The 54,711-nt window shown below is 67.8% G+C and carries 53 protein-coding genes, 1 tRNA gene and 1 pseudogene (2 of these 55 only partly in view); 42 read left to right on the top strand and 13 right to left on the bottom strand.

All coding sequences use genetic code 11. The annotated features are described in order from the left end of the window. A protein-coding gene (locus tag ACYVJH_RS08560) for an HAD family hydrolase (protein ID WP_460454190.1) crosses the window boundary here: on the top strand, positions 1-152 show its end. The gene continues 595 nt to the left of window position 1, outside the view; the window shows 152 of its 747 coding nt (coding positions 596-747); its start codon lies off the left edge, out of view; it ends in the stop codon at positions 150-152. Here the strand turns inward: ACYVJH_RS08560 and ACYVJH_RS08555 are convergent. Beyond that, entirely contained in the window at positions 137-904 is a 768-nt protein-coding gene (locus tag ACYVJH_RS08555; RefSeq protein ID WP_460454189.1) for a MipA/OmpV family protein, read from the bottom strand. The two genes, ACYVJH_RS08560 and ACYVJH_RS08555, sit on opposite strands and share 16 nt — an antisense overlap. A gap of 68 nt (positions 905-972) precedes the next feature. Next, positions 973-1,647 carry an energy transducer TonB gene (locus ACYVJH_RS08550; protein WP_460454188.1) on the bottom strand — a complete coding sequence of 225 codons (675 nt, stop codon included), beginning with the start codon at positions 1,645-1,647 and terminating at the stop codon, positions 973-975. Between the two features lie 168 nt (positions 1,648-1,815). On the opposite strand from ACYVJH_RS08550, the gene ACYVJH_RS08545 reads away from it, so the two are divergent. Together ACYVJH_RS08545 and ACYVJH_RS08540 are read left to right on the top strand one after the other, a co-directional pair. Next, positions 1,816-2,259 carry a copper resistance protein NlpE N-terminal domain-containing protein gene (locus tag ACYVJH_RS08545; RefSeq protein ID WP_460454187.1) on the top strand — a complete coding sequence of 148 codons (444 nt, stop codon included), beginning with the start codon at positions 1,816-1,818 and terminating at the stop codon, positions 2,257-2,259. Between the two features lie 68 nt (positions 2,260-2,327). Continuing rightward, positions 2,328-2,897 carry a hypothetical protein gene (locus tag ACYVJH_RS08540; protein ID WP_460454186.1) on the top strand — a complete coding sequence of 190 codons (570 nt, stop codon included), beginning with the start codon at positions 2,328-2,330 and terminating at the stop codon, positions 2,895-2,897. Between the two features lie 9 nt (positions 2,898-2,906). Here the strand turns inward: ACYVJH_RS08540 and ACYVJH_RS08535 are convergent, their stop codons facing one another. Then, positions 2,907-3,680 (bottom strand): SDR family NAD(P)-dependent oxidoreductase, encoded by a 774-nt coding sequence (locus tag ACYVJH_RS08535; RefSeq protein WP_460454185.1) that lies wholly within the window; start codon positions 3,678-3,680, stop codon positions 2,907-2,909. A gap of 140 nt (positions 3,681-3,820) precedes the next feature. Between ACYVJH_RS08535 and ACYVJH_RS08530 the strand changes: the two genes are divergently transcribed. From ACYVJH_RS08530 to ACYVJH_RS08500, 7 genes are all read left to right on the top strand, one after another. Beyond that, the gene (locus ACYVJH_RS08530) at positions 3,821-4,168 is read left to right on the top strand and encodes a DUF6522 family protein (RefSeq protein ID WP_460454184.1); all 348 of its coding nucleotides are present in this window, start codon (positions 3,821-3,823) and stop codon (positions 4,166-4,168) included. Positions 4,169-4,239: 71 nt separating this feature from the next. After that, positions 4,240-5,235, top strand: a complete 996-nt coding sequence (dusA, locus tag ACYVJH_RS08525) for a tRNA dihydrouridine(20/20a) synthase DusA (protein WP_460454183.1) — start codon at positions 4,240-4,242, stop codon at positions 5,233-5,235. A gap of 37 nt (positions 5,236-5,272) precedes the next feature. Then, the gene (locus ACYVJH_RS08520; protein WP_460454182.1) at positions 5,273-5,761 is read left to right on the top strand and encodes a YbhB/YbcL family Raf kinase inhibitor-like protein; all 489 of its coding nucleotides are present in this window, start codon (positions 5,273-5,275) and stop codon (positions 5,759-5,761) included. Then, positions 5,758-6,669, top strand: coding sequence for an arginine deiminase-related protein (locus ACYVJH_RS08515; protein ID WP_460454181.1), 912 nt, complete (start codon positions 5,758-5,760; stop codon positions 6,667-6,669). Before ACYVJH_RS08520 ends, ACYVJH_RS08515 begins: the two co-directional genes overlap by 4 nt. 129 nt (positions 6,670-6,798) lie before the next feature. Beyond that, a complete protein-coding gene (locus ACYVJH_RS08510) occupies positions 6,799-7,179 on the top strand; it encodes a PepSY domain-containing protein (protein ID WP_460454180.1) in 381 nt (126 codons plus the stop codon). A 47-nt stretch (positions 7,180-7,226) separates the two neighbouring features. After that, positions 7,227-7,907 (top strand): response regulator transcription factor, encoded by a 681-nt coding sequence (locus ACYVJH_RS08505; protein WP_460454179.1) that lies wholly within the window; start codon positions 7,227-7,229, stop codon positions 7,905-7,907. Between the two features lie 45 nt (positions 7,908-7,952). After that, on the top strand, positions 7,953-9,302 hold the full coding sequence (locus tag ACYVJH_RS08500) for an ATP-binding protein (protein ID WP_460454283.1): 1,350 nt from the start codon (positions 7,953-7,955) through the stop codon (positions 9,300-9,302). On the opposite strand, the gene ACYVJH_RS08495 is transcribed toward ACYVJH_RS08500, so the two are convergent. Continuing rightward, on the bottom strand, positions 9,299-10,066 hold the full coding sequence (locus ACYVJH_RS08495; protein WP_460454178.1) for a M90 family metallopeptidase: 768 nt from the start codon (positions 10,064-10,066) through the stop codon (positions 9,299-9,301). The two genes, ACYVJH_RS08500 and ACYVJH_RS08495, sit on opposite strands and share 4 nt — an antisense overlap. A gap of 53 nt (positions 10,067-10,119) precedes the next feature. After that, entirely contained in the window at positions 10,120-10,374 is a 255-nt protein-coding gene (locus tag ACYVJH_RS08490) for a hypothetical protein (protein WP_460454177.1), read from the bottom strand. 154 nt (positions 10,375-10,528) lie between these two features. Between ACYVJH_RS08490 and ACYVJH_RS08485 the strand changes: the two genes are divergently transcribed. The 20 genes from ACYVJH_RS08485 to ACYVJH_RS08390 all read left to right on the top strand — a co-directional run bounded on the left by ACYVJH_RS08485 (position 10,529) and on the right by ACYVJH_RS08390 (position 27,795). After that, a complete protein-coding gene (locus tag ACYVJH_RS08485; protein WP_460454176.1) occupies positions 10,529-12,337 on the top strand; it encodes a DegV family protein in 1,809 nt (602 codons plus the stop codon). A 43-nt stretch (positions 12,338-12,380) separates the two neighbouring features. Then, complete coding sequence (gene plsY, locus ACYVJH_RS08480) at positions 12,381-12,992, top strand: glycerol-3-phosphate 1-O-acyltransferase PlsY (RefSeq protein WP_460454175.1); 612 nt, start codon at positions 12,381-12,383, stop codon at positions 12,990-12,992. Beyond that, positions 12,989-13,951 carry a bifunctional biotin--[acetyl-CoA-carboxylase] ligase/biotin operon repressor BirA gene (gene birA / locus ACYVJH_RS08475; protein ID WP_460454174.1) on the top strand — a complete coding sequence of 321 codons (963 nt, stop codon included), beginning with the start codon at positions 12,989-12,991 and terminating at the stop codon, positions 13,949-13,951. Before plsY ends, birA begins: the two co-directional genes overlap by 4 nt. Continuing rightward, complete coding sequence (locus ACYVJH_RS08470; RefSeq protein WP_460454173.1) at positions 13,948-14,700, top strand: type III pantothenate kinase; 753 nt, start codon at positions 13,948-13,950, stop codon at positions 14,698-14,700. Before birA ends, ACYVJH_RS08470 begins: the two co-directional genes overlap by 4 nt. After that, the gene (locus ACYVJH_RS08465; RefSeq protein ID WP_460454172.1) at positions 14,697-15,353 is read left to right on the top strand and encodes an SPOR domain-containing protein; all 657 of its coding nucleotides are present in this window, start codon (positions 14,697-14,699) and stop codon (positions 15,351-15,353) included. Before ACYVJH_RS08470 ends, ACYVJH_RS08465 begins: the two co-directional genes overlap by 4 nt. Before the next feature lie 32 nt (positions 15,354-15,385). Further along, positions 15,386-15,461: transfer RNA gene (locus tag ACYVJH_RS08460), tRNA-Thr, on the top strand. A gap of 163 nt (positions 15,462-15,624) precedes the next feature. Continuing rightward, positions 15,625-16,842, top strand: a complete 1,218-nt coding sequence (locus tag ACYVJH_RS08455; RefSeq protein ID WP_460454171.1) for a tyrosine-type recombinase/integrase — start codon at positions 15,625-15,627, stop codon at positions 16,840-16,842. Positions 16,843-16,934: 92 nt separating this feature from the next. Next, on the top strand, positions 16,935-17,168 hold the full coding sequence (locus ACYVJH_RS08450; protein WP_460454170.1) for a hypothetical protein: 234 nt from the start codon (positions 16,935-16,937) through the stop codon (positions 17,166-17,168). Between the two features lie 2 nt (positions 17,169-17,170). Continuing rightward, positions 17,171-17,407: a hypothetical protein gene (locus ACYVJH_RS08445; RefSeq protein ID WP_460454169.1), complete on the top strand. Its 237-nt coding sequence runs from the start codon at positions 17,171-17,173 to the stop codon at positions 17,405-17,407. Next, positions 17,404-17,664, top strand: coding sequence for a hypothetical protein (locus ACYVJH_RS08440; protein WP_460454168.1), 261 nt, complete (start codon positions 17,404-17,406; stop codon positions 17,662-17,664). Before ACYVJH_RS08445 ends, ACYVJH_RS08440 begins: the two co-directional genes overlap by 4 nt. A gap of 87 nt (positions 17,665-17,751) precedes the next feature. Beyond that, positions 17,752-18,426 (top strand): hypothetical protein, encoded by a 675-nt coding sequence (locus ACYVJH_RS08435; RefSeq protein WP_460454167.1) that lies wholly within the window; start codon positions 17,752-17,754, stop codon positions 18,424-18,426. Between the two features lie 321 nt (positions 18,427-18,747). Further along, positions 18,748-18,975 carry a helix-turn-helix transcriptional regulator gene (locus ACYVJH_RS08430; RefSeq protein WP_460454166.1) on the top strand — a complete coding sequence of 76 codons (228 nt, stop codon included), beginning with the start codon at positions 18,748-18,750 and terminating at the stop codon, positions 18,973-18,975. After that, positions 18,975-19,199, top strand: a complete 225-nt coding sequence (locus ACYVJH_RS08425) for a hypothetical protein (protein ID WP_460454165.1) — start codon at positions 18,975-18,977, stop codon at positions 19,197-19,199. The genes ACYVJH_RS08430 and ACYVJH_RS08425 overlap by 1 nt, the downstream gene beginning before the upstream one ends. Before the next feature lie 359 nt (positions 19,200-19,558). Next, the gene (locus tag ACYVJH_RS08420; RefSeq protein WP_460454164.1) at positions 19,559-20,713 is read left to right on the top strand and encodes a DNA-primase RepB domain-containing protein; all 1,155 of its coding nucleotides are present in this window, start codon (positions 19,559-19,561) and stop codon (positions 20,711-20,713) included. Between the two features lie 689 nt (positions 20,714-21,402). Then, positions 21,403-23,877 carry a hypothetical protein gene (locus ACYVJH_RS08415; protein WP_460454163.1) on the top strand — a complete coding sequence of 825 codons (2,475 nt, stop codon included), beginning with the start codon at positions 21,403-21,405 and terminating at the stop codon, positions 23,875-23,877. After that, the gene (locus ACYVJH_RS08410; protein WP_460454162.1) at positions 23,874-24,539 is read left to right on the top strand and encodes a hypothetical protein; all 666 of its coding nucleotides are present in this window, start codon (positions 23,874-23,876) and stop codon (positions 24,537-24,539) included. The genes ACYVJH_RS08415 and ACYVJH_RS08410 overlap by 4 nt, the downstream gene beginning before the upstream one ends. A 133-nt stretch (positions 24,540-24,672) precedes the next feature. After that, complete coding sequence (locus ACYVJH_RS08405; protein ID WP_460454161.1) at positions 24,673-25,374, top strand: hypothetical protein; 702 nt, start codon at positions 24,673-24,675, stop codon at positions 25,372-25,374. Between the two features lie 98 nt (positions 25,375-25,472). After that, a complete protein-coding gene (locus tag ACYVJH_RS08400; RefSeq protein ID WP_460454160.1) occupies positions 25,473-25,868 on the top strand; it encodes a hypothetical protein in 396 nt (131 codons plus the stop codon). A gap of 1,072 nt (positions 25,869-26,940) precedes the next feature. Next, positions 26,941-27,141, top strand: coding sequence for a hypothetical protein (locus tag ACYVJH_RS08395; protein WP_460454159.1), 201 nt, complete (start codon positions 26,941-26,943; stop codon positions 27,139-27,141). A gap of 69 nt (positions 27,142-27,210) precedes the next feature. After that, positions 27,211-27,795, top strand: a complete 585-nt coding sequence (locus tag ACYVJH_RS08390; RefSeq protein ID WP_460454158.1) for a hypothetical protein — start codon at positions 27,211-27,213, stop codon at positions 27,793-27,795. 192 nt (positions 27,796-27,987) lie between these two features. On the opposite strand, the gene ACYVJH_RS08385 is transcribed toward ACYVJH_RS08390, so the two are convergent. Further along, positions 27,988-28,221 carry a hypothetical protein gene (locus ACYVJH_RS08385; protein ID WP_460454157.1) on the bottom strand — a complete coding sequence of 78 codons (234 nt, stop codon included), beginning with the start codon at positions 28,219-28,221 and terminating at the stop codon, positions 27,988-27,990. Between the two features lie 228 nt (positions 28,222-28,449). Here ACYVJH_RS08385 and ACYVJH_RS08380 point away from each other — a divergent pair, with 228 nt between their 5' ends. From ACYVJH_RS08380 to ACYVJH_RS08355, 6 genes are all read left to right on the top strand, one after another. Continuing rightward, the gene (locus ACYVJH_RS08380) at positions 28,450-34,539 is read left to right on the top strand and encodes a PAS domain S-box protein (protein ID WP_460454156.1); all 6,090 of its coding nucleotides are present in this window, start codon (positions 28,450-28,452) and stop codon (positions 34,537-34,539) included. Between the two features lie 35 nt (positions 34,540-34,574). Beyond that, entirely contained in the window at positions 34,575-35,042 is a 468-nt protein-coding gene (locus ACYVJH_RS08375) for a response regulator (RefSeq protein WP_460454155.1), read from the top strand. Next, complete coding sequence (locus ACYVJH_RS08370) at positions 35,039-37,468, top strand: two-component system response regulator (RefSeq protein WP_460454154.1); 2,430 nt, start codon at positions 35,039-35,041, stop codon at positions 37,466-37,468. Before ACYVJH_RS08375 ends, ACYVJH_RS08370 begins: the two co-directional genes overlap by 4 nt. 105 nt (positions 37,469-37,573) lie before the next feature. After that, positions 37,574-37,972 carry a rhodanese-like domain-containing protein gene (locus tag ACYVJH_RS08365; RefSeq protein WP_460454153.1) on the top strand — a complete coding sequence of 133 codons (399 nt, stop codon included), beginning with the start codon at positions 37,574-37,576 and terminating at the stop codon, positions 37,970-37,972. Next, on the top strand, positions 37,969-38,889 hold the full coding sequence (gene rocF / locus ACYVJH_RS08360; protein WP_460454152.1) for an arginase: 921 nt from the start codon (positions 37,969-37,971) through the stop codon (positions 38,887-38,889). The genes ACYVJH_RS08365 and rocF overlap by 4 nt, the downstream gene beginning before the upstream one ends. Before the next feature lie 99 nt (positions 38,890-38,988). Beyond that, entirely contained in the window at positions 38,989-39,129 is a 141-nt protein-coding gene (locus ACYVJH_RS08355) for an entericidin A/B family lipoprotein (RefSeq protein WP_460454151.1), read from the top strand. A 72-nt stretch (positions 39,130-39,201) separates the two neighbouring features. Here ACYVJH_RS08355 and ACYVJH_RS08350 read toward each other — a convergent pair whose 3' ends face one another. Beyond that, a complete protein-coding gene (locus ACYVJH_RS08350; RefSeq protein ID WP_460454150.1) occupies positions 39,202-39,993 on the bottom strand; it encodes a hypothetical protein in 792 nt (263 codons plus the stop codon). A gap of 104 nt (positions 39,994-40,097) precedes the next feature. Here ACYVJH_RS08350 and ACYVJH_RS08345 point away from each other — a divergent pair. The 3 genes and pseudogenes from ACYVJH_RS08345 to ACYVJH_RS08335 all read left to right on the top strand — a co-directional run. Next, positions 40,098-41,282 (top strand): annotated as a pseudogene (locus tag ACYVJH_RS08345) (tryptophan--tRNA ligase); the annotation flags it as partial. A gap of 137 nt (positions 41,283-41,419) precedes the next feature. Next, entirely contained in the window at positions 41,420-41,734 is a 315-nt protein-coding gene (locus ACYVJH_RS08340) for a hypothetical protein (RefSeq protein ID WP_460454149.1), read from the top strand. A gap of 56 nt (positions 41,735-41,790) precedes the next feature. Beyond that, the gene (locus tag ACYVJH_RS08335; RefSeq protein WP_460454148.1) at positions 41,791-42,882 is read left to right on the top strand and encodes a sensor domain-containing diguanylate cyclase; all 1,092 of its coding nucleotides are present in this window, start codon (positions 41,791-41,793) and stop codon (positions 42,880-42,882) included. A gap of 27 nt (positions 42,883-42,909) precedes the next feature. On the opposite strand, the gene ACYVJH_RS08330 is transcribed toward ACYVJH_RS08335, so the two are convergent. From ACYVJH_RS08330 to ACYVJH_RS08310, 5 genes are all read right to left on the bottom strand, one after another. Continuing rightward, positions 42,910-43,299 carry a VOC family protein gene (locus ACYVJH_RS08330; protein WP_460454147.1) on the bottom strand — a complete coding sequence of 130 codons (390 nt, stop codon included), beginning with the start codon at positions 43,297-43,299 and terminating at the stop codon, positions 42,910-42,912. Further along, positions 43,299-44,663 (bottom strand): dihydrolipoamide acetyltransferase family protein, encoded by a 1,365-nt coding sequence (locus tag ACYVJH_RS08325; protein WP_460454146.1) that lies wholly within the window; start codon positions 44,661-44,663, stop codon positions 43,299-43,301. Before ACYVJH_RS08325 ends, ACYVJH_RS08330 begins: the two co-directional genes overlap by 1 nt. 10 nt (positions 44,664-44,673) lie before the next feature. Next, on the bottom strand, positions 44,674-45,654 hold the full coding sequence (locus tag ACYVJH_RS08320; RefSeq protein WP_460454145.1) for an alpha-ketoacid dehydrogenase subunit beta: 981 nt from the start codon (positions 45,652-45,654) through the stop codon (positions 44,674-44,676). Between the two features lies 1 nt (position 45,655). Next, the gene (gene pdhA, locus ACYVJH_RS08315; protein WP_460454144.1) at positions 45,656-46,729 is read right to left on the bottom strand and encodes a pyruvate dehydrogenase (acetyl-transferring) E1 component subunit alpha; all 1,074 of its coding nucleotides are present in this window, start codon (positions 46,727-46,729) and stop codon (positions 45,656-45,658) included. A 104-nt stretch (positions 46,730-46,833) separates the two neighbouring features. Then, positions 46,834-49,941: a lamin tail domain-containing protein gene (locus ACYVJH_RS08310; protein ID WP_460454143.1), complete on the bottom strand. Its 3,108-nt coding sequence runs from the start codon at positions 49,939-49,941 to the stop codon at positions 46,834-46,836. Positions 49,942-50,091: 150 nt separating this feature from the next. Here ACYVJH_RS08310 and ACYVJH_RS08305 point away from each other — a divergent pair, with 150 nt between their 5' ends. From ACYVJH_RS08305 to ACYVJH_RS08295, 3 genes are all read left to right on the top strand, one after another. Beyond that, on the top strand, positions 50,092-50,952 hold the full coding sequence (locus ACYVJH_RS08305; protein WP_460454142.1) for a tryptophan 2,3-dioxygenase: 861 nt from the start codon (positions 50,092-50,094) through the stop codon (positions 50,950-50,952). A gap of 68 nt (positions 50,953-51,020) precedes the next feature. Beyond that, complete coding sequence (locus ACYVJH_RS08300) at positions 51,021-52,604, top strand: AbgT family transporter (RefSeq protein ID WP_460454141.1); 1,584 nt, start codon at positions 51,021-51,023, stop codon at positions 52,602-52,604. A 98-nt stretch (positions 52,605-52,702) separates the two neighbouring features. Then, a complete protein-coding gene (locus ACYVJH_RS08295) occupies positions 52,703-54,280 on the top strand; it encodes a peptide MFS transporter (RefSeq protein ID WP_460454140.1) in 1,578 nt (525 codons plus the stop codon). An 87-nt stretch (positions 54,281-54,367) separates the two neighbouring features. Here ACYVJH_RS08295 and ACYVJH_RS08290 read toward each other — a convergent pair whose 3' ends face one another. After that, positions 54,368-54,711: the 3' end of a threonine synthase gene (locus tag ACYVJH_RS08290; RefSeq protein ID WP_460454139.1), read on the bottom strand. Its footprint extends 910 nt past the window's final position; only the last 344 of its 1,254 coding nucleotides appear in the window; the start codon falls outside the window, past its right edge — the gene reads right to left on this strand; it ends in the stop codon at positions 54,368-54,370.

Raw genomic sequence — 54,711 nt, 5'->3', positions numbered from 1 at the left:
TGCACATGCCCTATCACGTCACCTGGGCGCACGAACTCGAGCACGGGCTGGAAGCCAGCCACGCCAGCCACATGGAGACGGTGGAAACCGCCGCGCAGATTCCCGCGGCCATCGGCCTGCTCGAGTCGCGCAGGGTTCAGTCGAAGGTGTAGCCCAGGCCCAGGATCACCGAGGTGCGGCCGTCCTGGTCCACCAGCGGACTGTCGGTGACTTCGGAAGGCAGCCACGTGTGGCCAACACGCGCAAAAAGCTCCCAGCGCTCGCCAAGCGGGCGCGTGGCCAGCAGCGATACCTCCGGGAACAGCGCCGAGCCCGGCGAATACGCCGGGCGACCGACAAGGGCTTCATCCGGGCGAACGCCGTAGTAGTAGTCGACCATGTCACCGGACTGCCAGGACAGCGATGCCCCCGGCAGCAGCCGCCAACCGCCGGCGCGCACCAGGCCCGTCCAGGACAGCGCCGCTTCCTGGCCACCACTGCGGTCGAGCATGTCGGTGGCCAGCGATGCTTCGAACTGGCCGACGCGTTTCACCCGCCAGCTGGCGGCCAGTCCGATGTCGAGCGAAAAGTCGCGATCGTCCATGCCGGCCAGGAAAGGTGAATCGGCGGCTTCATAGCCGTCTCCGCGGCCCTGGAGGAAGGCACCGAACTCGAAGCCGCCGTCCTTGGCCAGCACGACGCCACCACGCAGGCCCCGCAAGTAGAAACGTTCGCCCTCGAAGCGCACCAGCGGCACCACCACCAGGTCTTCGTCGAGCTGGCGGTAGGGCGCATCGCGTTCGATCGCCAGCAGTCCCAGTGTCCAGCGCGGCTGTGGCTCCGGTGCGTCCTGGGCGAGCGCGGGCGTCCCGGCGAGGGCCAGGGCAAGGACGAGTGCGGCGGACAGCGGGCGGCGTGGGGACATTCAGTGCTCCGGTTCAATGGATCGTCACTGTGGATGACGATCCGTTGAACCGGCGTGATTGTCCAGTCTCAGGGCAGGCTGAACACGATCGGCACCAGGGCGTAGGCGGCTACCGGCCGGCCGCCGCGCTGGGTCGGATGGAAGCGCCAGCGCTCGAGCACCTGCTGGCGTGCGGCGCGATCGAGCGCACGGTGCCCGCTGCTTTCTTCGATCGAGACATCCACCGGCTTGCCGGTTTCGTCCACCAGCACCCGCAGCACCACCGTGCCTTCGTGGCCGGCGATCAGCGAGGCCCGCGGATAACGCGGCGCCGGGGCAACGTCATAGGCCAGCGTCTCGAGCGACGGCGGCCCCGGATCGAAGCTGGTGGATTCGGAACCGGCGTCGGCCATGGGTGGCGCCTCGATCTCGCCCTGGTCGAACACCGGTGTGTCGTCGGCAATCGGCAGCGGCGTGTCCTGCACGTAAGGCTGGGGCCTGCTGGGGCGTTCCACCGGTCGCTCGATCGGCCGCCGCGGCGGCGGCACGGTGACCGGGATCTCGCGCTCGGGAAGCGGCTCGAATAGCACCGGCACCGATTCGCGGCGCGTCTGGTCCACGGGCGGTTGCCAGTTCATCGGGAACATCAGCATGCCCAGCACCACGACATGCACGCTGATCGCCAGGCTGGTGCCGGCGATGCGCTTGCCATCCAGTCGGGACCAGGGTGGGGTGGGGTGGGACGACGGCAGGTTGCGGACCATGGGACACCTCCTTCGGTGGGTGGCAAGGTCTTGAACGTCCCGGCGCCGCCGATGGGGTTGGCTGTGCCGTCCGTCGTATGATTCGAACTTGCGCCAGCGCCGCTGGCGCCTGCAAGCCTTAGGATGCATTTCATGGCATTGATCACGTCCGTCGGTAGGTTTTCGTTCATGTTTGTCGCCGTGTTGGCGGTGTCGGCCTGTGGATCCGGGTCCGACGCTCCGGTGCCGCAGGACGAGGAAGCACCCGCCCTTTCGGAATCGGCGCCGCCGGGCGAAGAACAGTTCGTGCGCACCTGGCAGGGCGTATTGCCCTGCAGCGACTGTGTCGGCATCCAGGCCAGGCTCACCCTGCGCCGCGGCGACGATGGCAGCCAGACCTTCGAGCTGGAGGAAACCTATCTGGGCGCCGAGGCCGACAACGTATTCACGCTGACCGGCCCCTGGCGCCAGGTCCGGCACCGCGGCGAGGAGGGGCCGGCCGTTGTGTTCCGGATCGACCCGGACGGCGCCGACCAGTGGTTCCAGCTGCAGCCAGACGGCAGCCTGGAACTCCTTGACGCGGCCGGGCAGCCGCGCCCCGATCCGATCGGCCATCGCCTGCAGCGCCTCTGACAGTTTTGGCCGCGTTCACCCGGCCCGGGCACAATCGGCACCGGGACAAGAATCCCCAGGAGTCCACCATGAAGAACAAACTGCTGCTTACCCTCTTCCTGTTCGGCCTGGTCGTCGCCGCCGGGGCGCAGGCCGTGACCATCGGCTTCAGCCCGCGCACCGGGGATGTCTGGGTGGACACCCGCCTGGGTGACATCAACAACTACGGGCGCGGTAATCCCGTCGGTTTCATCGACGACGTGGTGCTGGTGTTCGGTGCACCCCGTCCGCTGGTGCGCGACCTCTATTACGACCGCGGCTGGGCGCCTGGCGACATTTATTACGCCTGCGCGCTCGCCCAGCAGCTGGGTCGCCCCTGCCTGGAAGTGGTCAATTATTACGACAGCAACCGCGGCCAGGGCTGGGGCGTGGTGGCACAGCGCCTGGGCATCAAGCCCGGTTCGTCCGCCTTCCACGCGCTCAAGGGCCGGGTAGGCAAGGGCCATGACCGCATGCACGGCCGTGGTGGTCCGAAGGCTTCCGGTGGCCCCAAGGGCGGTCGCGACGCCGGTCCGCCGGCTGGCCGCAGCGAAGGCGGCGGCAAGCCGGGCAAGGGCGACAAGGGCAATGGCGGCAAGGGCAACGGCAAGGGCCGCTGAGCAACGCCGTCAGCGCGCTGTGTAACCCCCGTCGATCGCCAGCTCCGCGCCGGTGACGAACTTCGATTCGTCCGAGGCCAGGTAGACCACGCCCCAGGCGATATCGTCGACCTCGCCGACGTGGCCCAGCGGATGCAGGTTGCCGAGTTCGAGGCGGGCGGCGTCGAGGTCGGTGGCGCCGCTGGCCTTGAGGTGGCCTTCGACCATCGGCGTCCAGATGTAGCCCGGGTGCACCGAGTTCACCCGGATGCGATCGGCGGCGTAACACAGCGCGTCGGTCTTGCTCATCAGCCGCACCGCGCCCTTGGAGGCGTGATAGGCGGGCACGTCGGGCGCGCCGACCAGGCCATAGATCGACGAGAGGTTGATGATGCTGCCGCCGCCTGCGGCCCTGAGGTGCGGGATGGCGTGCTTGCAGCCGAACAGCACGCCCTTGACGTTCACCGCCTGCACCTTGTCCCACTCGGCTTCGGTGATTTCGTGGGTGAGCTTGGTCGACCCGGCGATGCCGGCGTTGTTGACCAGCACATGCACGCCGCCGAACTCTGCGGCGGCTTCGTCCACGGCCTTCTTCACCGCCGCCTCGTCGCTGACGTCGACATGCCAGTAACGGGCGCGGCCGCCGCGCCCGCGGATGGCCGCGGCCACCGCCTCGCCTTCGGCGTCGTGCAGGTCGAACAGCGCGATCGCACCGCCTTCCTCGGCCAGGCGTTCGGCGCAGGCTCGGCCAATGCCCAGTGCGGCGCCGGTGACGATGCAGGTTTTGCCTTTCACGCGATCCATGGTCTTTCTCCGCGGCTTGGAGTGTCCAGTTTGCGCCGATCCGCCGGCGGGATTTTGACGCAGGTCAGGCCATCGCCTGACCCAGGTCAGGGAAGCAGGGCCTGGCGGGCGGCAGGATGGACCCATGCAGGAGGGCCCCGATGACCGCCATTGACTGGAATGACTTCGACTCCCACGCGCTCAGCGGTGTCGCCGAGGCGCTGGACGCCGCCGGCGTGGATACCTCGGCGCCTGATTCCGCCGCGGAACAGGAGCCGGGGCCGGGCCTGGTCGAGGTCGACGCAAGGCTCATCGCCCAGGGCCTTGGCCTGGCGCCCGACCAGGTGCCGGCCATGCTCGCCGACCGTCGCATCGCCACCCTGTGCGAACGGGGGACCGGCGAGGATGCCGGCCTGTTCCGGTTCACCTTCTACGTTGGCAATCGGCGATTCCGGCTGCTCACCGACAGCCACGGCAAACGCGTGGCGGCTGGCACCAAGAGCGACTGAAAGGGCCGTGCCCGGGACTGTGCCCGGGGCGAGGCGTGTATCCTTCGCGGCGCCCCGGATGTCGAGCCGCCATGTCGCGCCAACCCTACGATTCCAGCAGACGCTGCCTGTCCGTCGCGCCGATGATGGACTGGACCGACCGGCATTGCCGCGTCTTCCACAGACTGCTGGCGCCGCACGCGCGCCTGTACACCGAGATGGTGCACGCCCAGGCGGTGATCCACGGCGACCGCGATCGCCTGCTGGGATTCGACCCGGTCGAACACCCGGTGGCGCTGCAGCTCGGTGGCTCCGATCCCGCGCACCTGGCCGAGGCCACCCGCATCGGCGCCGACTGGGGTTACGACGAGGTCAACCTCAACGTTGGCTGCCCGTCCGACCGCGTGCAGGCCGGTCGGTTCGGCGCCTGCCTGATGAAGGAGCCGGCCCTGGTCGCCGAGGCCGTGGCCGCGATGATCGGCGCCGCGCCGTCACAGGTGCCGGTCACGGTGAAATGCCGGCTGGGCGTGGACGAGATGGAGGACTACGCGGTTTTTCGCGCCTTCGTCGACGCCGTTGCCGCGGCCGGCTGCACGCATTTCGTGGTGCACGCGCGCAAGGCCTGGTTGCAGGGCCTGAGTCCGAAGGAAAACCGCGAGATCCCGCCGCTGCGCTACGACTGGGTTTACCGGCTCAAGCGCGAGCGCGGCGACCTGCGCATCGAGATCAACGGCGGCCTGGCTACCGTCGAGCAGGTGCAGGCGGTGATGCCCGAGGTGGACGGCGTGATGATCGGCCGCGCCGCCTACCACGAGCCGTATCGGCTGCACCTGATGGACCGCGCCCTGTTCGAGCCGGGGTTGCCGCCGCGGACCCGGGCGGACCTGCTCGAGGCAATGCGTCCCTACGTCGAAGGCTGCCTGTCCCGCGGCATCGCGCTCAAGCACCAGTCGCGGCACTGGCTGGGCCTGTTCCATGGCCAGCCGGGCGGCAGGATCTTCCGGCAGGTGCTCAGCGAGGGCGCGCCACGCGCCGGCGCCGACTGGTCGCTGGTCGAACGTGCGCTCGAGGCAACCCGCAGCGGCTAGCATGGGCGTCCGACGCAGCCGCAAGGAGGACAGCGACATGGCATTCAAACTCAGCTCGGCCAGCTTCCAGGACGGCGACACCCTGCCGGACCTGCACGTGAAGGCGATGGGCGATACCTCGCCGCAGCTGCGCTGGACCGGCGCACCGGAAGGCACGAAAAGTTTCGCGGTCACCTGCTTCGATCCCGACGCGCCCACGGGCTCGGGTTTCTGGCACTGGACCGTCGCCAACCTGCCGGCCGACACCCACGAATTGCCCGCGGGCGCCGGTGCCCCCGAGGGCCACGACCTGCCCGCGGGTGCGGTGCAGGGCCGTACCGACTTCGGCCGCGCCGGTTACGGTGGCGCCGCGCCGCCGGCGGGGCATGGCAAGCACCGCTACATCTTCACCGTGTTCGCGGTCGATACCGAGCGCCTGGACGTGGGGCCGGACGATTCCGGCGCCGTGTTCGGCTTCAACCTGCATTTCCACACGCTCGCCAGGGCCTCGATCACCGCGACCTACGAGAACCGGGGCGAAGGGTGATAACGAACGACCCGCGGGCCTTCCTGGATTTCGCCCGCGGCGTCGCGCCCGACTTCGGGCCGGCCTGCGCGCGCGCCGCCTTCCTGGTGGCGCCCGACGGGTTCGCCCTGGCCGAGCAGTCGGCCAGCGACAACGCCTACATGGACCTGTCGGTCGCCGTGGACCCGGCACGGGCATCGGCCCAGCACCGGGCGCTGCAGGCGGCGCTGGCCGCGGACCTGCCGGTGGTGTGTTTCCCGGGCGATCCGGCGGCGCCGGACGGGCTGTTCCCGAACAATGTCTTCGCCACGGCCCCGGGCCGGCTGCTGGTCGGGCGCATGCGCCACCCGGTGCGCCAGCGCGAGGCCGAACGGCCCGACATCCGCGGCTTTTTCACCGGCCTGCTGGCTTATGAGGAAATCGACCTGCGCCGGCAGCCCGGCGTCTGCGAGCTCACGGGTTCGGTGGTGATCGACCGTGCCCGTGGCCTGGCCTATGCCGGCCTGGGCGAACGCTGCGACCAGGCCGGCGCCCGGGCGGTGCACGCGGCGTTGGGCCTGCGCGGCACCTTGTTGTTCGACCTGGCGGCGGGCGAGTACCACGCCAACGTGGTGATGAGCGTGCTGGCCGGGCGCGCCCTGGCCATCGCGCCCTCGGGCTTCGCCGACCCGGCCGTGGTCGAGGCGCTGGTGGCCTTGTATGCCCCCCACGTGCTGGTGCTCTCGCCGGGACAAAAGGCCGCTTTCGCGGGCAACTGCATCGCCCTGCGCGAGGATCGGGTCCGGATGAGCCAGGCCGGTGCGGGGACGCTGACGGTGGAGCAGCGGGCCGCGCTGGCCGGGGCGGGCTTCGAACTGGCCCCCGTGCCGCTGGACGAGATCGAGAAGGCCGGGGGCTCGCTGCGCTGCTGCGTCGCCGAAGTTTACTGACAGGCCCGGATTGTTCAGGTACAAGTTATTGACGTAATTAGGGTTCATACCGGATTCACCGCCCGGCGAACAGACTCCTCCCCGTCTTCCGGCTAGCCGGTCCCCCCTCTCGGAGCTATCCTCCCGCCGATGCTGAACGTCCTTCGCCCCTTGTTGCTGATCGCCATCGTCGCGCTGGCGCTGCCTGCGTGGGCGGAAGAAGCCAGCGCCCAGCGGACCGAAGTGGGCGAGCGCATTCGCGAAGTGGAGCGCGACGGTGGCCGTGTCCTGCGCGCCGAGCGTATCCAGCGCGGTGGCCAGGATGTCTACCGCATCAAGGTGCTGACCCCGGAAGGTCGCGTGCGGGTGCTGCACGACCGCCGACCGGTCCAGGACCGCGCGCCCCCGCGCACCGACCGCCGCAGCCTGATGCTGCGCGACCGTGCCAACCGGCCCGCCCAGCGCGCACCGGCGCCTGAAGCCGATGTCCGCGAACCCGCTCCGCGGGCCGCGAGCCGTCAAGACGATTGAACCCTGTCCCGGCCCATCCGGGTCGTTCCCCTGTTGAAGGAGACGCCATGCGCGTACTGCTGGTCGAGGATGAAGCCCCGCTGCGTGAAACCCTTGCCGCGCGACTCAAGCGCGAAGGTTTCGCCGTGGATACCGCCGGTGACGGCGAAGAAGGCCTGTACCACGGCAAGGAAGTGCCCTTCGACATCGCCGTGATCGACCTTGGCCTGCCCAAGATGTCGGGCATGGACCTGGTCAAGGCGCTGCGCGAGGCCGGACAGAAGTTCCCGATCCTCATCCTGACCGCGCGTTCGAGCTGGCAGGACAAGGTCGAGGGCCTCAAGTCCGGCGCCGACGACTACCTGGTCAAGCCCTTCCACGTCGAAGAGCTGCTGGCCCGCATGAACGCCCTGCTGCGGCGCGCCGCCGGCTGGTCCAAGCCCACGCTCGACTGTGGCCCGGTGCGCCTGGACCTTTCGGCCCAGACCGTCAGCGTCAATGGTTCCGGCGTCGACCTGACCAGCTACGAGTACAAGGTGCTCGAATACCTGATGCTGCACGCGGGCGAGCTGGTCTCCAAGGCCGACCTCACCGAGCACATCTACCAGCAGGACTTCGACCGCGATTCGAACGTCCTCGAAGTCTTCATTGGCCGCCTGCGCAAGAAGCTCGACCCGGACGGCGAGATCAAGCCGATCGAAACCGTGCGCGGCCGCGGCTATCGTTTCGCCATCCCGCGCGACGAGTAAGACATCGTGCGCACCTGGCGCACGCTGTCGCTGCAGGCCCGGCAGATGCTGGCGGCCAGCCTCGCGCTGGTCGCCTTCCTCGGCCTGACCGGCCTGGCGCTCGACCGCGCCTTCGCCGCCACCGCCCAGTACGGCCTGCGCGAACGCCTGGCCAACCTCGCCAACGCCTACATCCAGGAGGGCGAGGTCGACCGCATCGGCGGCTTCATTTCCCCGGAGATCCCGCCCGACATGCGCCTGCTGTCGCCGGGCAGCGGCCTTTACGCCAATATCCGCGGCGAGGGCGTCACCTGGGACTCTGCTTCCACCCTGGGCCGGTCCATGCCGCCGGTGGAACTTCTGGAGATGAACGAGCGGCGGTTCGAAGGACCGCTGACCATCGTCGATTCCGACGGCATGGAGAATTCGGTCTATGCCTATTCGTTCGGCATCATCTGGGAGTCGGCGTCGGGCGACATCCCGCTGACCCTGAGCGTGTTCGAGGACGCCCAGCAGATCGAAGACCAGGTACGGATCTACCGGCGCGCGCTTTGGTCCAACCTGCTGCTGGCGGCATTCGTGCTGATGATGGTGCAGCTGCTGGTGCTGCGCTGGAGCCTGCTGCCGCTGCGCAACGTCGAGCGCGAGCTGGCCCGCGTGCGCCAGGGTGAATCGCAGCGGCTTTCGGAACGCCATCCGCGCGAGCTCGAGTCGATCACGCGCTCCATCAATTCGCTGATCGAAAGCGAGCGCACCCACCTCGACCGCAGCCGAAACACCCTTTCGGACCTGGCGCACAGCCTCAAGACGCCGCTGGCGGTGCTGCGTTCGCGGCTCGACGCCGACGCCAGCCACGACCAGCTGCGCGAGGAAGTCGCGGCCCAGGTGCAGCGCATGAACGAGATCGTGTCCTACCAGCTTTCCCGCGCCGCCCGCACCGGCCATGCCCTGTATTCGGCACCGATCGATATCGAGCCGCGCGCCGAGGAAATTGTTGCCGGCCTGGAGAAGGTGTACGCCGGCAGCGGCGTGTTTTGTGAATTCGAGATCGATCCGGCCGCCCGCTTCCACGGCGAACTGGGCGACCTGCAGGAACTGCTGGGCAACCTGCTCGAGAACGCCTTCAAGTGGGCCGACAAGCGCGTGCTGCTGACCGTGTCGGTCGAAGCCGCGCCGCCGGACCGGCGCCCCGGCGTGAACATCACCGTTGATGACGATGGCCCCGGCATACCGCCCGAGAAGGTCGAACGCCTGCTGCAGCGCGGCGTGCGCGGCGACGAACGCGTGCGTGGCCACGGCATCGGCCTGGCGATCGTGCAGGACATCGTCACCGCCTACCACGGCGAATTGAGTGTCACCCAGTCCCCGGAGCTCGGCGGCGCCCGCTTCGCGGTGCACATCCCGCCCGCGTTCTAGGCCGTGCCGGGAATCGGCGACTCGCCGTAAAAGCGGCGCAGGTGCCCGGCCACCGCCGGCATTTCCCGCTCCAGCAGATCCGGGGCCGAGAAGTGGTACTCGCTGGTCACGGCGAAAAATTCCTCGGGCGCTTCGGCGGCGTAGGGATCGATCTCCGTCTGGTCGCCGTCATCCACGCGCTGGCAAAAGGCTTCGTAGGCGGCCTGGAAATCGCGCGCCCATTCGCGCTGCCAGGCCGCCGGCAACGGTGGCGTGCCGTCCATCGCACCATCGAGCATGTCGATCTTGTGCGCCATCTCGTGCACCACCAGCTGGTAACCGTCCCCGGGCTCGGCAAGCTCGGCCTGGATGTCGTCCCAGCTGAGCACCAGGGGGCCCTGGTCCCAGGCTTCGCCGGAGAGTTCGTCCATCCATTCGGCGACCACGCCGGTGTCCTCGTCGTGGTGCCGGCGCTGCACCCGGAACGCGCCGGGATAGACCAGCACCTGCCGCCAGCCGTGCAGGCCCTCGGCGCCGAACTCCAGCAACGGCAGGCAGGCCAGCCCGGCCAGCTGCAGACGCTGGGCGTCCGCCAGTTCCAGGCCCTGCAGGGGCGTGATGGTTTTTTCGCGCAGGAAGCGCGCCACCAGGCCATGCAGTCGTTCAAGGCGGCCGGGGGCCAGGCGGACGAGGAAAGGCAGGCCCTGGAGCAGCGCGTCGCATTGCGCATCCGAAAGTTTCGGCGGCGCGGCAACGGCAAGGAGTCGGCGGAACAGGGATTTCATGCCCGCAGACTGCGGGCGCGGCCGGCGCCGGGCAAGGGCTCAGGGGCCCTGGGTCAGCGGATCATGCCGGGCAGGAGCGAGTTCCAGCGTGGTGCCGGCCGCCCGGAGGCGCCGCTACTGCGCGGGCGGACCGGCGAGGTGGCGCCCGGCGTGGTCGCGGGTTCGGCGGCGGTCGATTCGGCCGGCTTCTCGGCGGGACCGGTGGCCTTGGCGCACGTGCCGGCTTCCGTCGTGGCAGGCGCGGGTTCGGCGGCCTGGACCATGGCGGTAGCGAGGACGAGGCTGAGGCTGAGCACGATCCGGAACATGGGCGACACCTGCAGAACGGGACACCCCGATAGATGCGCGGGGATGGCAAAAGGTTGCGCCCGATTCTACCCGTCGGGCGGGCCGCCGCCAGTGCCGCTTTTGCGGCGCTGCAGCATGGACAAGTCCGTCGCTTCGGGCAGACTCCGGCGGCACATGAATGCCGCGACCCTGACCTTCCCTCAGCCGCTGATCCGTGGCCCGGCCCTGCGCCGCGCCCTGATCGCGGGCGCGCGGCGCGTCATCGCCCAGCGCGAGATGCTCAACAAGATCAACGTCTTCCCGGTGCCCGACGGTGACACCGGCAGCAACCTCGCCTTTACCCTCGGCGGTGTGCTGACCGGCGCGCTGAGCCGGCGCGGGCAGGGTGCCGGCGACCTGCTGCGCCGGGTCGGTGAAGACGCGGTGGACGGCGCGCGGGGCAATTCGGGCGCCATCCTTGCCCAGTTCCTTACCGGCGTCGCCGAAGCGGCGGGTACGGCCCGTGCCCTGGAGGCGGCCGCGCTGGCCAAGGCCGTGCGGGCGGGCGCCACGTCGGCGCGCCTGGCGCTTTCCGATCCCAAGGAAGGCACCATCCTGAGCGTCATCAGTGCGTTTGCCGATGGCCTGGAACCGGCGGCCGAAGGTGACCTCGGTACCTGGTTCCGGCGCGCGCTCGAACGCAGCCGCCAGGCCCTGGCCGCCACGCCCACCCAGCTGGCGGTGCTGGCAAGGGCCGGGGTGGTGGACGCGGGCGCCCAGGGTTTCGTGGACCTGCTCGAAGGCATCCACGACTTCATTTCCTCCGGGGCCGTCGATGCCACCGGCGTCGCCGAAGAACTGCCCGCCGACCTCGAGGCCGCGCAGGCCCACGGCGAACTGGCCGACGCCGACCCCGAACACCGCTGGTGCAGCGAATGCCTGGTGGTCGGCGAGGGCCTGGACCGGGCCGGCCTGCGCGCGGCGGTAGGCGAACTGGGTGCGTCGTGCGTGGTGATCGCCGGCAGCAGCTCGCGCCTGCGCCTGCACGCGCACGTGGCCGCCCCAAGCCAGTTGTTCGAAACGGCGGGCCGCTTCGGCCGGGTGGAAGGCACCAAGGCCGACGACATGCACGCCCAGGCGCGCACCGTCGCCGCGGCCGCGGTCGTGGCGGTGATCACCGACAGCGCCGCCGACCTGCCGGACGAGGAGATGAGCCGGCTGAACGTGCACATGGTGCCGGCGCGGGTGAACTTCGGCGACGAGGATTACCTGGACAAGGTCGGCCTCTCCACCGCCGAGTTCTACCGCAAGATGCGCAGCGAGACGGTGCTGCCGCGCACCAGCCAGCCGCCGCCGGGCGATTTCCGCCGGCAGTTCGAATTCCTGCTCTCGCACCATCGCGAGCTGGTCTACGTGGGCCTGTCGCGCACGATTTCCGGCACCCTGCAGTCGGCGGAGACGGCCGCGCAGCGTGGTCATCCCGATCGCACCCACGTCTTCGACACCGGCAATGCCTCCACCGGCGAAGGCCTGCTGGTCATGCGTGCCGCCGAAATGGCCAGCGACGGGGCCAGCCCGGAACAGATCCTGGCTGAAGTGGCGCGGCTCAAGCCGCTCACGCTCACCTGGGCGCTGGCGCGCGACATCACCCATGCGGTGCGCGGCGGCCGCATTCCCGCCTGGGCCAAGGCGCCGGTGCACTGGCTGGGCCTTACCCCGATCGCCAAGGTCAAGCCAAGCGGGCGCCTGGGCGTGGTCGGCGGCCTGTTTGGCCAGGGCCGCGTGCCGGAACGTTTTGCGGCGTACGTGGCCCGGCGGGTTCCGACCGGCAAGCTGCGCCTGATGGTCGGTCACTGCGACGCCGCGTCGGACGGACAGCGGGTGCTCGACGCCCTGCGCGAACGCCTGGCGCCCGAACAATCCTGGCTGGTCGAGACCGGATCCGCGGTCGGTGCCCATGCCGGACCCGGGGCCCTGGTCGTTTCCGTGCAGCCGGTTTCCTAGACGGCGCCTGACGGCCGCGCAGGGCCTGGCCCATAATGCCGGCATGCTCGCGCTGATCCTTCTCCTCGTCGCCTACCTGCTCGGCTCGCTGTCCGGCAGCCTGCTGCTGGGCAAACTGCGTGGCGTCGACATCCGCCAGCACGGCAGCGGCAACGCCGGCGGCACCAATGCCCTGCGCACCCAGGGCTGGAAGTTCGCGCTGGGCACCGTGCTCGTGGATGTCGGCAAGGGCGCCCTCGCGGCCTGGCTGGCGCTTCGCTTCGGTGGCGACCTCGCCTGGCTGCCCTATGCCGCGGCGGGCGCAGCGGTGCTGGGCCACGTCTATCCGGTATTCCATGGCTTCCGCGGCGGCAAGGGCGCAGGCACGCTGCTCGGTGCGCTGCTGGTGCTGTGGCCGCTGGCGGCGGGGGTGATGGTCGGCGCCTGGCTGCTGGTCCTGGTGGCCTGTGGTTATGTTGGCCTCTCCACCATCCTGGCGGGTGCAACGCTGGTGCCGCTGGCGCTGGCGACCGATGCCGGGCCCGTGCGCCTGGTGTTCGCGATCTCGGTCGCCCTGTTCCTGGTCTTCACCCACCGCAGCAATCTCGCGCGTTTGCGCGCAGGCGTCGAACCGCGCTTCGATCGTGTGCGACTGCTGCGCCGGGGCCGGGCATGAGCGAGCGGGAACTGCTGGCGCGCCTGGCCCGGGGGCCGGCTTCGGGTGCGAAGCTCGCGGCCGAACTGGGCATCACCCGCAGCGCGGTCTGGAAGCGAATCCAAGCGCTGCGCGCGGCCGGCGTGGACGTGCAGGCCGTGCCGGGCCGCGGTTACGCACTGGTGCGCCCGCCCGACTTGCTCGATGCCGCGGCCGTGCAGGCCGGACTCGCGCCGGCCACCCGGGAACTGCTGGCCGGGTTGGACCTTAGTTTCGAGATCGACTCGACCAACGCCGAAGCGCTGCGCCACCCGCCGTCTGCCGGCGTGCAGGCCTGGCTGGCCGAACGCCAGACGGCGGGCCGCGGCCGGCGCGGCCGCCCCTGGGTGTCGCCGCTGGCCGCCCACGTCTACCTCAGCCTCTCGCGGCGTTTCGACGCCGGCATCGGCGCACTGCAGGGCCTCAGCCTGGCCGTCGGCGCCGCCACCGCCCAGGTGCTGCACGCGATGGGTTTCCACCAGGTTGGCCTGAAGTGGCCGAACGACCTGCTGGCCGACGGCCGCAAGCTTGGCGGCATCCTGGTGGAACTGCGTGGCGATGCCGGGGGGCCCTTGCACGTGGTCGTCGGGCTTGGTCTTAACGTCGCCATGCCCGAACCGGTGGGCGTGGAGATCGACCAGCCCTGGTGCGACCTGGCCTCGCTGTCGCCCAGGCCGCCGGGCCGCGGTGAACTCTGCATCGCCCTGCTCGACGCGCTGGTGCCGCTGTTGTCGCGTTTTGAAAGCGAGGGCCTGGCGCCGTGGCAGGCGACCTGGGCGCGAATGGACCTGCTGGCCGGACGCGCGGTGCGGCTCGAAGAAGGCGGCTCGCCGATCGACGGCATCGCGCTGGGCATCGACGCCGAAGGGGCCCTGCGCCTGCGCACCGCCGATGGCGAGCGTCGTTGCCACGCCGGCGAAACCAGTCTGCGCGCCGCATGAACTGGCTGCTCGACCTTGGCAATTCACGGCTGAAGGTGGCGGCCTGGCCGCGCCCCGGCGAGATCGGCGAGGTGCAGGCCTGGTCGCACGGCGCCACCGATTTCCCGGCCTCGCTGCAGCCCTGGCTGGACCAGCTGCGCCCCGGTGATACCTGCTGGCTGGCTTCGGTCGCCGGCTCGGAGACCACCGCCGTTGTTGCCGAACTGCTGGCACGCCACGGCTGCCCGGCCCAGCGCGTGCGCACGCTGCCGGAAGCGGCCGGCGTGCGCATCGCCTACGCCGAACCCTCGCGCCTTGGCGTCGACCGTTTCCTGGCGCTGCTTTCCGCGCATGCGCGCGGGCCCGGCCCATGGCTGCTGGTGTCAGCGGGCAGTGCACTCACCGTCGACCTGCTCGATGCCAGCGGCCAGCATATCGGTGGCGTCATCGCCCCCAGCCCCGAACACATGCGCGCGGCCCTGGCGGCGCGTTTCCCGGCCCTGGCCTATGCCGGCGGCGAGGCGCATGCCTTCGCCACCGACACGGCCGACGCGCTGGCCGGTGGCAGCCTGGGCGCGGCTGCCGGCCTGGTCGAGCGTAGCCAGCGCGAGGCCACGCGCCTGCTGGGGCAGGCCCCGACGGTGCTGTTGGGTGGTGGCGGCGGCGATCGCCTGGCCGCGGCCCTGGAGATCGACGTCGAGCCCGCGCCTGCGCTCGTGCTTGAAGGACTGGCGGTGTACGCCGCGCACATGGGAGTAGGCGAAGCATGATCACCCGGAGCATCGTGGTGCTGCTGGTGTGCATGAACCTGGCCGTGGGCTTGTGGTGGTTCGTGCACAAGGCACCGGTGGACGTGCCGCCGCCGCCGCTCGAAACCGGCGTCGGCGGCCTGGTGCTGCTGGGCGAGGCCGAACTTCCCGCCGCGCCCGACGCCGCCGAACTGGCCGGGGTGCCGCTGCCGATGCCCGAGCGCCCGGCGTGCATGAGCCTGGGGCCGTTCGGCACGCCGGCGGAGCTGCGCGCGGCGATGAATGCCCTTACCCCGCTTGCCGCGCGCATCCAGTACCGGGAAGTGCCGGCCACCGAAGTACGCGGCTACCGGGTGTTCCTGCCCGCCGCGGCGAGCCGCGAGGACGCACTGGCCGCCGCCCGCCAGCTGGCCACCCGTGGCGTGCGCGACTACTACGTCGTCACTGCCGGCGACCAGGAAAACACGGTATCGCTTGGCCTGTTCAACGAGCTGGCCAACGCCGAGAAGCGTCGGGAGGAAATCACCGCTCAGGGATTCAACCCGCGGCTCGAACCCCGCACCGAACAGGCCACGCAGTGGTGGATCGACCTGGTCGCCGAGTCGGGGCTGGACTGGGCGTCAGCCCTTGGCCAGCCGCGGGACGTGGAGGCGCGTGTCGCCGAGTGCGACTAGCCATGCGCACAACCAGCTAGAATCCCAGGCAAGCCGGCTTAGCTCAGCAGGCAGAGCAACCGCCTTGTAAGCGGTAGGTCCCCGGTTCGATTCCGGGAGCCGGCACCAAAGTCCTCACCATCCCGCCCCAGTCTCCTAGCGAACCGCATCTGAAAGCCTACAGCTAAGCCAGAAGGCGCGCCATCCTGCCCCGACCCACCCCATTGTATCCCCGCCCGGCTGGGGGTACCTTAGGGGGAACTTCTACCCCCTGGGGGTACGGGAGGCCGGAATGGCAGGGGATGCGGGCAAGCTCACGGCGGTAAAGGTCCGGAGCGCCGGGCCGGGCAAGCATTTCGACGGCGGCGGGCTCTATCTGCACGTGAAAGAGCAGGGCCGCTACTGGCGGCTGAAGTACCGCGTAGCCGGCCGGGAGAAGCTGCTGGCGCTGGGCGTGTTCCCCGAAGTGTCGCTGGCCGAGGCTCGCCAGCGCAGGGAGGAAGCCCGGAGCGTCATTCGCCACGGTGGCGACCCCGCCGCGAACCGGAGGGCACAGAAGGCCGCCGCCCTGGAATCCGCAGCCAACAGCTTTGAGGCCTTGGCCGCCGAGTGGCTTGGCCGGCAGGCCCGGGACATGGCCCCGAAGACCTACGCCAAGGCCGAGCGGGTCTTCTCGCAGATGCTCAACCCCTGGGTCGGACAGATCCCGGTGGATCAGGTCACCCCCCAGGAAATGCTCAAGGCCCTGCGCCGCATCGAGAGCCAGGGAAAGCACGAGACCGCCGCCCGAGCCAAGCAACGGGCAAGCCAGGTCTTTCGATACGCCATCGCGACCGGCCGCGCCACCAGCGATCCGACCCAGCCCCTCCGAGGTGCCCTCATCCCCGCCAAGGTCACCAACCGCGCCGCCATCACCGACGAGCGTCTGATGGGCCAGCTCATGCGGGCGATTGATGGCTATGAGGGCGATCTGGTGACCCGCTGCGCCCTCCAGTTCGTTGCATTGACCTTTGCGCGCCCGGGAGAAGTACGCGGCGCCGAGTGGGCTGAAATCGACCTCGACCGCGCCGAGTGGCTGATTCCCGCCGAGCGCATGAAGATGAAACGTGAGCATGTGGTCCCGCTCTCCGCTCAAGCCGTGGCGGTCCTGCGCGAACTGGAGCCGCTTACCGGCCGTGGTCGCTACGTTTTCCCTGGCCGCGCGGGAAACCGCCCCCTCAGCGATGTGACCTTGAATGCTGCCCTGCGTCGCATGGGCTTCGACAAACACACCATGACGGCCCACGGCTTCCGGGGCATGGCTTCCACACGCCTCAATGAAATGGCGTGGCCCGCTGACGTGATCGAGCGGCAGTTGGCCCACGTGCCGAAAGACAAGATCAGAGGTGCCTACAACAAGGCCCAACACCTGCCCGACCGTGTGCGGATGATGCAGGCATGGGCCGACTACCTGGACGCGATCCGTTCAACTGGAAAGGTGGTGCCCATCCACCGGGAGCGCGCCGGCTAGGCCAGAGAATCCCGGGAGACCGGGTAGCGGCCGACCCGGGCGATTGCGCCGCCCGGGCGGCCTTCCACAACCGTTCCTTAGGAGAACGAATCATGGCATTGGAAAAGGTAACTCAATCCGCGTCCGAAGTTGATGATGCTCTGAACCGACTCAGCCAGGTGGCAGGAATCCTCGCCTGCGCAGACAAGATGATTGATGCGGAACTTCTGCCGCATCACGCAGGTTGGCTTGTTTCGGAGGCTATCAGGGGTGCACAGGAACTGCTCAAAGGCTGCCACAACACTTTCTCTGTAGCGCTTGAAGCGCTCGATACAAAGGAGGCTTGATCATGGCAACTGAAAATGTAGCGGAAACCGCTAAAGGCCCGGCCCATCCCTTTGAACACTTCGACCAAAGCTGCTTCCGCGAGTGGATCAAGGGCGTCTCCGATGTTCTGATGAACTGCGACAGCGCGAACTGCGACCCTGCCTCTGTCCGGGCAACCGGGGGGCTGATCTATCAATTGGCGTCCTGGGCCGATGAGATAGAAGAGATCGAGCTTCAGGCGCAGAGGGCCGCGAAATGAGCACCAGCGACGAGAACATGAATCACACCGCCTTCAACACAGCGGCGCATGCCATCGAAACTTTTGAGCAGATTCGCGCGATTCTCGACCACTACCATTGCAGCCAAAGCGATGAGACAGCGAAAACCAAGTTGCTTCTGGCTGCCGAGTCTCTCGCTGAGTTCGAAATTGAGCGGCAGGGAAGGGCGCAAATCATTGCGCTGAGGGCCGAAGGCATGTTGAACCCTGCTGCCGACGAAGCCAAGCAAACGCACTAAGCAGTAAAGCCGCGCCTAGGCTGATCCCCGAACACCGGGCACCTTCCCCGGCTGGCGCGGCCCTCTTTGAAGGGCGCAGAGGTGCGCATGGCCTTGAGCAAGGAGTTGCGAGAAAAGTTGATTCGTGAGGTAGGCGATTGCCTTGTGGATCGACTCATACCTGTTCGAATGCTCGACTGGCGGGAGCGGCTGGCCGACATGGATGATGGAGAGCTACAGCGGTGCTGGATGGAAACCGCGGAGTTCCGACTGAACCCAAACGAATCGACAGACTTCTTGGAAGAGGGGATAACCCCCGCCGAGCGTCATGCGCGGCTTAGGCTCTTCGCGTATTCAACCCAGGTCAACCCTCTCCGCGAGATGTTTGTAGAAATGGCGGAGAAGCTGTTCGCCCAAGCACAACTAATCGATTCGGCAGACGATCTTGCAGCCGCATCAAAAGACCTCTCCATCCTGCTTGCCAAGCGCGTGAAGGCGATGCACGAAAGGATTACTGATGAGCCGAAGAAGAGAGGGAGACTGGGGGGTGAGAAGGCGGGCGCACATTGGAAGGCGGTTGCTGAAGAGGCCGTTAGGTTGGCCGATGAGCGTGGTCTCGCTAGTGGCCAGTACTCGGCGGACTATGTGGCCGGTGAAATTGAGAATGACGTCCGCGCATTTGCAAGACTGAGGGGGCGCGACTTCCCAGGAGACAGCGCGACAAGAAAGATTGCTCAGTACCTGCGCGACGCGGGAATCAAGAAGAAAAAAAGTACCCGCTAGCAGCTAAGGTGTACAACCCAGGCTCTGCTGTGGAAGCAATAGGTTTCGCCAGTCCACACCATAGGTTCCGACGCTAGCCAATCACGGCTAGCGGTAGTTGGAGCCAATCAGGATGATCCGAGACCTTCACACCGTCGAACAGTTCGCGGCTAAGACGCCTTTTTCCGCTGGGCAACTCCGCTGGTGGATACACAACGCGGAGACCAATGGCCTGGCCTCCCATAGCGCCATCGTCCGAGTAGGCGGCCGGCGCGTCTATATAGACCCCGAAGGCTTCGACGCCTGGATTAGCAGCCAGAACACCCGCCAGGGGAACGCGGCATGAGCGCCGCTCCCGCAATGCCAGAGCCCGCTCTCCCGCGCCTGGTTCGCATGCCCACCGTGCTTCAGATGGTCGGGCTGAGCCGTTCCGAGGTCTGGCGGCGAATTGCGGCTGGCACCTTCCCAAAGCCCCTCAAGTTGGGGCCGAACACCTCCGCTTTCGTGGAGGCCGAAGTGGCCGCATGGGTGGCTCGCCAGATCGCTGCCAATCCGCCGGAGGTTCGCTGATGACCGCCGCCGAAGAAGCGGGGCCGGGCGGTGGTAAGGCGAGAGCCCATGAACCGCTAACCCAATGCCTGCTGCTGGCTGCTGCCGTCGATGGCGTCCGGGAAATGGTGGCTCGCTCGGCGCTATTTGAGACTCACCCCGGCATCGGGATAGAGGAGGCCAGCCATCACCTCAACCTGGCGGCGGCCTACCTCGCCAACGCCCTTCAAGTGGGGGACTTCTGATGGCCAGGAACCCTCTCACGGGTTGTCGGTGTGAGTGTCCGACGTGCCTAGAGCAGTTCGGCAGTGTCCAAGCCTTCGACCGGCATCGGGTGGGCTCATTTGCCAGCCCCGACAGTCCCCAGCACTCGCGGCGCTGCCTTTCGCTGCGGGAAATGAAGTCGGCCGGGTGGACGCGAAATCCCAAAGGGCAATGGCTCAAGCCGGATAGCAGGCGGCCGGCGTCGCATGTCTCTGGAGGCCGGGAAAGGGTCGGGGCTACTACCACCGCCCCGGAGCCGAGAAACGCGCTCCTGAGCCCGCCCCGACACGTCAGCGGACCATCCGGGGGCACCTAGCGCCAACAAGTCGCCGGGGGGCGAATGGAAATTGATACCGCCATGACGGCGCGGTTCCTTGCCGCGCTGACGGGGGATGCTGTCTTCACGTTCCAGACCTTTGCGGAGGCCGAGGGGGCGGGGAAGAAGCTAAACCGCGTCCTACAAGGCTCGCTAAGCAAGCTGGCGCGCCAACTCATGTCCCTGAATCAACAGGGGGCCGGCGTCTTCGTCATGGTCAATCGTGGCGATGGATTCGGCCGAAAGGCGACCAACGTTGTCGCGGCTCGCGCGCTGTTCCTGGATCTCGATGGGGCGCCCGTTGAACCCGTGCTTTCCTGCCCCCTACCTCCCCGCATCGTCGTGGAGTCCTCTCCGGGCAAGTGGCACTGCTACTGGCCCGTTGCCGACCTCCCTCTTGATCAGTTCTCGCGTGCCCAGAAGGCCCTGGCGGCGCTTTTCAACGGCGATCCGAAGGTGTGTGACGCCCCACGGGTTATGCGGCTACCGGGCTTCCTGCACTGCAAAGGTGAGCCCCAGCTCACTCGGCTGGATCGGGCCGACCCCACGCCGTACACCTGGGACGAAATGACACGGGCTTTCGACCTAGCGCCGGTGATGCGGCTGCCGGATCGAATCCCCGAAGGCCAACGAAACGCAACGATCTACAGGCTGGCGCGGTCAGCTTTCCAGAAGGGAGTGCCTGAGAAGGCGCAGCTTGCGAAGGCACTCACGGTCAACGAGCGATGCACCCCGCCACTCTCCCGGGCAGAGGTAGAGGCTGCCGTTCGCAGCGCATACAAGGGCCCGGCAACGGCGATGGCCTCTCTGCCCGTCGCCGTCATGGATTCCGAGCCGTTTCTCGCGCTCGATGACTCAGGCCGGATGCTCGTACTGGTCGCATATCGCCGGGCCGACTCGTTCAACAGCCAACGTTTAACGCTGCCTTGGTCGGAACTGCGGCAGTGGTTTCCCAGGGAACAGACCTTCTACCGCGTCCGAACCCGGGTGATGGCCTCGGGTCTCTTGCAGGTGGTGGAAGAAGCGAAGGCGGCAGCCCCCAACAAGGGCAAGGGTCCCAAGCCCACCTTCTACCGGCTTGCAATACCCAACACCAATGCACCCTATTCCAAGGCTCCAATACCCCCCATAGGTGTGGGGCCTGAAGCTTTACAGGCTGTTGCTGAAGATGGCTCTTGAGGTCACTGGCCATTTCAAGGGCGCTTGCGTCAGGCCAAAGCGAGACGGCGCCCCCGAGCCCGACTCCCGGCCACCCTTGAGCAATACGCTCTGCGCGGGCGCCCGAGCCTTTGCCCGCCACGGCACACCGGAAGGCGACTCGCTGCTTGTCTGGTATCGCTCTCACGGACGCGAGCAAGCCAATGCGGTGGAGATGTACCTGGCACGGCGGGCACTGGTGTCCTGCTGGCCTCTCGACGCGGAGCGGGCAAGCGCTGTAATCCGCTGGGCGATGACCCATGTCCTAGCCGGCAGATGCCGAACCGAACCGCTACCGATTCGCTTGCGAGACGAAATGGCTCAAGCGTTGCGGGCGCAAGCTGCCGCCTGGCTGCGGGCCGGAATCATGGAGGCGCAGTGGCGCTACGGACTGGCTCGCGGCTGACCCTCGCGCCGATTGAAAAAGTATCAACCGAATCAAAGCCGGAGTTTTCCGACGCTATAAAAGGGGCGCGAACACTCGGGCCGGAATCCCAAAAACCCACGGATTGGCAAACTGGCGATAGACCTTCGACGCTCCCCCGGCGCCGACCTCGGGAGCTGCCCCCGTCAACGGCAGCAACACTTTTTGGACGCCTAAAAAAGGCGCGTTTACGTGGGCCAAGGATGGCCCGGGCGGCGGCATTCGCCACAACGAAGGGAAACCAGACATGTACAACTACGGACCGGCAGCGCAGCGCAGTCGCCCGGCGGACTCGGTTGCGAGCGACCCGGACCGCGAGAGGCGCCTTGAGCAGGCGCTACGCAATGCGGCGGCGCTGGCCCGCCAAGGCGATAGCCACGCTGACTATGCCGCGCGGCGCTTCGCTCGTGAACTCAAGCAGGTTCGTTCGGCGCGCGAGACTGAGGGCGCGCCCGCGTCGGACAAGTACCGCGTAACCGCCCCTGACGGCACCGCCTACGAGGTCACCGCCCCGGCGGGTGCCAGTGAAGACCAAGTGCTCGCGTACGCCCAAGAGCGCCACAGCAACGGCGCCGAGCGAAGCGCGCCGGCTACCAGCGGCCCGTGGGAGCGTTACCAGCAGCCCAAGGACGAGCAGGGGCCGTGGACGAAATACCAGGAGACCAGCGGCGAGGTGGGGATTCAGGAGGTTGAACTGCCGAACGGCACGATCTTGGAGTTCCCCGCGAACACTCCCCGCGACGTAATGCGCGACGCAGTGAAGCGCTACGTGCAGCAGCAGTCCGGCCCGCCCAAGCAGCGCGGCACTCTTGACGAAACGGGCCGCCAACTCGGGCTGACGGCCCGTCACGGCCTGGAGGGCATCGGCAACTTCCTGGGGATCTTCTCGGACCCGATAGCGGAAGCGGGCAATGCGGCACTGGGCACCGAGGGCCAGCCTCGGCCCTTCATGCGCGCCGGAGAGCTGGCAACGTGGGCGGCCGACTCAATGGGGCTGCCCCAGCCCGATACCGGCTTTGAGCGCGTTGTGGGCGGCGCTAGCCGCGCCCTGGTGGGTGCAGCGCCTACCCTGGGCGCTGGCGGCATCGCGTCCCAGGCGCCCGGCCTCACGGGCCAGTTCGGCAAAGCACTGGCGGCTTCCCCTGGTTACCAGCTCAGCGCCTCTGCCTCAGGTGGCGGCGCCAGCGAGATTGCGCGCGAAGCTGGAGCCGGCCCAACCGGGCAGATGCTCGCTGGCCTTGCCGGTGCTACGGCTCCCGCCAACACGTCCGCGCTGGCCCGACTTGCCACGCGAGGCGGCGAAGCGGGCAGGCAGAGCATGCTTGCCAATCTCGTGACCTACGGCAAATCCGGCGCGGGCTCACCCAGCTTGGGGCAAGCAACTGAGGGCAGGGTGGCGCGCGGTCTGGAGGCTCTGCTGGCCCGTACCCCGGGCGGCTCCGGCGTGATGGCGCGGAGGGGTGACGCACAGCAGAGCGGCATGGGCGGGCAGGTTCGACAGATTGCGGACTCGCTCTCCACGCGCGCTGACCCCGCCCAGGCAGGCCGGGCCATCGAACGCGGCGTGCTTGGCCCCAACGGCTTCTCGGCCAACTTCCGTCGAACGGCGAACTCCCTCTACTCCGAGGTAGATCAGTACCTCCCGGCCAACTCCGGGGTTGATGTGTCGAAGACGAAGGCCGCCCTGGATTCCCTGGCCAGCCCAACGCCTGGAGCGGTCAACACTTCGCGCGCATTGGCGAGTTCGCGAGTGGGTGCCATCCGGGATGCGCTGGAAGCTGACCTCTCGGCATCTTCGGCCAGTGGTCCGTTTGCTGGTCTTGGCGTGTCCAGTCGCCCGACGCTCCCGTATCAGGCGCTCAAGAACCTGCGGACCCGGATGGGTGACCTCATTGCCGATTCGACCTTTGCCACGGACGTTCCCACGAAGCAGCTCCGCCAGGTGTATGCGGCGCTTACGGAAGACCTGGATGCAGCGGCGCGGGCCACCGGCAATCCCCGGGCCGTGCAGGCGGCCAGCAGGGCGAATGCCTACTACCGCGCAGGCATGAACCGGATGGAAGTGCTGGAGCGGGTCATCGACCGCAACGGCGGCCCCGAGAAGGTCTTTAGCGCAGCGACCAGCGGAACCCGCGAAGGTGCGACCACTCTGAGGGCGGTTCTCCAGTCGCTCCCTGAGGACGGCCAAAAGCAGCTCGCGGCTGCGGTGATCCGGCGAATGGGTCGCGCAAACCCCAGCGCGCAGGACGATATCGGAGAGCAGTTCAGCTCCGAGCGTTTCCTGACCATGTGGAACAGCATGGCACCGGAAGCCAAGTCGGCCCTCTTCGGGCGCCTTGGGCCGGACTACGTGCGGGCAATGGAGACGGTGGCCAAGGCGGCAGCGAACCAGCGCCAGGGCGCCCAGGTGTTCCGCAATCCCTCGCAGACCACGGACGCCGCAATTCAAGCGGGCACGGTGTTCTCCTTCCTGACCACGCTCGGCACCGGCAACGTGGGCACGGCGGCGCTGATCGGTGGCGGCGTTGGACTGGCTAACCTGGCGGCGCGAGGGCTGACCAGCCAAACCGTTGTCAAATGGCTGGCCCGACAGACTCAGGTGCCCTATGCGGCCCTCCCGGTCCAGCTCGCCCAACTCAAGGTGGAGGCGCGGGCCAGTGGCGACGAGGAAGCTATCGAATTCGCCCGGGAGCTGGAGCAGATGGTGGAGCGCCAGCGATGAGCAAGCGACCGTCCAAGACCGTGGTTCCCAAGGCAGCACCAAGCCGGACATTGCCGGTGCCGACCAAGCCGGATGAGTCGCCCAGCCGTGCAGTCGCGCGCAGTGTCGTCAGGCCCACGGTTCTGTCTGCATTTTCTCTGGGCGCCTTCCGTCCGGCTGGAATGGAAGAGGTGCCACTTGCCGACTTGATCGATGAACTCTGTGAGCAGGTCCAGCGGACGAACTCTGGCGACATGGCGCGCCCCGTCGGGATGCTTACGGCCCAGGCGCACACGCTGGATGCCATCTTCAACCGGCTGGCATACCGGGCGGCCTCAAATATGGCCGAATATCCGGAGGCAACCGAGCTGTATCTGAAGCTGGCCTTGCGCGCCCAGGGGCAGTGTCGGGCCACGTTGGAGGCAATCTCCACGATCAAGAACCCGCCCGTAGTCTTCGCCAAGCAAGCCAACATTGCGCACGGCCACCAGCAGGTGAACAACGGAACGGCTGCCCCGCACGCGGGGGAAAGCGAAAACGCGCCAAACAAACTATTGGAGGCTGAAGATGGCCAATGGATGGACGCCCCAGCGCCGGGCACGGCAAGCGGAGCTGATCCGGCGATGGAAGCCGTGGGAGAGGTCAACCGGCCCAAGAAGCGAGGCAGGCAAGGCAAGGATTAGTCGCAACGCCTGGAAAGGAGGCTCTCGGCAAGTGCTTCGGGAGCTGGCCCGACTACTCCGCCGAGTGTGAAAGGACGATTGGCCGCCCATCGAGTCAGAGGGCGTAACCTTCTAGGACAGGGGGAGCGCATCCATGAGCCTGATTCGACTGTTCCTAGTGGCGGTAGCCCTCTTTTGGACCGCCACAAGCTCTGCGCAGACGGCTGCGCCGTTCTGCTTGGTTTCCGATTCCGGGCAGAAGAGTTGCTTCTACTACTCGCTGCAGGCTTGCCAGCAGGCCACGCTAGCGCTTGGCGGGATGTGTGCGGCCAACAGCCAAGCGGAACGTCCGCAATCTCACCCCCAAGCCGGCATCTCCCCTACACCGCAGATGGGCCCGCTTGCTGGCATGGACTATGTTCAGCAGGCCGGCGAACAGGGGCGAATCCGGGGAGAGCAACAGCGAGAGGCGAGGCTTCGCGCTGAGCTATTGGAGGCACAGATTGCACGGGAACGGGCCGAAGCGGCGAGGGCTTCAGCGAGCCCAGCCACCGGAGGGACCCCGCTCTATCGGTGCGTAGGCGCCGACGGGATTCCGAACTATTCGCCAAGGCAGCTTTCAAGTAACTGCCAACTTGTGACTGTCTATCTGGAACAGCCTGTCCTTCCACCACCCAGAGCGATCGATCAGGGACAGCGCTACTTTCACGGCTACCCCTGTACCCAAGATTGCTCCGGGCATGAGGCGGGCTATGAGTGGGCCGAGGAAGAGGGGATCGAGGATGAAGAAGACTGCACGGGGTGGTCGCAGTCATTCATTGAGGGCTGTCAGGCCTACGTCGAGGAGAACTACTAGGTCTGCTGGGCGTTGAGAATTTCTCTCAGTCCTATCCTCCCTTGCCACTCCAGCACAGTGGGATAGCGTTTCTCGATCAATCCATCGACGGAATAGGCATGACCCCAACTGTTGAACACTTCGACCCTGAAGAACTGGCAGCTATTGCGTCTGAGCTGGAAGAGCTTGAGAAGCGCTGTGAGAGAGTGCTGGGCCTGTTGGGAGACAAGCGCCACCTCACTCGGCGAGAGCGCGAAGATGTCGAGATCCTATATCGAGAGCTCAAGTCGGACCTAAAAGCCGCCGCAAAGCATGGCACCCTTTCGCGCACCAATCGCGACAAGACGCGCGCAGAAGAGTGCTTTTTCGATCCGGCGCTTCGTAGAGCAGCGGTCGCCCTCAGCCCCGCTGTGAATTCCAACCCGATTTCTTCACGGTGGTTCAGCGCCGTCTACGAGGCGCAAACGGAACTCGCCTATTGGCGATACAACCTTGAGAAAGCTCAGGAGTCCTAGGCGGCGCTCAAGCCGAGGGGCGAGCGGTTCTCCTACATGCCGGGGCGGAGATATAGGACGGCAGAGGAGGCTGGGTGGGGGCTAATGTCTCTCCGCCGCCCGGAAGCCATCCGCGCCCGCCCCCGGCCTGAAGGGGGATGAAGCTGGGCCGGGCGGCGCTACAATGTAGGGGCTGGCGGGAGGTCCCACCCCGGGCAATCGTAGCCCGGTGGTCGTCTCCCGCTGGCGCTGTCTCATCCGGTGAGCGGACGGTTCATATACTGCGATATATGGCCCTCTCACCCTTCCGCGACCGGCTAATGCGCGGCTTCGCTTGTACCCGCACCCTGGATCGCCAGGCAGATAGTCTGAGAGCCCGGATGGCGGACCTAGCCACGGATCCAGGGGCGGCCAGTGAGGTCCTGGCCACGATCGAGGCCATGCGGGGCACCCTCGCCCGGGCTGAGGCCACGGCCAAGCAGCTACTTACCGAGGTTGACGCACCCACGTAGATGGGGCCGCTACTGCCGCCTGATGGCGATGGCAGGGCCCGCCCGGGCGCGGAGCCTGCCACCGGCCCCGCCACACGCACTTGGTTCGCGCAGTTTGGCGATTCGGGCCCTTGGCGGAGCGCCGCTGAGGGGAAGAAAATGCACCTTCCGGGGAGCCCCAGTTCGGGGCAGTTCACTTAACAATTCGGGGGCACTGCCGCTTTCCCTGAACGGGGCACCACAAGGGCTGGTGTTTAAAAACAGCCACTTACGCTCCATCTTGGGGGGTGGGCAGCGACGAGCTGAATTGTTAATGCGGTCTAGACCGTCATGTAGCTGTCCTCCCCCTGAGGCATTCTGCGTCCATGCCATTGGATGGGCTTGCCTGGCGCCCGGGCCCGATATACAAAACAGGTGTTGCGAGAGCAAAGATTCGGCGCCTGAACGGCAACAAGTGGAAATGTGATGCACCGCCCGGATCCGGTTGGATTTTCGGGCTAGAAGTACAGCTATAATGCGCGGCTCGGCTTTGCGGCCCGAGTCTGCTGAAAGGCAAAGTAGCCGCATCGATAGAGAATAGACGGGGTTAAATGGTGAACGACATGAACGCGAAAGAACGACTGCAGGCCCTTGAGGCTGCGCTTCGTGAGCGCGGCGTCGTGGATGTGAAATTCTTCTTTGCTGAGGGCGCGGATGATCACGCGCTGTCGGTGGTGGGTTCGGATGTCGCCGACGTACTCGAAGCGATGCTGCGTGGCGAACATCGGGCGTACGTGCCGCAGACGGCGCCGGCGCTCGCCTAAGATAGTTCAGTTTTTTTTGCGGAAAGGGCACCCTAGGGTGTCCTTTCTTTTTTGCAGCTAGGGGGTTGCATGATTATTAACGCTGCAGATGTGCGCGACTGTCTCGATGCGGCCCGCGAAGTGGCGCAAGAGTACAGACAGACCGAAATTGCAGGTGATGCGCCATACAAGACCATCGAGGGGCTGCAGCGCGTCATCGCCAACTACCTTAACAAGAGGGTAGAGGTTCGCTCGATGGACGCTCAAAAGAATTCCGTAAAGGCGTTCTACGTTGCGATGGCTGACGGCTCTTACCGAGTGTACTTGCTTGAAGGGATGGACTACGACGAGGAGCGGTTCGCCTTAGCGAAAGAGCTGTTCCATGTGGTGATCGACGAACCGCGCTGCCGGAGCATCAACCTTTACGATCATCTTGAGGAAGTATTCAACACCTTCCCCGTGAACCAGGCCAGCTGCTCGGCTGCTTGGGAAGTCCTGGCGCAAGCAGCCGCAATGGAATTCTTCGTGCCGTTCCGCGAGCGCGAGATGTTGATCAAGAGTTCGGAAGGGAACCCTGACTTTGCCGCAGCAGCCAAGCGCTACGGCGTTCCCCAGCTCTACTTAGAGAGCTACTGCACAAACTCCAGCATGGCGTACTTCCATGCGTTCCGTTAAGCAGAGACCCTAGGGCTGCCGCCACAAGCATTCCGGTACGTCTTCCGGTCACAGGTACGTGTAGCGCGTGAGCGTCGTCCGTGACTCATGCGGCGAGGACTGTGCCCTCCGGAATGGCGTAGCTGCGTTCGACTAGTCGGCTCCTAGCTTCGTGTCTCGCCTAGAAGACTTGCGCTTTGCTGATTGGTGATTTCAGAGTCTGAAGACCGCGACCCAGGCCAACAGAATCAGCAGAGCGTGATTAATCATCACCAGCGCGTGTAGATCCTGCCGCATGTGGCGAATGTGCCATCGGACCTGATCCTCCGATGGCGCCTCGTTGAATGCGTTGCGCTTGATCTCGTCGGAAAGCCACTGCGCCCGGAAAAGCCAGATGCTGTAGGCGATCACGGCTGCCCCGAACATCACCCCTTTGTACTCGTCCATTCCTACCCCCGTTGTGCGTGTTCCTGAAAACGTGAACGGCCCTATGGCAAGAAAGCTGCCACCAAGCCATGATCGACCTCGTGCCCCTGGCGCGGCCCCAGCGTCGAAGCGCTGGGGGTACGTTTGGGGGTATCTAAGATAGATCGAAGTCGGTGAACCCACTCCTGGCGGCCCCTGTAGGGCCTACTTGGATTCCGGGAGCCGGCACCAGGGAGGCGCGCATCACGCATGGAGAGTGATCGCAACGGGAACCAGGCCAGGCCCACTGCTGCTCCCGGCGGTGAACGCATCGTGCTGGCGATGGCCTTCCTGCCCCTGCTCGTGGCATTGGTCGAATGGCTGGTGTGGGACGCCGCGCTGCCGGGTGGGTGGCCGGGCGCGCTTTCGCTGCTGGCGCCGCTGCTGGCCGGGGCGGGCGTGCACTTCCGGGCCGACCGCCGCCGCTGGATGCTGTTGGCCTGGGCCCTGGGTTTCGCCAGCCTGGCCGTGCTGTGGCTGGCCTGGCCGACCCCGGCCGGGCAAGGCCAGCGCATTGGCGCGCCCTGGTTGGCGGCACTGGCCGCGGCGATCGGCATCGGCGCCAACGTCGTCGGCAGCGCGCGCGCGGCGGGGATGGTGGCGAGTTCGCTGGGCGGCTTCCTTGTGGTGCTGGTGTTGCTTTCCCTGTCTTCCGTCTTCGACGACACGCCCTCGGGTCCGGTGGCGCTGGGCCTGGGTTCGGTGCTCGCCTACGGCGCACTGGGTGCCTGGCTGATGGTGCGGGACCTGGTGCCCGGTCCGTTCCGGACGCTGCGCATCTGCACCGACCTGCTGGCCGGCATGGCCCTGCTGGTGATGGCTGGCTGGTGGCTGCACGTGCCCTACATCGTGCAAGGCGGCACCGACTACGTGCCGATGCAGTTCAATACGGCGCTGAGCGCGCTCCTGATTGCCGCCGCACTGCGACTGCTGGCGGCCGGACGCAGCAAGCTAGCGGTCCTTCCGATGGCGCCGGTGATCATTTTTTGCGTTGCCAGCCTGTTGGAGGAATACGCCGGCCTGGCGCTGGGAACCGGCGAGTGGCTGATCCGGCACGGCATCGTCGCCGAGGACGTCGTTGCCGGGCGCATGGCACCCAATACCGCAACCGCCTTTCTGCTGGCCTGCCTGGGCATCGCACTGGCGCCGGCGGGCGGCAAAGGCAGCCCGGCGCGCTGGTCGGCGACCTGGGCCTGTGGCTTCGTCACCACCATGATCGCGCTGATCGTGCTGGCCGGTTACCTGATGCAGGTGTCGGTGCTGCGTAGCTGGGGAGCCAATACGCCGATGGCGCTGATGACCGCGCTGGCGATGCTGATGATGGGTATCGGACTGGGCGCGGGCGGGTCGGAGTATCGCAGGCTGCGGTCGCAGCGGGCCGGGTGGCTGCCGCTGGTGGTGGCGGTGTCGGCGATCGGTGTTTCCATGATGGTCTGGTTCGCGATCGACAGGGACCAGGCGACGCGGCGCGACGCGGTCCTGCTGCGGCAGTCCGAGCTGGTCGAGCAGGTCATGCAAATCGGCGTCCTCGACCGCCGCAACGCGCTCAGGCGCATGGCGCTGCGGATGGCCAACGTCGACGCGCAGTCCCGGCGCGGAGACCTGTTCGATTTCGATGCCGAAATCTACCTGGAGGACTTCCCGGCCTTCGTGACCCTTATCTGGACCGACGCCAACGCCAACGTCCTGCGCCAGCGAACGCGGCCGGGCGAGGGCGTGGACGTGGTCGGGCGTGCGCTCGATTTCGATCCCGTGCGCAGGCAGCTGTTCGCCCAGGTGCGCCGCGACGGCATGGTGGGAGAGTCGCCGCCCGTGGCCCTGCTCGACGGCAGCGTCGGCGAACTGCTGGCGGCACCGTTGCGGCGTGATGGGCAGCTGGAGGGTTTCGTGGTCGCCGTCGTCAAGTACGACGAGCTGTTCGCGCGCATCCTTGAGAACACCGCGCCGGAAAGTGCCCTGCGGATTCGCTATGGCAGCGAGGTGCTGTACGCGCGCGGCACGCCGCCCGGGGGAACCGTGCCCCTGCTGCGCTCGATACCGGCCGCGGGAGCTGCCCTGGAACTGGGCATCTGGCCCGACTCGTCGGTGTCCTCGCCGCTGGCCAACGTCTTGCTCTTCACCGGCCTGATCACCGGTGGACTGGTCGCACTGGCACTGCGGCTGGCGGGCCTGGCCCGCGAACGCGCCGAAATGGCCGAGCGCAGGGGCCAGGAGCTGGCCGCACAGGTTGATGAGGCCGAACGTGCCCGGGTTGCCCTGGAGAAGGCCGAACGGGAACTGTCCCTGGTGTTCGAGAGCATCAGCGATGCCTTCTACACCCTCGACCGCGACTGGCGCTTCGTGTTCGTCAATCCGCGTGCCGAGCAGCTCATGCAGCAGCCGCGCGACCAACTGGTCGGAAAGAGTGTCTGGGAGGCCTTCCCCGACGCAGTGGGGACGATCATCGAAGAGAAGTTCCGTGCGGCGGTCAGCCAGGGTGTCGCCGGCGAGTTCGAGGTTTATTTCCCGCCGCTCGGAAGCTGGTTCATCGCCCGCTGTTATCCGCATCCGCAGGGCCTGGCGGTCTATTTCCAGGACGTCTCGGACCGGAAGGCCGCCGAGGCCGCGGCGCGGCAGGCCACCGCCGCATCCGAGCGCGCCCAGCGCATGGCGCGGCTGGGCAGCTGGGAACAGGACCTGGTCTCGGGCGAACTGCGCCTGTCGAAAGAGGCGGAGTCGATCTTCGGCCTGGGCCCGGGCCATTCCATCCAGCATTTCCCGGAGCTGCTCAAGCGCGTGCACTTCGAGGACCGCAAGCGGCTCGCGGAAGCCCGGCACGGCCTCCAGATGGGCGACGCCACCGATCTTGAAATCGAATACCGCATCCTGCATCCCGACGGCGAGACCCGGCAGGTGCGGGAGTTGGGCACCCTGGTGCGCAACGCCGCCGGCGAGCCGGTGGCGGTTTCGGGTGCGATCCAGGACACCACCGACCAGCAGCGCGCCGAGAACGCACTGCGCGAACTTTCACGGCGGCTCGAACAATCGCTGGTGATGAACCGCCTGGTGCTGGAGAACTCGCTGGACGTGATCTGCGTGCTCGATGCCAACGGCCGGTTCACCCAGGTGTCGAGCGCCTCCGAGTCGGTCTGGGGGTTTTCGCCGGGCGAGCTGGTCGGGCGTGCGCATTTCGACCTGGCGCATCCGGACGACCGTGCCCACACCCTGCGCGAGGGCGCGGCGGTCCTGGCGGGCCGGCCCACGGTGGATTTCCGCAACCGCGTCGTGCGCAAGGATGGCCGCGTGGTGTCCATGCAGTGGTCGGCGGTGTGGTCGGCACGCGACCGCATGATGTTCGCCATCGCCCGCGACGTCACCGAGGCCAGCCGCCAGTCCGAAGCCCTGCAGCGGGCCAAGGCCAGCCTGCAGCGGGCCCAGAAGATCGCGCGCATGGGGGCCTGGGAGCTGGATATCCCCGCCAACCGCCTGCAGTGGTCGGACGAGGTCTATCGGATCTTCAAGGTTCGCCCGGACGAGTTTGCCGGCAGCTTCGAAGCCTTTGCCGCACGCGTGCACCCGGACGACCTGGAGATGCTGCAGCGGGCCCAGGCACGAACCCTGTCCGGCAAGGGCGACCTGGACGTGGAGCACCGCATCCTGCTGCCCGGCGGCGGCATCGGCCACGTGCACGAGCGCGCGCAGCTGCTGCGCGACGACCAGGGCCAGCCCTGGAAGCTGGCGGGCAGCGTCCAGGACATCACCGAACGCAAGCGGGCTCAGTCGCTGGAGGATGGTCAGCGACGGATCCTGGCCAGCATCGCCGCCCGTCGGCCGCTGGGCGAGAATTTGCTGGCGCTGGTGCGTCTCGCCGAACGTCAGATGCCCGGTGCCCTGAGCTCGGTGTTGCTGCTCGATGAAGACGGCCAGCACATCCGGGTCGGTGCAGCGCCCAACCTGCCGCCGGAATACAACGCCGCCATCCATGGCCTGCTAATCGGTCCGAGCGCCGGCTCCTGCGGCACGGCGGCGTTCAGGGGCGAACGGGTGGTGGTGTCGGACATCGACCGGGACCCGCTCTGGGCCGACTACCTGCCGCTGGTCCAGTCCCATGGGCTCAAGGCCTGCTGGTCGACCCCGGTGAAGGCTTCCGATGGTCGCGTGGTCGCCACGTTCGCCACCTACTACCGCGAGGTGCGCGAACCCCAGGATGCCGAGCTCGAGCTGATCGACCGCCTGGCGGCGCTGTGCGCCGTGGCGATCGAGCATGATGCGGCGTTCCAGTCCATCAACATCGGCCAGCAGCGTTTCCGGTCGCTGTTCGACGAGCACCCGGACGTGGTGTATTCGCTCGACCTCGAAGGCCGTTTCACCGAGGTCAACGAGCAGTTCCAGCGCGTGGCCGGGGTGCGGCCCGGGGACGTGCTCGGCCGTCCCTTCGATGAGCACGCGCTGGATTCCGAGCGCGACGTGGTCCGTGCGCACTTCGTCGCGGCCACCCATGGCGAGGCGCGCAGCTACGAAATGACCGGCGTGGCGGCCGACGGCCAGCGGATCGAAATGCGGGTGACCAACCTCCCGATCATCGTCGATGGCCGGGTGACCGGCGTGTTCGGCATCGCCCAGGACATCAGCCTGCTGCGCAAGCACCAGCGCGAACTGTCGGACGCGCTCGACGGTGCCGAAACGCTCAGCCAGCAGCTGCACCGGCTCAGCGAGGCGTCCATCTCGGTCAACCGCGACCTGGACGAGGAGACCCTCTACCAGCAGCTGGTGGACCGGGCGCGCGAAATCATCGGCGCGCACCAGGCAGTGGTCAGCGTCGAGGCCGTCGATGGCCAGGGCCAGCTGCTCAACGCGGTGTCACTGTCGGAAAAGTACGCGCAGTGGCGCGACTACGACGTGCCCATCGATGGCACCGGCATCTATGTCCAGGTCGGCAAACGCCAGGTCCCCATGCGCATGACCCAGGACGAACTTGAGGCGCACCCTGGCTGGCGCAATTTCGGCAGCGAGTCCGCCAGGCATCCTCCGATGCGCGGCTGGCTGGCGGTGCCGATGGTGGGCAGCGACGGCAAGACCCTGGGCATCCTGCAGCTGAGCGACAAGTTTCGCGGCGAGTTCAACGAGGACGACGAACAGGTGGCGCTGCAGTTCTCGCAGATGGCGGTGATCGCCATCGAGCGGGCCCGGCTGCTGGCCAAGCTGCAGGTGCGCGACCGGTTCTTCGAGATGTCGCTGGAAGTGTTCGTCGTCTACGACCCCACGTCCGGGCGCTGGGTGCAGGTGAACCAGATGCTGGCCGACATCACTGGCTACACCCGCGAGGAGCTCTGCTCGCGGCCGATCCTGGATTTCATCCACCCCGAGGACGTGCCGGCGACGCGCGAGCGGTCCCAAAGCATGGGCCGGCGCAAGAATGTGGACCTGCGCTTCGTGAACCGCTACATCTGCAAGGACGGAGGCGTGCGCTGGATGGAGTGGATGTCGGCGCCTTCATCCGACGGCCTGGTCTACGCCGTCGGACGCGACATCACCCAGCGCCTGCAGGCCGAGGAAACCCTGCGCCAGACCCTGGCCGACCTCAATGCGCGCAACCGCGAGCTGCAGGATTTCGCCTTCATCGCCTCGCATGACCTGCAGGAACCGCTGCGCAAGATCCGTGCCTTCTCCGACCGGCTCCAGCAGCGCTACGCCGGCTCGCTGGCCGATGAAGCCCGCGACTACCTGGACCGCACCAGCCAGGCTGCCAACCGCATGCAGGTGCTGATCAGCGACCTGCTGGCGTATTCGCGCGTGGCTGCCCGGGGCAAGCCGTTCACGCAGGTGAAGCTCGACGCGGTGCTTGCCGGCGTGCTCGATGACCTCGAAACCAGCCTTGAGGCCAGCGGTGGCCGGGTTGAGGCCGGGCCGCTGCCGGAGATTGAGGCCGACGCCACGCAAATGCGGCAACTGTTCCAGAACCTGCTCTCGAACGCGCTGAAGTTCCGGTCGCCGGACCGCGCCCCGGTGGTCCGGGTCAGTGCCCAGGCCGATGCCGGGGTGGACGGTCCGGGATGGATCCTGCGTTTCCACGACAATGGCATCGGTTTCGACCCCCGTTACGCGGACAAGGTGTTTGCGCCCTTCCAGCGCCTGCATGGCCGCCAGGAGTACGACGGCACCGGCATCGGCCTGGCGATCGTGCGCAGGATCGTGGAGCGGCATCGGGGCACCATCCGGGCCGAGGGCCGGCCCGGCGAAGGAGCGGCCTTCATCATCCGCCTGCCGGGCCGCCAACCCGGCGGGAATGCCGGGCTGGCGGTTCCGCTCTCGGAAACGTAGAGTCGGGCAAGCCTGCCCAGGGACCCTGTCCTTCGATGAATAGCCCGCGCCAGCCCATCGCCATCCTGATGGCGGATGACGACCCGGACGACCGCCTGATGACCCAGGAGGCCTTCGCCGAATGCCGGTTGCGCAACCCCCTGCATTTCGTCAGCGACGGCGAGGAGCTCCTGGACTACCTGCGCCGCCGCGGCCAGTACAGCGACGACGACGCCTATCCGATGCCGGGCCTGGTGCTGCTTGACCTGAACATGCCGCGCAAGGATGGCCGCGAGGTCCTGCGCGAGATCAAGGCCGACCCGAAGCTGCGCGCCATCCCGGTGGTCATCCTCACCACGTCCAAGGCCGAAGAGGACGTGGCCCGGAGCTACAGGGACGGCGTCAATTCCTTCATCACCAAGCCGGTCACTTTCACGGGCCTGACCGACGTGGTGCAGACCCTGGGCAAGTACTGGCTCCAGGTGGTGGACCTGCCGCCCGAGGCCGGGGGGGACGCTTGTTGAACGACGAAGTGCTCCGCGTACTCGTCGTCGACGACGACGAAGAGGATTTCCTGATCCTGCGTGACCTGCTGGCGGACTATCCGCAGGGCCGGTTCGAACTCGAATGGGTGGCCACGCTGGCCGAGGGCGTGGAGGCGCTGCGCGCGAACCGGCACGACGTATTCCTGGTCGACTACCACCTGGGGCCCGACAACGGCATGGACCTGGTGCGCATGGCGGTGGCCGAGCGAAGCGCGCATCGCCCGGTGATCATGCTCACGGGCCAGGGCAACCCGGACGTGGACCGCGAAGCACTGGCCGCGGGTGCGTCCGACTACCTGGTGAAGGGGCACATCGACGCCGAGAAGCTGGCGCGCTCGCTACGCTATGCCGCCGAGCGCGCCCGCCAGGTCGCTGAAATCGAGGGCGGCAAGCAGCGTTACCGCCAGCTGTTCGAGCTCAACCCCTTCCCGACCTGGGTCTACGACGCCACGAGCTTCAACTTCGTGGCGGTCAACGACGCGATGGTGTCGAGCTACGGCTACGGCCGCGATGAACTCGAGGACATGACCATCTTCGACATCCGCGACCCCGAGGAGGCCGATCGCCTGCGGGACTACCTATCGCGCAATGGCAGCCTGGCGGGCAACGCGGGCGTCTGGCGCCATCGTCGCAAGGACGGCAGCCTGGTCTGGGCCGAAGTGACCGGGCATCCGGTCGAACTCAACGGCAAGACCTGCCGCATGGTCATTGCCCACGACATCACCGGGCAGCGCGCCGCGCAGGAGCGCCTGCTGCTGCTGCAGCGCGCCGTCGAGTCGAGCATGAATGGCATCGTCATCGCCGATGCCCAGTCCGACGACCTTCCCATCATCTACGTCAATCCCGCCTTCGAAGCGCTTACCGGCTACAGCTCGGATGAAGCAACGGGTCGGAACTGCCGGTTCCTGCAGGGCGAAGAAACCTGCCAGCCCGAGCTCGAGATCCTGCGCCGCGCGGTGTCGACGGGCAGCGACTGCAACGTCATCCTGCGCAATTTCCGCAAGGACGGCTCGCTCTTCTGGAACCACCTGTTCATCTCGCCGGTTCGCGACGACGGCGGCAACACCACCCACTTCGTCGGCATCCAGAATGACCTGACCGAGCGCCGCCAGGTCGAGGCCGAACTGGCCTACGCCGCCAACCACGACCCGGTGACCTCGTTGCCGCGCTACCCGATCCTGGAATCGGCCATCGGGACCCTGCTCGAACGCGAAAACTCCGAACTGTCGGTGCTGTTCATCGACATCGACCATTTCCACGCCATCAACGAGTCCATGGGCCACATCATCGGCGACGAGGCGCTTCGCCTGGTGTCCGAACGCCTGCGCGACGTCCTGGGCGGGCCGGGATACCTGGCGCGTTTCGCTGGTGACGAGTTCGTCGCCATGGTGCCGGATGCGCCGCGTGAGGAGGTGCTCAAGGTCGCCGACGCGCTGCGCCAGGCCGTGGCACAGCCGATCGAAGGCGACGGCTACAGCCTTTACCTCACGGCCAGCATCGGCATCGCGCGTTCGCCGCTGCACGGCGACAGCGGTACCGACCTGCTGCGCCGCGCCGAGGCCGCGATGAGTCGCGCCAAGCGGGAAGGGCGCGACGTTGCCTGTGAATTCTCGACCCTGCAGATGCAGGAACTCGAAGACCGCCTGGTGCTGGGTGCGCGCCTTCGCGAGGCGGTGACGCGGGACGAACTGCAGCTTCACTACCAGCCGCAGCTCGACGCCACCAGCCGCCGCATCACCGGCTTCGAGGCCCTTCTTCGCTGGAACAACCCGGAGCTGGGCCCGGTGCCGCCGGGCCGGTTCATTCCCATCGCCGAATCGCTGGGGCTGATGCCGGAACTGGGGCTTTGGGTGCTCAACGAAGCCTGCCGGCAGCTCAGCGCCTGGCGCGAACAGGGCAGGGAGGGGTTCACGGTGGCCGTCAACTTCTCGGCCCACCAGCTGCAGCGCCCGGACATCGTGCAGCGCGTGCGCGAGGCGCTGGAGCGCCACGGCGTGCCGCGCGGCATGCTCGAGATCGAGCTGACCGAAAGTTCGCTGATGGAAAACGTCGACCGGGTGAAGGGCCGGCTCGCCGAAATCAAGGCCCTGGGCGTGTCGCTTTCGCTCGACGATTTCGGCACCGGCTATTCCAGCCTGGCCTACCTCAAGCAGTTCTCGCTCGACAAGCTCAAGATCGATCGGAGTTTCGTGACCGAACTGCCCGACAACGCCGCCGACGCCGCCATCGCCCGCACCATCGTCGCGGTGGGACACGAGCTGCACATGGTGGTGGCGGCCGAGGGCGTGGAAACCCAGGCCCAGGCCGACTTCCTGCGTGAAATGGGCTGCGACGAACTGCAGGGCTACCACTTCGGCCGGCCGGCGCCGGCCAGCGAGATCGACGCGCGCTTCCCGCGCGACTGAATTCCTTCGCTTGCATGCACCGGCGGCGGTCCTGCCTGGCGGTGGTGGCCAGTCCACCACCGGCGGGACTATCCTGACGGGGTCCCGAAACGCTGGAATTCCGTCATGCGCAAGTCAATTCGCCCTTTCCTGGTCCTCGCCCTGTTGCTGCCGCTGTCCGCGCTGGCCGGTCGCCCGGCGGTGTCGCCGGCCGCGGTCGCCGAGATCACCGCGCGCGACGATGCGCCGCTGCTGCTCGACGTGCGCAGCCCCGAGGAGTTCGCCCAGGGGCACTTGCCCGGCGCCGTGCTGATCCCGCACGACCAGCTGGCCGCGCGCCTGGACGAGATCGACCGTGACCGCTGGGTGCTGGTCTATTGCCGCAGCGGCAAGCGCGCCAGCATGGCCCAGGACATCCTGGAGGACGCCGGCATCGAAGTGCGCCAGGTCGAGGGCAGCTGGCTACGCTGGCAGGCGGAGGGCCGCCCGGTGCAGGTGCCGGCCAAGGCGGAGGCCTCGGAATGAGCCTGTCACGCACCCTGGCGCTCATCGGCGCCCCCACCGACATCGGCGCCGGCCATCGTGGCGCCGTCATGGGCCCGGAAGCCCTGCGCGTGGCCGGCCTGGGCGAAGCCCTGCACGAGCGTGGCCTGGAGGTCATCGACACCGGCAACCTCGCCGGCCCTGCCAACCCCTGGCTGCCGCCGACCGACGGCTACCGCCATCTTGAGCAGGTCGTGGAGTGGAATCGCCTGGTCATGGAGGCCGTACAGTCCCAGCTCGGCCAGGGCCGCCTGCCGGTGTTGATGGGCGGTGACCACTGCCTGGGACTGGGCAGCATCAAGGCCGTCGCGCGCCACTGCAAGGACACCGGCAAGAAGCTGCGCGTGCTCTGGCTCGACGCCCATGCCGACTTCAACACCAGTGACGTCACGCCCTCGGGCAACGTGCACGGCATGCCCGTCGCGTGCCTGTGCGGCGTCGGCCCGGAGTCGCTGACCCATCTGGGCGGCGATTCCCCCGCGATCCATCCCAGCGTGCTGCGCCAGATCGGCATCCGGTCGGTGGACCAGGGCGAAAAGCGCCTGGTGAAGGAATACGGCGTCGACATCTACGACATGCGCTACATCGACGAGATCGGCATGAAGCGGGTGATGGAAGAAGCCCTGGAAGGCATCGACGACCAGACCCATGTGCACGTCAGCTTCGACGTGGACTTCCTGGATCCGTCGATCGCCCCCGGCGTGGGCACCACCGTGCCGGGCGGTCCGAACTACCGCGAGGCACAGCTGGTGATGGAAATGATCGCCGACACGGGCCGCCTGGGTTCGCTGGACATCATGGAGCTCAACCCGGCCTACGACGACCACAACCGCACCGGCAAGCTGGCCGTGGACCTGGTCGAAAGCCTGTTCGGGAAGTCCACCCTGATGCGCGACTGAACCGGGGCGTGAATCATCCGTGAAACGTGCGCGGGGGATGATTGACAGTCTCTCCGCGAAGTCTAGACTCAGCGGGCAACCCACCCACAGGAGTTACCCATGACCCGTACCCGTCTGATGCTGGCGGCCATGCTGGCCGCGTTCGCGCTTTCTGGCTGCAACACCATCGAAGGTTTCGGCAAGGATGTCTCCAAGGCCGGCGACGAACTCGAAGAAGCCGCGGAAGAGGCCAAGAACTGATCGGCGCCTTTTGCGACTGATCGGCAAGAAGAGGCCGGGCAGCAATGCCCGGCCTTTTTCTTTGGCCGGGTGTCAGGGATCGGGTGCGAAACCGATCGGGAAGGCCGCCGGGGCGTCGTCGTAGCGCGGCCAGCGGCGCGGCAGCACGCCGCGGGCCATCAGGGCGTCGGTGCCGTCGTAGTGAAGTTCCAGGACTTGCGCCGGCCAGCGGCTGGCGCGTTCGAAACGGGTGGTGGTGGCGGCGTCCCAGCGGCGTTCGCCGTGGCCGGTGCCCAGCTTCTGGCGGGCCAGGCCTTCGTCCATGCGGCTCGACTCCGCCAACGGTGCGGCAGCATCGCTGGCGTGTCCGGGTTTGCCCGCGCCCCGGGATTGCTCGCGTGCGATCGGCGCCGGATACGACGGGTGGACCGGGGCCTGGCGTTCGCGGAACACCGCCACGCCGATCACGCCGACATTGCCGGGACGGCCGGTGCGGGCGGCGTAACTGTCGGGCAGGTCCGTGAAGTGGAACTGCGCGACCTCGGACAGGTTCTTGCGCCAGCCCCGGACCTCCAGGCGCTGCCAGGGGCCCAGCACGTAGCCGGACTGGCCGGTGCCGGCGGTTTCGCCGCTGATGGCGTTCACGCCGTCCACCGATACCACCGCCAGCACCCGTTCGCCGGTGGTGTTGTGCAGGACCAGGCTGTAGCGGTGGCCGGGCCGGCCCTCGACGTAGTGGCGGCCACGGTGCGGGTGCCAGGGCAGGGCCTGGCCCAGCTCCAGGTCCTGCACCTGCAGATCGACCAGGGGCGCCTGGCGGGCGCAGGCGGGCAGGCTGGACAGGGTGGCCAGGGCGAACAGCAGCAGGGCATTGACGGACTTCATGGCGGACTCCTCGTGCGGGGTAGGAGATTCAACGTTCCAGCGGCCCGGACGGGGTTGGACCGCCGACGCGGTAAACTCGCCGGGTTCCTTCGCCCGATGAATCCATGACCGTCACCCGCGTACTCACCGGCATCACCACCTCCGGCACCCCGCACCTGGGCAACTACGCCGGCGCCATCCGCCCGGCGGTGGCCGCCAGCCGCCAGCCCCGCGTGGAAAGTTTCTTCTTCCTGGCCGACTACCACGCCCTGATCAAGGTGCAGGACCCGGCCCGGGTGCAGCGCTCAACCCTGGAGATCGCGGCCAGCTGGCTGGCCTGCGGCCTGGACCCGGACCAGGTGTGGTTCTACCGCCAGTCCGACATCCCCGAGATCCCGGAGCTGACCTGGCTGCTGACCTGCGTGGCCGGCAAGGGCCAGCTCAACCGCGCCCATGCCTACAAGGCCGCCGTGGACAAGAACACCGAGGCCGGTGAAGACCCCGATGCCGGCGTCAGTGCCGGCCTGTTCATGTACCCGGTGCTGATGGCCGCCGACATCCTGATGTTCAAGGCGCACTCCGTGCCGGTCGGCCGCGACCAGGTGCAGCACATCGAGATGGCGCGTGATTTCGGCGCCCGCTTCAACCATCTCTATGGCGACCACTTCGTGCTGCCCGAGGCGGCCGTGGAGGAGAACGTCGCCACCCTGCCGGGCCTGGACGGCCGCAAGATGAGCAAGAGCTACGACAACACCATCCCGCTGTTCGCGCCGCGCGAAACCCTGAAGAAGCTGGTGTTCTCGATCGTCACCGATTCGCGGGCACCGGGCGAGCCCAAGGACACCGAGGGCTCGGCGCTGTTCCAGCTGCACCAGGCCTTCGCGACGCCGGCGCAGTCGGCGGCGTTCGCCCGGGCGTTCGCCGACGGCATCGGCTGGGGCGAGGCCAAGCAGGCGCTGTTCGAACGGCTGGACGAGGAGCTGGCGCCGCTGCGCGAAAAGTACGACGCGCTGATGGCCCGTCCCGGGCACATCGAAGAAGTGCTGCGCGCCGGTGGCGACAAGGCCCGCAACATCGCCAAACCGCTGATGACTGAGCTGCGCCGGGCCGTGGGCCTGCGCGACCTGCGCGAGCAGGCGGTTGTGAGAACCGCGGAAGCCGCGAAGAAGGCCCGCCCCGAGTTCAAGCAGTACCGGGAAAAGGACGGCCGCTTCCACTTCAAGCTCGTCGATGGCGATGGCCAGGAACTGCTGGGCGGCGGTGGTTTCGATTCGCCGCGTGATGCCGGCGTCCGGGTCGCGCGCCTGAAACTCGAGGGCGCCCGCGACCTGCGGGAGGAGCAGGACGGCTTGTGGCTGGGGGATGTACGGATTGGTGCGCTGGCGCCGGGCGTTTCCCTCGACGCCGCGAAAGCGGCGCTGCAGGCCTTCGTCGAGGAGGGCGCCTGATGGCTGACGTCGCCGACCTCGCCCTGATCCTGTTCCTGCCCTGGTTCGCCATCCTGGCCGTGCTGTACTGGTTCTACCCGCGCACGCTCGAAAAGACCGCGGCGCGCCGGCGTTTCGACGCCATCGCCCTGTTGCTGGCCTTCCTGGCCGCCTTCCTGGCGGGGCGTTGGGGCTTTGCCACGGCGGCCACCGGCATCGAGGCCGGTCCGATCTGGCGCCAGGTGCTGGCCAGCCTGCTGGCCTACAAGGCCTTCCTGCTGGTCGTGGGCGTGGCCTGGGCGCTGCGCGGGCAGCGATTCCGCCGGGCAGTTTGATTGCGTTGGGCTGGCCTGGCCTAGACTGCCCCCTGACCCGCGAGCGAGGAAGTGCGATGAACGCGAACCCTGGCCCGCCCTCCGACTGGAGCCCGCCGCCGGACGACCAGCGCCGGCTGCAGGCGCTGCGTCGTTACCGGATCCTCGACAGCCTGCCCGAGCAGGCCTTCGAAGACGTGGTGCAGCTGGCGACCGCGATCTGCGGCACGCCGCAGGCCGTGGTCACGTTCGTGGACGAAGACCGGCAGTGGTTCAAAGCCAGCCATGGCATCCAGGGCGAAGAAACCGAGCGCAGCATCGCCTTCTGCGACATCGCGATCCGGCGGCCGGACGAAGTGACCATCGTCAACGACGCCTCGCAGCACCCGGTCTTCCGGAACTATCCCCAGGTCACCGGCGACGACCACCTGCGTTTTTACGCCGGCGCGCCGATGGTCACCCGCGACGGCTACGCCCTGGGCACGGTCTGCGTCGTGGACGTGGTGCCGCGCGAGATCAGCCTGGAGCAGGTCGAGGCGCTGCGGGCGCTGGCACGCATGGCCGTGTCGCTGCTGGAACTGCGGCAGCGCGAACTCGAAGGCCAGCGCCTGCTGGCCGAACGTGAACTGGCCACCCGCGAGCTGCAGGACTACCAGCGCAGCCTCGAGGCGCGCAACACGGCCCTGGCCGAAGAAGCCCGGCGCGATTCGCTGACCGGCCTGCTCAACCGCGGCGGGCTGGAAGAGGCGACCGTGGGGGGCTTCTGGGCCGGGGGCGGCCAGTTCACCGTGGCCGTGCTCGACATCGACCACTTCAAGCGCATCAACGATGGCCACGGCCATGCCACCGGCGACGAGGTCCTGAGCCTGGTCGGCGAACAGATACTCAAGGCGGTGCGCGGTGGCGACGTCGCCGTGCGCTATGGCGGCGAGGAGTTCCTGGTGCTGATGCCGGCAACGCCGCCGGATGGCGCGATCACCGTGGTCGAACGCATCCGCGAGACGGTGGCAAGCCACCCGGACCTGCCGGTGCCGGTGACGCTCTCGGCGGGCATCGCCAGTGGCCAGGCCGGACGGGACGCGACCGAATCGGTGTTCGAGCGTGCCGACCAGGCCCTGTACCTGGCCAAGCGGCGCGGGCGCGACCGGATCGAGGTCGCCCAGGACTGAGCCGGGCTGCGTCGCCCGGCGCGGCGATCAGGGGTGGACGTTGGCGTTGGCGCGGGTCAGGCGCTTGCGGGCGCGCACCACGCAGAAGCGGTGCCCGGTGGGCGCTTCGAGCACGATCCAGCGGCCGTCGTGCGGCCGGGATACTTCCTTGGCGCCCAGGGCCACCAGGCGCCGGGCTTCGGCTTCCATGTCGTCGGTCTCGACGTCCAGGTGGACGCGCGAGGGATGCGCCACCTTCTGGACCTCGATGTGCAAGCCCAGTGCGCTGCCATCGAGGCGGGCATATTTGTCCTGTCCGCCCTCGTCGGGGTCGGTCACGGGCAGGCCCAGGGCCTGGCTCCAGAAACCGGCGGCTTCGCCCAGCGAGCCGCCCTCGCAGTCGATGATGAAACCCGCCAGGCGACTGCGGTGGGCCATCAGCGCGCTTTTTGCAGGTCGTCGATCAGGGCGCGCAGGAACCGCGCGGCCTCGCCGCCGGTGGCGGCGCGGTGGTCGAAGGTGAGCGAGAGCGGCATGATCCGGTGCGTTTCCAGCCCGCCCAGCACGGGCACCACGGCGTGGTGCAGGCGGCCGGCGCCGATGATGGCGACGCAAGGCGGCACCACCACGGGCGTGGCGTACTTGCCGGCGAAGACGCCGAAGTTCGACAGCATGATGGTGTAGTCGCGCAGCTCTTCCGGCGGCAGCGAGCGGTTCTTGACGCCGTCGCGGATTCGGTTGATGGCCTGGCGCACCTGGTAGGGCTCAAGCCGCTCGGCGTTGCGCAGGTTGGCCACGAACAGGCCTTCCGGGGAATCGACCGCGATGCCCACGTCCACGCGCGCATGCCGGCGCAGGGTGCCTTCCTTTGCGTTGAGCCAGGCATTCATCGCCGGCTCGGCTTCGGCAGCGACGGCGATGGCGCGGATCATGCGCGCCATGATGTCCTCGCCCGGTGCCCAGGCATTGATGTCGGCGTCGTCCATCAGCGTGGTCGGCACGACCTCGGCGTGGGCCTGGGACATGGTGCGGACCATGTTGCGGCGCACGCCGCGGATGGGTTCGTCGACGTCCAGCGCGGCCTCGGACCGGGCCGGGGCCGCACGGCCCGGCGTCGGCGCCTCGGTCCGCGATGGTGCCGGCGCGGCGGCTGCCGCGCGGCTGCCCGCGGCACCGGCCGGGGCGCTGCCTTCCGCCGCCGCCTTCTTGACGTCCGCGGCCGTCACCACGCCGTCGGTGCCGGTGGCCTTGACGCGGGAAAGGTCCACCTTGAGCTTGCGCGCCAGCGCACGCACGGCCGGCATGGCGCGCACGCCGCCGACTACGGACGCCTGCTCGCTGCGCACGGCGTTGGAGCTTTGCATGGCGCCAACGACGGTGCCGGCGTCGCCGGACTCTTCTTCAGGCTCCTCGCGGATTTCGCCGCCGGTGTCGGAAGCGACGACGGTGAGGTCGTCGCCATCATCGCGGGATTCTTCGTTCGGCACCGTGTTGCCGGCGCCCTTGTGGCCGTGCGAATGCCCGGTGTCCTGGGCATCTGCACGCTGGGGCAGGGACGGGTCGATTTCGATCTCGACCAGCCAGCTGCCGGTCTCGATGACGTCGCCGGCCTTGCCGGCCAGACGGGTGACCTTGCCGGAGAACGGCGAGGGCACCTCCACCACGGCCTTGGCGGTTTCCATGGAGACCAGCGGCTCGTCGAGCTTGACGATGTCGCCTTCCTTGACCAGCCACTCGACGATCTCGGCGTCGGGAAGGCCTTCGCCCAGGTCGGGCAGCTTGAACAGCTTCTTGTCGCTCATGTGTGTTTCCTCAGCCCGCCGCCAGCGCGCGCTTGGCGGCGGCAACGATCTTGTCCACGCTCGGCAGGTACTTCATCTCGAGGCGGAACAGGGGGATGTGGGTGTCGTAGCCGGTGACGCGCTCGACCGGGGCCAGCAGGTCGTACATGGATTCCTCGGCCAGGCGCGCGGCGATCTCGGCGCCGAAGCCGGCGGTTTTCGCCGCTTCGTGCACGATCACGCAGCGGCCGGTCTTGGCCACCGACTCGCGGATGGTGTCGAAATCCAGCGGCTTGAGCGTGGCCACGTCGATCACCTCGGCGCTGATGCCCTGCTTGGCCAGTTCATCGGCCGCTTCCAGGGTTTCCTTCACCTGCGCGCCCCAGGTGACGAGCGTGAGGTCGTCGCCGTCGCGCAGCTGGAAGCACACGTCCAGCGGCAGCGCTTCGCCATCGTCGGGCACGTCTTCCTTGTACTGCCGGTAGATGCGCTTGGGCTCCATGAAGATGACCGGATCCGGGTCGCGGATCGCGGCCAGCAGCAGGCCGTAGGCGCGCTGCGGCGAACTGGGCATGACCACGCGCAGGCCCGGGACGTTGGTGAAGATCGACTCGTTGGCCTCGCTGTGGTGCTCGGGTGCGCGGATGCCGCCGCCCCAGGGCACGCGCAGCACCATCGGGCAGGTCAGGCGGCCGCGGGTGCGGTAACGAAAACGCGCCGCATGGCAAATGATGTGGTCAACCATCGGGTACATGAAACCGTCGAACTGCGCCTCGGCGACGGGTTTCATGCCCTGCGAGGCCAGGCCGACGGTGAGGCCGGCGATGGTGGTTTCGTCCAGCGGCGTGTCGATGACGCGCTGGTCGCCGAAGGTCTGCTGCAGGCCGGCGGTGGCGCGGAAGACGCCGCCGTTGACGCCGACGTCCTCGCCGATCACCAGCACGGTGTCGTCGGCCTTCATTTCCCAGGCCAGGGCCTGGGTGATCGCTTCGATCAGGGTGATGGCGGCCATCTCAGCGGCCCTCCCACTTGATCGCGTCGGCACGCTGGGCTTCCAGGTCGGCCGGCAGTTCGGCGTAGAGGTAATCGAACATCGCTTCCACCGGCTGCACCTTGGTTTCCAGGTAGGCGTTGACCTCGATGTCCACCTGTTTGCCGCATTCTTCCTTCCACTGCGCTTCTTCGGCCTCGCTCCACACGCCCTCGGAGATCAGGAAGGTGCGCAGGCGCGACATCGGTTCGCGTTCCCAGGCCGCCTTGACCTCGGCGTCGTCGCGGTAGCGGCGGGCGTCGTCGGCGGTGGTGTGGTCGGACAGGCGGTAGGTGACCAGTTCCAGCACGCTGCCGCCGTGGCCGTTGCGGGCGCGCTTGAGCGCGTGGTCCATGGCGGCGCGCACGGCGATGATGTCGTTGCCGTCCACCTGCACGCAGTCCAGGCCGCCGGCGATGCCCTTCTGGGCCAGGGTCTTGGCACCGGTCTGGGCCTTGCGTGGCACCGAGATCGCCCAGCCGTTGTTGATGATGCACAGCACGAAGGGCAGGGTGTAGGCGCCGGCCGAATTGATCGCGGCGTAGGTGTCGGTCTTGGAGCTGCCGCCGTCGCCGACGCAGGTGACCGCCACCCGCGGTTCGCCGCGCAGCTTGAAGGCCAGCGCGGCGCCGGCCGCGTGCAGGCACTGGGTGGCGATGGGCACGCACCAGGGGTAATCGTGCGGCGGGCCCGAGAAGTCGTTGCCGCGTTCGTCGCCGCCCCAGTACATCAGGACGTCACGCGGTTTCACGCCGCGCATGAACTGGGCGCCGTATTCGCGGTAGCTCGGCGCCAGCACGTCGTCGTACTGCATGGCGCTGCCGATGCCGATGTGCGCGGCCTCGTGGCCCAGGCAGCTGGCGTAGGTGCCCAGCTTGCCGGTGCGCTGCAGTGCCACCGACTTGGTGTCGAAGGTGCGCACCAGCAGCATGTGCTTGAACAGCTCGACCAGGTTGCGGCGATCCTTGGCGAACTCGGGCAGGTCCTCACGGACCAACCGGCCGTCCGGGCCAAGGTATTGAAGGTATTCGATCTCGAAGGTGGCGATCCGGGACATCGTGTCCTTCCTTGGGAAACCCTCCCGATCATAGCCAGCCCCCGGGTCGAAAGCGAAACGGGCGCCCGAAGGCGCCCGTTCGCTGGCGTAGGGTCGTGCGTGCCTTAGCGGCCGCCGCGACTCCGCGGCCGGCCAACCACCTTCACGCTGGCGTCGTCGGCATCGTTGCCGGCGTGGGTGTCGTTGCTGCGCGTGCGCGCCTGCAGGTGAAGACCAACGCGGTCCTGCACGGTCTCGCGGCGCGCCTGCAGGTCGAAACGCAGCAGGTCGAACGCGCCCGGCGCCAGGGCCTCTTCGCGGCCACAGACCAGGCGGCTGCCGTCACCGTCGGCCACCGGCGCATCGCAGAGCCAGCCTTCGGCGTGCACGGCCAGCAGCTGGTCCGGGCGGGCGTCGAGCTGCACCACCAGTTCAGGGCGCAGTGCGCGTGCCCGGCCCAGGTTGCCCACCAGCGCCAGGAAGGGCGCGCGCTGGCCATCAAGCACCGGCGTGAACGGACCGGCCACCAACACCGCCAGATCGGCGTCCAGGAAGGCGGGCACCACCAGGTCGGCCACCAGCGGATCGTGGTCGGAGCTGCGCACCGGCACGGTCGGGTCCGCCGCCAGGTCGGCGGCGAAGTCGCTGTTGACGCGGGCATGGTGGAGCGTGGCCTCGGTCGCCTCGAGCAGGGCCTGGTTCACCAGCGCGTGGTCCAGGTTCTGGGCGTTGCCCTCGAACACGTAGGAATAGCGCTCGCCCACCGGGCGGGTGCCGATCAGGTTCACCAGCGGGCGGGTGACCGCGCTCTGGCCAGCCAGCAGCACTTCGTCGGCCGGCGCCGGCGTGCCGGCGATGATGCCCATCACGTCCACGTAACCATCGCTGAAATCGAAGGCGTTGAAGTCGCCGACCAGCACCATCGGCATGTCCGGGTCGGCCTGCTGGATCGATTCGACCAGCTGCGACAGGCGTTCGGCCTGCTGCTTGCGCTTTTCGCGCGAGCGGTTGCCGACCGTGCCCCATTGGGCGTTGGACGAGAGGTTGTTGACGTCGAGCAGGGACAGGTTGTGGTTGAGCAGCACCTGCACCGGGAACTGGCGGCCCTGGCCGTCGTTCACCCGGGCATCGAGCTGCAGCGGCGGGCGGTCGAACAGGCGCAGGCTGGGATTGATGCTGCCGTCGGGCGCGACCAGCGGTTCATCGACGAAATGTTCGACCACGCCGCGCACCTCGACCCGCGGCTGGCCGTCGGCCACCGGCGCCGTCCTGACCAGGTAACCCAGGCGCTGGCTGCCGCTGGTGGACAGCAGGTAGGCCTCGTAGGCCGGGTTTTCCGGGCAGTTGTCGAACTCGTCCTCGTTGATGGCGCGCGCCAGGCGGCGGGCGGTTTCGAGGTTGCCGATTTCGACCAGGCCCACCACGTCCGGCGTGCGCAGGTACTGGCAGAACACGTCGGTCAGCTTGGCCAGGCGGTCGAGCGGCACCGATTCACCGCCGCTGAGGTTCTGGATGTTGTAGCTGGCGATACGCACGGCACCTTCTTCGGCGACCGGCACCGCGGCAACCATCGCGCCGCCGGCGTGGGTGGTCGACGCCCGCTCGCCCAGCAGCAGCGTGAAGTCGCCGCGGTCGTAGTACAGGATGCCCTCCATGCCCGCGACCACGGCGCCGGCGTCGAGGTTGAACGCACTGCCGCCTTCCAGGCCCAGGCTTTCCACGCGCAGGCGCTCGGGGTTGCGGTCGAACACCGGGATCGCGTTGCCGGGCGGCAGCGGCACGGCGTCGAGCGCGGCGATGCCGGGCTCGCGCACCGGGCGCGGCACGTCGGGCAGGGTGACGTGGAAGTCGCCAAAGCCGTTGGTCGGACCGACCACGACCGCGGACGGCAGTTCCACGCGCATGCCCTGGTAACGGCCCAGTGCGTCGGTCGCGACGTTCGGCGCCAGGACGGTCTGGTCGATCACCACCGGCGCCGGCAGCGCCTGGCCGGTGGCCAGCACGGTCAGGCTGGCCCAGTTGAGCTGGGTCAGCGGGTAACCGTGCGGCGTGCGCGAAAATTCGCTGACCCGGCCCGCCACCCGTACGCGGTTGCCCACGGCGGCATCGGCCGGCGGCGGCGCGGAGGTGAACACGAACACGCCTTCGGCGGTGGCCGGGTCGCCGTCGTCTTCGCCCGGCGCGCTCTGGATGAAGTAGCCGTTGCCGCGGCGCGCGGTGACGATGCCTTCGGTCACCACCTCGGTGCCGACTGGCAGCGGCGAGCCGACGCCCTGGCCCTGGATGCCCGCGATGTTGACGCGGACCGCCACCGACAGCTCGATCGAGCCCGTTCCGCTGCGTGCCTGGTCATCGGTGACCAGTACCGGCAGCGTCTTCGGGCCGGGCGAGGTGCCCGGCGCGACGGTGCCTGCCCAGGTGAACACCAGGTCGTTGGCGACCAGGTCGCCGCCCAGTCCGTCGTCGCGGAAGGACTGGCCGGCGCTGCCGCCGATGTCGCCCAGATCGGCGCTGACCAGCAGGCCGGTGCTGACCGGGTTGGCGCCGGGCGTCACCTGCACGGTGAGCACGGTGTCGTCGCCCGCGGCCAGGCTGGCCGGGCTGGCGCTGCCGGTAGCGGTCGGGTTGCTCGGCTGCGGCGTGCCGCCGCAGTTGCTGGCATGGCTGCCCAGACCGTCAAAGGTGTCCTGGGCATAGCCTTCCCACTCCAGGGCCGGGTCGAAAGCGTCGTCAGGCGTGGTATCGCCGGCGCAGGCCGTGGCCAGCCGGCGCAGGGTGTTGTCGGCGGTCGAGACCAGGCCGGTGCCCCACTGGCTGCCCGGGTCGACACCGACCTGGCCCAGCGAATCCACCACCGGACCGCCGCTGCCGCCGCGGCGCAGCACGATGGCGTCGTCGCCGTTGAACCAGGTGCCGCCGGTCTGGTCGGCCTCGGCCAGGATGGCCGCGGTCGCGGACGAGGGCGCCAGGACGTAGACGTCACCGTCGGCCAGCGTGCCGGACAGGGACAGGGTCGTGCCGGGGCTGGTATTGCCGTTGAAGTAGAACTGCAGCGTGTAGCCGCCGGTGGACAGGTCCACGGGGGCGCCGGTGCCGTTGTGGATCTCGACGGCCTTGTTGTTGCTGCTGCCTTCGATGACTTCGGAGATCAGCAGGTCGGCGGCGGTCGCCTGGGCGGCCAGCGGCAGGAAAAACAGGGCACAAAGGGCGTGCAGGCGCGGGTTATGGCGCATGGTCAGGAGCCTCGGATGATGGTCGGAGCTGCCGGCCAGTCCGGGCTACCCCCAGGGGGTCCCCTGCCGAACTGTGACAGAGCCCGCAGTTTATATCGGAAAATGCTGCGGTCGCATGACAGACTTCCCCTTTCGCCGTCGGACCCCGCCATGACCCAGCCCCCCAACCAGCGCGCCCTCGAGCAGGGCATCACCACCGACCTGCGCGACCGCCTCACCTATGGCGGCTACCTGCAGCTCGACACCCTGCTTTCGGCCCAGAAGCCGCTGTCGGACCCGCCCCACCACGACGAGATGCTGTTCATCGTCCAGCACCATGTGTCCGAGCTGTGGCTGAAGCTGCTGATCCATGAGCTGCGGGCGGCCCTGGCCTGCCTGCAGAACGACGAGCTGGGTCCCATGCAGAAGATCCTGGCCCGGGTGAAGCAGGTGCAGAAGCAGCTGACCGAGATGTGGTCGGTGCTCGAGACCCTGACGCCGGCCGACTACCTGCAGTTCCGCGACATCCTGGGTCCCGCCTCGGGCTTCCAGTCGCTGCAGTACCGGCTGGTGGAGTTCCTGCTGGGCAACAAGAACGCCGACATGGTGAAGGTGTTCTCGCACGACCCCCGGGCCACGGCCGAGCTCGAAGCCGTGCTCAATGCGCCCAGCCTGTACGACGAATTCCTGCGCCACCTGCACCGCAAGGGTTACGCGGTCCCGGCTGGCTGCGTGGAGCGCGACTGGTCCCAGCCCTACGAGCGCGAGCCGGCCCTGGTGCCGGTGTTCAAGGAAATCTACGAAGACACCGACACCCACTGGGAGGCTTACGCCACCTGCGAACAGCTGGTCGACGTCGAGGCCAGCTTCCAGTTCTGGCGCTTCCGCCACATGAAGACGGTGGAACGCATCATTGGCTACCGCCGCGGCACCGGTGGCAGCTCCGGCGTCGGCTTTCTCAAGCAAGCGCTTGAACTAACCTTCTTCCCGGAGCTGTTCGAGGTCCGCACCGTGCTGGGGCAGCCGGGCTGAGGCAGGCAGCCGGAGGGGCTGCTAGTCTTCGGGCCTTGTCCGTTTCCAGCCCATAGCCCGGAGCCATCATGAGCCAAGCCACCCCGCCCGACATCGCCAAGCGCGGCTGGATCGCCCGCAGTCTCGACCTGGTCGAACGCGTCGGCAACAAGCTGCCCGACCCGGCGGTGCTGTTCCTGATCCTGATGCTGGTCACCTGGGCGGTGTCGGCGCTGATGTCGAACATGGCCTTCGCCGAGCTCGACCCGCGCAGCGGCAATCCGGTCGAGGTCGTCAACCTGCTCAGCGGCACCAGCCTGACCGCCTTCCTGGCCAGCATGGTCAACACCTTCGTCACTTTCGCGCCCCTGGGCGTGGTGCTGGTGGCGATGCTGGGCCTGGGCGTGGCCGAACACACCGGCTTCATCAACGCGGCGCTGCGGGCGATGCTGAGCATCACCCCGAAATCGCTGCTGACACCGACCCTGATCGGCGTCGGCGTGCTCAGCCATGTCGCCGTGGACGCCGGCTACGTGCTGGTCATCCCGCTGGGCGCGGTGATCTTCTACGCCGCCGGCCGGCATCCGCTGGCGGGCATCGCGGCGGCCTTCGCCGGTGTATCGGGCGGTTTCTCGGCGACGTTCATCGTGCCCTCCAGCCTCGATCCGCTGCTGGCCGGCCTGACCCAGGCCGCGGCGCAGCTGATCGACCCGGCCTACGAGGTCAACCCGCTCAACAACTACTTCTTCACCACCAGTTCGACCGTGCTGATCATGCTCGTGGGCTGGTTCCTCACCGACCGGGTCATCGAGCCCCGCCTGAAGGCCACGCCGGTGGACGGCGACACCAGCCAGATGCCGACGATGAGCCCGCTCAAGCCTGAAGAGCGCAAGGGCCTCGGCTGGGCGATGGCCGCCATGGGCATCGCGGTCGTGCTGTTCGTCCTGACCCTGCTGCCGGCCGGCACGCCCTGGGGCGCCGACCCGGCCACGCTGGCGCCGGGCACGCATCCGCTCTTGGCTTTCACCTCGCCGCTGATGCGCTCGATCGTGCCGCTGATCTTCATCTTCTTCCTGATCCCGGGCGCGGTGTACGGCTACGTTTCGGGCACGGTGAAAACCCACCGCGACATCATTGCCGGCATGTCCAAGGCGATGTCGGGCATGGGTTATTACATCGTGATGGCGTTCTTCGCCGCCCAGTTCATCTATGCCTTCGGCCAGTCGAACCTGGGCGTGCTGATGGCGATCAAGGGCGCCAACCTGCTGCAGGCCATGGGCCTGCCGATGGCGCTGACGCTGGTGGGCATCGTGCTGCTGTCGGGCTTCGTGAACCTGATGGTGGGCTCGGCCTCGGCCAAGTGGGCCCTGATTGGCGCGGTGATGGTGCCGATGCTGATGCAGCTGGGCGTTTCGCCCGACCTCACCCAGGCCGCCTACCGTGTCGGCGACAGCTCGACCAACATCATCACGCCGCTGCTGCCGTATTTCCCGCTGATCGTGGTGTTCTGCCAGAAGTACGTGAAGGGCGCCGGCGTCGGCACCCTGCTGGCGCTGATGCTGCCGTATTCGATCACCCTGCTGGTGGTCTGGACCGCCTTCCTGATCGGGTTCTGGGCCCTGGGCATCCCGCTGGGCGTGGGTTCGAGCTTCGCCTACCCGGCCGCCGGCTGAAACTGAACGGTGGCGCCGGCGTTTGACGCCGGCTGCCGCCACCGGTTACACCTTCGCGCCTTGTTTCACTTTGATTACCCAGGGGAGTAAGCATCCAAGTGGCCACCCAACCCAACCTCGCCGAGGGCAAGACCTTCCTCGGCCACCCGCGCGGACTCTACGTCCTGTTCTTCGCCGAAATGTGGGAGCGTTTCTCCTACTACGGCATGCGCGCGCTGCTGATCTTCTACCTCGTCAAGCACTGGCTTTACAGCGAGGAAGAATCTTCGATCATCTATGGCGCCTACACGGCGCTGGTGTACATCACGCCGGTGCTGGGTGGTTACCTGGCCGACCGTTACCTGGGCCAGCGCAAGGCGGTGCTCTACGGCGCCGTGCTGCTGACCATCGGCCACAGCCTGATGGCCATCGAAGGCAGCGGCGGCCAGGACAGCTGGGCCATCAACTGGTTCTGGTTGGCGCTGAGCTTCATCATCGTCGGCTCGGGCTTCCTGAAGGCCAATATCTCGGTGATCGTCGGCCAGCTGTATCCGCGCACCGACCTGCGCCGTGATTCGGCGTACACGATCTTCTACATGGGCATCAATCTCGGCGCAGCGTTCGGCGCCCTCGCTGCAGGCTGGCTGGGTGAAACCTACGGCTGGGCCTACGGCTTCGGCGCCGCCGGCCTGGGCATGCTGCTGGGCCTGATCGTGTTCGTGATCGGCAAGCCGGCCCTGATGGGCAAGGGCGAAGCCCCGGACCCCGTGCGCTTGGCCAACCGCACCGCCGGCCTGAGCATGGAGTGGTGGCTGTACCTGGTGGGCATCGTCGGCGTGGGACTGGTCTGGGTGCTCATCCAGTACCAGCACCTGGTGGGTTTCCTGCTGATGGGAGCCGGCGCGATCCTGGTGGCCTACGTGCTGTTCACCGCGGTGTTCAAGCTGCCGGCACACGACCGTGACCGCATCTTCGCGGCCATGTACCTGATCTTCGGCTCGGTCCTGTTCTGGGCCCTGTTCGAACAGGCGGGTTCGTCGCTGAACCTGTTCACCGACAGCTCGGTCGATCGCAACCTGCTGGGCTACGAAGTGCCGGCCTCGATGTTCCAGTCCATCAACGCGATCTACATCGTGCTGCTGGGCCCGGTCTTCGCGGGTCTTTGGCTGTTCCTGGGCCGTCGTGGCCTGGAGCCCTCGTCGCCGGCCAAGTTCGGCCTGGGTGTCATCCAGCTCGGCGCGGGCTTCCTGGTGCTGGTCGCCGGTTCCGCCGCGATCTACGAGGGTGGCATGACGCCGGTGCTGTTCATCTTCCTGATCTACCTGCTTCACACGACCGGCGAACTCTGCCTGTCGCCGGTGGGCCTGTCGGCGATGAACCGGCTGTCGCCGGCGCACCTGGCCAGCCTGATCATGGGCACCTGGTTCTTCGCCTCGGCCTCGGGCAACTTCGTCGCTGGCCTCATCTCTGCGGCCACGGGCGCCGAAGGCGTGGACAATGCCGGCCCCGAGCGCGTGCTCGAGGTCTACACGACGGTCGGCTGGGTCGCCGTGGGCGTGGGCGTGTTCATGGTGGTGATCGCGCCGCTGGTCAAGAAGCTCATGCACCTCGACACCCTCAAGGATTTTGAGGACGACGTGCCGGGCCAGGCCGAAATCGGCGAGCCGCAGGCCGGTGGTACGCATCCCAAGCCCTGAGTTCGCGTGACGCGACGACGGGTGCGATTTCCTTCCGGGAATCGCACCCGTTTCCTTTTGGGCAGGGAGATTCAGCGCGTACCGACCTCAGAGCAGGTGGCGCAGCTCCGGCAGGTATTTCTCCAGCGAGCCGGTGTTCACGGCGACCACGCGCTCGCCCTTCCGGACCAGGCCGCGGTCGAGCAACTGCGGCAAGGCCGCCAGGCAGGCGGCGCCTTCGGGTGAGATCCAGTGCCGGCGCTCACGCCAGACCGTCGCCAGTTCGCGGGCGGTGTCGGCTTCGGCCACGGCGACCGCGGCGCCGCCGCTGGCGCGGATGATCTGCAGCACCCGGAACTGGCCGACGCCGGCCGGCACGTTCAGGCCGGTGCAGAGCGTCGGCCCGGTCTGTGGCAGTGCCTGGGTATCGTCGGCGCCCTCGTCGAAGGCGC

Source organism: Arenimonas aestuarii, from assembly GCF_054781715.1.
The sequence above is the reverse complement of the archived record's forward strand: the minus strand, read 5'-3'. Positions and strand labels throughout refer to the sequence as shown.

What these genes read in the sequence shown, in the direction of transcription:
- ACYVJH_RS08555 (WP_460454189.1), bottom strand. Translation starts at nt 904, where the DNA reads ATGTCCCCACGCCGCCCGCTGTCCGCCGCACTCGTCCTTGCCCTGGCC.
- ACYVJH_RS08550 (WP_460454188.1), bottom strand. Translation starts at nt 1,647, where the DNA reads ATGGTCCGCAACCTGCCGTCGTCCCACCCCACCCCACCCTGGTCCCGA.
- ACYVJH_RS08545 (WP_460454187.1), top strand. Translation starts at nt 1,816, where the DNA reads ATGTTTGTCGCCGTGTTGGCGGTGTCGGCCTGTGGATCCGGGTCCGAC.
- ACYVJH_RS08540 (WP_460454186.1), top strand. Translation starts at nt 2,328, where the DNA reads ATGAAGAACAAACTGCTGCTTACCCTCTTCCTGTTCGGCCTGGTCGTC.
- ACYVJH_RS08535 (WP_460454185.1), bottom strand. Translation starts at nt 3,680, where the DNA reads ATGGATCGCGTGAAAGGCAAAACCTGCATCGTCACCGGCGCCGCACTG.
- ACYVJH_RS08530 (WP_460454184.1), top strand. Translation starts at nt 3,821, where the DNA reads ATGACCGCCATTGACTGGAATGACTTCGACTCCCACGCGCTCAGCGGT.
- dusA (WP_460454183.1), top strand. Translation starts at nt 4,240, where the DNA reads ATGTCGCGCCAACCCTACGATTCCAGCAGACGCTGCCTGTCCGTCGCG.
- ACYVJH_RS08520 (WP_460454182.1), top strand. Translation starts at nt 5,273, where the DNA reads ATGGCATTCAAACTCAGCTCGGCCAGCTTCCAGGACGGCGACACCCTG.
- ACYVJH_RS08510 (WP_460454180.1), top strand. Translation starts at nt 6,799, where the DNA reads ATGCTGAACGTCCTTCGCCCCTTGTTGCTGATCGCCATCGTCGCGCTG.
- ACYVJH_RS08505 (WP_460454179.1), top strand. Translation starts at nt 7,227, where the DNA reads ATGCGCGTACTGCTGGTCGAGGATGAAGCCCCGCTGCGTGAAACCCTT.
- ACYVJH_RS08500 (WP_460454283.1), top strand. Translation starts at nt 7,953, where the DNA reads ATGCTGGCGGCCAGCCTCGCGCTGGTCGCCTTCCTCGGCCTGACCGGC.
- ACYVJH_RS08495 (WP_460454178.1), bottom strand. Translation starts at nt 10,066, where the DNA reads ATGAAATCCCTGTTCCGCCGACTCCTTGCCGTTGCCGCGCCGCCGAAA.
- ACYVJH_RS08490 (WP_460454177.1), bottom strand. Translation starts at nt 10,374, where the DNA reads ATGTTCCGGATCGTGCTCAGCCTCAGCCTCGTCCTCGCTACCGCCATG.
- ACYVJH_RS08485 (WP_460454176.1), top strand. Translation starts at nt 10,529, where the DNA reads ATGAATGCCGCGACCCTGACCTTCCCTCAGCCGCTGATCCGTGGCCCG.
- plsY (WP_460454175.1), top strand. Translation starts at nt 12,381, where the DNA reads ATGCTCGCGCTGATCCTTCTCCTCGTCGCCTACCTGCTCGGCTCGCTG.
- birA (WP_460454174.1), top strand. Translation starts at nt 12,989, where the DNA reads ATGAGCGAGCGGGAACTGCTGGCGCGCCTGGCCCGGGGGCCGGCTTCG.
- ACYVJH_RS08470 (WP_460454173.1), top strand. Translation starts at nt 13,948, where the DNA reads ATGAACTGGCTGCTCGACCTTGGCAATTCACGGCTGAAGGTGGCGGCC.
- ACYVJH_RS08465 (WP_460454172.1), top strand. Translation starts at nt 14,697, where the DNA reads ATGATCACCCGGAGCATCGTGGTGCTGCTGGTGTGCATGAACCTGGCC.
- ACYVJH_RS08455 (WP_460454171.1), top strand. Translation starts at nt 15,625, where the DNA reads ATGGCAGGGGATGCGGGCAAGCTCACGGCGGTAAAGGTCCGGAGCGCC.
- ACYVJH_RS08450 (WP_460454170.1), top strand. Translation starts at nt 16,935, where the DNA reads ATGGCATTGGAAAAGGTAACTCAATCCGCGTCCGAAGTTGATGATGCT.
- ACYVJH_RS08445 (WP_460454169.1), top strand. Translation starts at nt 17,171, where the DNA reads ATGGCAACTGAAAATGTAGCGGAAACCGCTAAAGGCCCGGCCCATCCC.
- ACYVJH_RS08440 (WP_460454168.1), top strand. Translation starts at nt 17,404, where the DNA reads ATGAGCACCAGCGACGAGAACATGAATCACACCGCCTTCAACACAGCG.
- ACYVJH_RS08435 (WP_460454167.1), top strand. Translation starts at nt 17,752, where the DNA reads ATGGCCTTGAGCAAGGAGTTGCGAGAAAAGTTGATTCGTGAGGTAGGC.
- ACYVJH_RS08430 (WP_460454166.1), top strand. Translation starts at nt 18,748, where the DNA reads ATGAGCGCCGCTCCCGCAATGCCAGAGCCCGCTCTCCCGCGCCTGGTT.
- ACYVJH_RS08425 (WP_460454165.1), top strand. Translation starts at nt 18,975, where the DNA reads ATGACCGCCGCCGAAGAAGCGGGGCCGGGCGGTGGTAAGGCGAGAGCC.
- ACYVJH_RS08420 (WP_460454164.1), top strand. Translation starts at nt 19,559, where the DNA reads ATGGAAATTGATACCGCCATGACGGCGCGGTTCCTTGCCGCGCTGACG.
- ACYVJH_RS08415 (WP_460454163.1), top strand. Translation starts at nt 21,403, where the DNA reads ATGTACAACTACGGACCGGCAGCGCAGCGCAGTCGCCCGGCGGACTCG.
- ACYVJH_RS08410 (WP_460454162.1), top strand. Translation starts at nt 23,874, where the DNA reads ATGAGCAAGCGACCGTCCAAGACCGTGGTTCCCAAGGCAGCACCAAGC.
- ACYVJH_RS08405 (WP_460454161.1), top strand. Translation starts at nt 24,673, where the DNA reads ATGAGCCTGATTCGACTGTTCCTAGTGGCGGTAGCCCTCTTTTGGACC.
- ACYVJH_RS08400 (WP_460454160.1), top strand. Translation starts at nt 25,473, where the DNA reads ATGACCCCAACTGTTGAACACTTCGACCCTGAAGAACTGGCAGCTATT.
- ACYVJH_RS08395 (WP_460454159.1), top strand. Translation starts at nt 26,941, where the DNA reads ATGAACGCGAAAGAACGACTGCAGGCCCTTGAGGCTGCGCTTCGTGAG.
- ACYVJH_RS08390 (WP_460454158.1), top strand. Translation starts at nt 27,211, where the DNA reads ATGATTATTAACGCTGCAGATGTGCGCGACTGTCTCGATGCGGCCCGC.
- ACYVJH_RS08385 (WP_460454157.1), bottom strand. Translation starts at nt 28,221, where the DNA reads ATGGACGAGTACAAAGGGGTGATGTTCGGGGCAGCCGTGATCGCCTAC.
- ACYVJH_RS08380 (WP_460454156.1), top strand. Translation starts at nt 28,450, where the DNA reads ATGGAGAGTGATCGCAACGGGAACCAGGCCAGGCCCACTGCTGCTCCC.
- ACYVJH_RS08375 (WP_460454155.1), top strand. Translation starts at nt 34,575, where the DNA reads ATGAATAGCCCGCGCCAGCCCATCGCCATCCTGATGGCGGATGACGAC.
- ACYVJH_RS08365 (WP_460454153.1), top strand. Translation starts at nt 37,574, where the DNA reads ATGCGCAAGTCAATTCGCCCTTTCCTGGTCCTCGCCCTGTTGCTGCCG.
- rocF (WP_460454152.1), top strand. Translation starts at nt 37,969, where the DNA reads ATGAGCCTGTCACGCACCCTGGCGCTCATCGGCGCCCCCACCGACATC.
- ACYVJH_RS08355 (WP_460454151.1), top strand. Translation starts at nt 38,989, where the DNA reads ATGACCCGTACCCGTCTGATGCTGGCGGCCATGCTGGCCGCGTTCGCG.
- ACYVJH_RS08350 (WP_460454150.1), bottom strand. Translation starts at nt 39,993, where the DNA reads ATGAAGTCCGTCAATGCCCTGCTGCTGTTCGCCCTGGCCACCCTGTCC.
- ACYVJH_RS08340 (WP_460454149.1), top strand. Translation starts at nt 41,420, where the DNA reads ATGGCTGACGTCGCCGACCTCGCCCTGATCCTGTTCCTGCCCTGGTTC.
- ACYVJH_RS08335 (WP_460454148.1), top strand. Translation starts at nt 41,791, where the DNA reads ATGAACGCGAACCCTGGCCCGCCCTCCGACTGGAGCCCGCCGCCGGAC.
- ACYVJH_RS08330 (WP_460454147.1), bottom strand. Translation starts at nt 43,299, where the DNA reads ATGGCCCACCGCAGTCGCCTGGCGGGTTTCATCATCGACTGCGAGGGC.
- ACYVJH_RS08325 (WP_460454146.1), bottom strand. Translation starts at nt 44,663, where the DNA reads ATGAGCGACAAGAAGCTGTTCAAGCTGCCCGACCTGGGCGAAGGCCTT.
- ACYVJH_RS08320 (WP_460454145.1), bottom strand. Translation starts at nt 45,654, where the DNA reads ATGGCCGCCATCACCCTGATCGAAGCGATCACCCAGGCCCTGGCCTGG.
- pdhA (WP_460454144.1), bottom strand. Translation starts at nt 46,729, where the DNA reads ATGTCCCGGATCGCCACCTTCGAGATCGAATACCTTCAATACCTTGGC.
- ACYVJH_RS08310 (WP_460454143.1), bottom strand. Translation starts at nt 49,941, where the DNA reads ATGCGCCATAACCCGCGCCTGCACGCCCTTTGTGCCCTGTTTTTCCTG.
- ACYVJH_RS08305 (WP_460454142.1), top strand. Translation starts at nt 50,092, where the DNA reads ATGACCCAGCCCCCCAACCAGCGCGCCCTCGAGCAGGGCATCACCACC.
- ACYVJH_RS08300 (WP_460454141.1), top strand. Translation starts at nt 51,021, where the DNA reads ATGAGCCAAGCCACCCCGCCCGACATCGCCAAGCGCGGCTGGATCGCC.